49 protein-coding genes, 1 tRNA gene and 3 pseudogenes (2 of these 53 cut by a window edge) are annotated in these 56372 nt (G+C 72.6%); 22 read left to right on the forward strand and 31 right to left on the reverse strand.

Features of this window, described 5'->3' with window-relative positions; genetic code table 11:
- Both AB0G56_RS06115 and AB0G56_RS06120 read left to right on the forward strand, forming a co-directional pair.
- On the forward strand, positions 1-48 hold the final stretch of the coding sequence (locus AB0G56_RS06115) for a GntR family transcriptional regulator (protein WP_360964391.1). The gene continues 684 nt to the left of window position 1, outside the view; 48 of the gene's 732 nt are visible here — the last part of the coding sequence; its start codon lies beyond the left edge, outside the window; the stop codon is at positions 46-48.
- Between the two features lie 82 nt (positions 49-130).
- Complete coding sequence (locus tag AB0G56_RS06120) at positions 131-931, forward strand: cache domain-containing protein (RefSeq protein ID WP_360964393.1); 801 nt, start codon at positions 131-133, stop codon at positions 929-931.
- 316 nt (positions 932-1247) lie between these two features.
- Here AB0G56_RS06120 and AB0G56_RS06125 read toward each other — a convergent pair whose 3' ends face one another.
- Positions 1248-1919 (reverse strand): hypothetical protein, encoded by a 672-nt coding sequence (locus tag AB0G56_RS06125; protein ID WP_360964396.1) that lies wholly within the window; start codon positions 1917-1919, stop codon positions 1248-1250.
- Between the two features lie 225 nt (positions 1920-2144).
- Here AB0G56_RS06125 and AB0G56_RS06130 point away from each other — a divergent pair, with 225 nt between their 5' ends.
- Both AB0G56_RS06130 and AB0G56_RS06135 read left to right on the forward strand, forming a co-directional pair.
- Positions 2145-2801 carry a helix-turn-helix transcriptional regulator gene (locus tag AB0G56_RS06130; protein WP_360964399.1) on the forward strand — a complete coding sequence of 219 codons (657 nt, stop codon included), beginning with the start codon at positions 2145-2147 and terminating at the stop codon, positions 2799-2801.
- A gap of 312 nt (positions 2802-3113) precedes the next feature.
- Positions 3114-3344, forward strand: a complete 231-nt coding sequence (locus tag AB0G56_RS06135) for a hypothetical protein (protein ID WP_360964402.1) — start codon at positions 3114-3116, stop codon at positions 3342-3344.
- A gap of 95 nt (positions 3345-3439) precedes the next feature.
- Here the strand turns inward: AB0G56_RS06135 and AB0G56_RS06140 are convergent, their stop codons facing one another.
- The 3 genes from AB0G56_RS06140 to AB0G56_RS06150 all read right to left on the reverse strand — a co-directional run bounded on the left by AB0G56_RS06140 (position 3440) and on the right by AB0G56_RS06150 (position 6644).
- On the reverse strand, positions 3440-4120 hold the full coding sequence (locus AB0G56_RS06140) for a 4'-phosphopantetheinyl transferase superfamily protein (RefSeq protein ID WP_360964405.1): 681 nt from the start codon (positions 4118-4120) through the stop codon (positions 3440-3442).
- Entirely contained in the window at positions 4110-4976 is an 867-nt protein-coding gene (locus AB0G56_RS06145; protein ID WP_360964408.1) for a metallophosphoesterase, read from the reverse strand. Before AB0G56_RS06145 ends, AB0G56_RS06140 begins: the two co-directional genes overlap by 11 nt.
- Positions 4977-5306: 330 nt before the next feature.
- On the reverse strand, positions 5307-6644 hold the full coding sequence (locus AB0G56_RS06150) for a 6-phospho-beta-glucosidase (RefSeq protein WP_360964411.1): 1338 nt from the start codon (positions 6642-6644) through the stop codon (positions 5307-5309).
- A 477-nt stretch (positions 6645-7121) separates the two neighbouring features.
- On the opposite strand from AB0G56_RS06150, the gene AB0G56_RS06155 reads away from it, so the two are divergent.
- Both AB0G56_RS06155 and AB0G56_RS06160 read left to right on the forward strand, forming a co-directional pair.
- Positions 7122-7964: a hypothetical protein gene (locus tag AB0G56_RS06155; protein WP_360964414.1), complete on the forward strand. Its 843-nt coding sequence runs from the start codon at positions 7122-7124 to the stop codon at positions 7962-7964.
- A 276-nt stretch (positions 7965-8240) separates the two neighbouring features.
- Positions 8241-9677, forward strand: a complete 1437-nt coding sequence (locus tag AB0G56_RS06160; RefSeq protein ID WP_360964416.1) for a glycoside hydrolase family 16 protein — start codon at positions 8241-8243, stop codon at positions 9675-9677.
- A 67-nt stretch (positions 9678-9744) separates the two neighbouring features.
- Here AB0G56_RS06160 and AB0G56_RS06165 read toward each other — a convergent pair whose 3' ends face one another.
- Complete coding sequence (locus AB0G56_RS06165; protein WP_360964419.1) at positions 9745-10725, reverse strand: AraC family transcriptional regulator; 981 nt, start codon at positions 10723-10725, stop codon at positions 9745-9747.
- A 164-nt stretch (positions 10726-10889) separates the two neighbouring features.
- Here AB0G56_RS06165 and tkt point away from each other — a divergent pair, with 164 nt between their 5' ends.
- The 7 genes from tkt to AB0G56_RS06200 are packed head-to-tail and all read left to right on the forward strand — an operon-like array spanning position 10890 to position 19947.
- On the forward strand, positions 10890-12965 hold the full coding sequence (tkt, locus tag AB0G56_RS06170; RefSeq protein ID WP_360964422.1) for a transketolase: 2076 nt from the start codon (positions 10890-10892) through the stop codon (positions 12963-12965).
- Between the two features lie 19 nt (positions 12966-12984).
- Entirely contained in the window at positions 12985-14154 is a 1170-nt protein-coding gene (tal, locus tag AB0G56_RS06175; protein ID WP_360964424.1) for a transaldolase, read from the forward strand.
- Positions 14151-15845 carry a glucose-6-phosphate dehydrogenase gene (gene zwf, locus AB0G56_RS06180; protein WP_360964427.1) on the forward strand — a complete coding sequence of 565 codons (1695 nt, stop codon included), beginning with the start codon at positions 14151-14153 and terminating at the stop codon, positions 15843-15845. The genes tal and zwf overlap by 4 nt, the downstream gene beginning before the upstream one ends.
- Complete coding sequence (opcA, locus tag AB0G56_RS06185; RefSeq protein WP_360964431.1) at positions 15842-16768, forward strand: glucose-6-phosphate dehydrogenase assembly protein OpcA; 927 nt, start codon at positions 15842-15844, stop codon at positions 16766-16768. Before zwf ends, opcA begins: the two co-directional genes overlap by 4 nt.
- Position 16769: 1 nt before the next feature.
- The gene (gene pgi, locus AB0G56_RS06190) at positions 16770-18452 is read left to right on the forward strand and encodes a glucose-6-phosphate isomerase (protein ID WP_360964434.1); all 1683 of its coding nucleotides are present in this window, start codon (positions 16770-16772) and stop codon (positions 18450-18452) included.
- Position 18453: 1 nt separating this feature from the next.
- Positions 18454-19347: a phosphogluconate dehydrogenase (NAD(+)-dependent, decarboxylating) gene (gene gnd / locus AB0G56_RS06195; RefSeq protein WP_360964437.1), complete on the forward strand. Its 894-nt coding sequence runs from the start codon at positions 18454-18456 to the stop codon at positions 19345-19347.
- A 6-nt stretch (positions 19348-19353) separates the two neighbouring features.
- Entirely contained in the window at positions 19354-19947 is a 594-nt protein-coding gene (locus tag AB0G56_RS06200) for a histidine phosphatase family protein (RefSeq protein ID WP_360964440.1), read from the forward strand.
- A gap of 9 nt (positions 19948-19956) precedes the next feature.
- Here AB0G56_RS06200 and AB0G56_RS06205 read toward each other — a convergent pair whose 3' ends face one another.
- On the reverse strand, positions 19957-20568 hold the full coding sequence (locus AB0G56_RS06205; protein ID WP_360964443.1) for a helix-turn-helix domain-containing protein: 612 nt from the start codon (positions 20566-20568) through the stop codon (positions 19957-19959).
- 25 nt (positions 20569-20593) lie between these two features.
- On the opposite strand from AB0G56_RS06205, the pseudogene AB0G56_RS06210 reads away from it, so the two are divergent.
- Positions 20594-21043: pseudogene (locus AB0G56_RS06210) on the forward strand (NAD-binding protein); the annotation flags it as partial.
- A 45-nt stretch (positions 21044-21088) separates the two neighbouring features.
- Here the strand turns inward: AB0G56_RS06210 and AB0G56_RS06215 are convergent.
- Positions 21089-21583, reverse strand: coding sequence for a TIGR03618 family F420-dependent PPOX class oxidoreductase (locus AB0G56_RS06215; RefSeq protein WP_360964446.1), 495 nt, complete (start codon positions 21581-21583; stop codon positions 21089-21091).
- Positions 21584-21883: 300 nt separating this feature from the next.
- On the opposite strand from AB0G56_RS06215, the gene AB0G56_RS06220 reads away from it, so the two are divergent.
- Positions 21884-22702 carry an SAM-dependent methyltransferase gene (locus tag AB0G56_RS06220; RefSeq protein ID WP_360964449.1) on the forward strand — a complete coding sequence of 273 codons (819 nt, stop codon included), beginning with the start codon at positions 21884-21886 and terminating at the stop codon, positions 22700-22702.
- A gap of 87 nt (positions 22703-22789) precedes the next feature.
- On the opposite strand, the gene AB0G56_RS06225 is transcribed toward AB0G56_RS06220, so the two are convergent.
- Both AB0G56_RS06225 and AB0G56_RS06230 read right to left on the reverse strand, forming a co-directional pair.
- On the reverse strand, positions 22790-23029 hold the full coding sequence (locus AB0G56_RS06225; RefSeq protein WP_360965191.1) for a DUF397 domain-containing protein: 240 nt from the start codon (positions 23027-23029) through the stop codon (positions 22790-22792).
- Positions 23030-23046: 17 nt separating this feature from the next.
- Positions 23047-23587 (reverse strand): annotated as a pseudogene (locus AB0G56_RS06230) (helix-turn-helix domain-containing protein).
- 120 nt (positions 23588-23707) lie between these two features.
- On the opposite strand from AB0G56_RS06230, the gene AB0G56_RS06235 reads away from it, so the two are divergent.
- Positions 23708-24163, forward strand: coding sequence for an ATP-binding protein (locus AB0G56_RS06235; protein ID WP_360964452.1), 456 nt, complete (start codon positions 23708-23710; stop codon positions 24161-24163).
- Between the two features lie 54 nt (positions 24164-24217).
- Here AB0G56_RS06235 and AB0G56_RS06240 read toward each other — a convergent pair whose 3' ends face one another.
- The 3 genes from AB0G56_RS06240 to AB0G56_RS06250 form a co-directional block, all read right to left on the reverse strand.
- Entirely contained in the window at positions 24218-25303 is a 1086-nt protein-coding gene (locus AB0G56_RS06240) for an alpha/beta hydrolase family protein (RefSeq protein ID WP_360964455.1), read from the reverse strand.
- An 80-nt stretch (positions 25304-25383) separates the two neighbouring features.
- A complete protein-coding gene (locus tag AB0G56_RS06245) occupies positions 25384-27009 on the reverse strand; it encodes a phosphodiester glycosidase family protein (protein ID WP_360964457.1) in 1626 nt (541 codons plus the stop codon).
- 280 nt (positions 27010-27289) lie between these two features.
- On the reverse strand, positions 27290-28444 hold the full coding sequence (locus tag AB0G56_RS06250; RefSeq protein ID WP_360964460.1) for an alpha-lytic protease prodomain-containing protein: 1155 nt from the start codon (positions 28442-28444) through the stop codon (positions 27290-27292).
- A 413-nt stretch (positions 28445-28857) separates the two neighbouring features.
- Here AB0G56_RS06250 and AB0G56_RS06255 point away from each other — a divergent pair, with 413 nt between their 5' ends.
- From AB0G56_RS06255 to AB0G56_RS06270, 4 genes are all read left to right on the forward strand, one after another.
- Positions 28858-29682: an N-formylglutamate amidohydrolase gene (locus tag AB0G56_RS06255; RefSeq protein ID WP_360965194.1), complete on the forward strand. Its 825-nt coding sequence runs from the start codon at positions 28858-28860 to the stop codon at positions 29680-29682.
- Positions 29683-29892: 210 nt separating this feature from the next.
- Complete coding sequence (locus AB0G56_RS06260; RefSeq protein ID WP_360964462.1) at positions 29893-30744, forward strand: NmrA/HSCARG family protein; 852 nt, start codon at positions 29893-29895, stop codon at positions 30742-30744.
- A gap of 231 nt (positions 30745-30975) precedes the next feature.
- Positions 30976-31524 carry a SigE family RNA polymerase sigma factor gene (locus AB0G56_RS06265; RefSeq protein WP_360964464.1) on the forward strand — a complete coding sequence of 183 codons (549 nt, stop codon included), beginning with the start codon at positions 30976-30978 and terminating at the stop codon, positions 31522-31524.
- Positions 31521-32459, forward strand: coding sequence for a hypothetical protein (locus AB0G56_RS06270; RefSeq protein ID WP_360964467.1), 939 nt, complete (start codon positions 31521-31523; stop codon positions 32457-32459). Before AB0G56_RS06265 ends, AB0G56_RS06270 begins: the two co-directional genes overlap by 4 nt.
- Positions 32460-32495: 36 nt before the next feature.
- Here the strand turns inward: AB0G56_RS06270 and AB0G56_RS06275 are convergent, their stop codons facing one another.
- Positions 32496-33911: a DUF6177 family protein gene (locus tag AB0G56_RS06275; RefSeq protein ID WP_360964470.1), complete on the reverse strand. Its 1416-nt coding sequence runs from the start codon at positions 33909-33911 to the stop codon at positions 32496-32498.
- Positions 33912-34142: 231 nt separating this feature from the next.
- Between AB0G56_RS06275 and AB0G56_RS06280 the strand changes: the two are divergent.
- Positions 34143-34266 (forward strand): annotated as a pseudogene (locus AB0G56_RS06280) (XRE family transcriptional regulator); the annotation flags it as partial.
- Between the two features lie 110 nt (positions 34267-34376).
- Positions 34377-34871, forward strand: a complete 495-nt coding sequence (locus tag AB0G56_RS06285; protein WP_360964473.1) for a hypothetical protein — start codon at positions 34377-34379, stop codon at positions 34869-34871.
- A gap of 343 nt (positions 34872-35214) precedes the next feature.
- Here the strand turns inward: AB0G56_RS06285 and AB0G56_RS06290 are convergent, their stop codons facing one another.
- The 18 genes from AB0G56_RS06290 to AB0G56_RS06375 all read right to left on the reverse strand — a co-directional run.
- Positions 35215-35610: a hypothetical protein gene (locus AB0G56_RS06290; protein ID WP_360964476.1), complete on the reverse strand. Its 396-nt coding sequence runs from the start codon at positions 35608-35610 to the stop codon at positions 35215-35217.
- 21 nt (positions 35611-35631) lie between these two features.
- Positions 35632-37899, reverse strand: a complete 2268-nt coding sequence (locus AB0G56_RS06295; RefSeq protein WP_360964479.1) for a hypothetical protein — start codon at positions 37897-37899, stop codon at positions 35632-35634.
- Positions 37896-38282: a DUF6507 family protein gene (locus tag AB0G56_RS06300; RefSeq protein ID WP_360964482.1), complete on the reverse strand. Its 387-nt coding sequence runs from the start codon at positions 38280-38282 to the stop codon at positions 37896-37898. The genes AB0G56_RS06295 and AB0G56_RS06300 overlap by 4 nt, the downstream gene beginning before the upstream one ends.
- Before the next feature lie 505 nt (positions 38283-38787).
- Positions 38788-38875 (reverse strand) — tRNA-Leu (locus tag AB0G56_RS06305).
- A gap of 172 nt (positions 38876-39047) precedes the next feature.
- Positions 39048-40238 (reverse strand): sugar phosphate isomerase/epimerase family protein, encoded by a 1191-nt coding sequence (locus AB0G56_RS06310; protein WP_360964485.1) that lies wholly within the window; start codon positions 40236-40238, stop codon positions 39048-39050.
- Entirely contained in the window at positions 40235-41665 is a 1431-nt protein-coding gene (locus AB0G56_RS06315) for a nucleotide pyrophosphatase/phosphodiesterase family protein (protein ID WP_360965197.1), read from the reverse strand. The genes AB0G56_RS06310 and AB0G56_RS06315 overlap by 4 nt, the downstream gene beginning before the upstream one ends.
- Before the next feature lie 95 nt (positions 41666-41760).
- Positions 41761-42930 (reverse strand): metabolite traffic protein EboE, encoded by a 1170-nt coding sequence (eboE, locus tag AB0G56_RS06320; RefSeq protein ID WP_360964488.1) that lies wholly within the window; start codon positions 42928-42930, stop codon positions 41761-41763.
- Positions 42931-42933: 3 nt separating this feature from the next.
- Positions 42934-43782: a TatD family hydrolase gene (locus tag AB0G56_RS06325; RefSeq protein ID WP_360964491.1), complete on the reverse strand. Its 849-nt coding sequence runs from the start codon at positions 43780-43782 to the stop codon at positions 42934-42936.
- Positions 43782-44531 (reverse strand): EboA domain-containing protein, encoded by a 750-nt coding sequence (locus AB0G56_RS06330; protein ID WP_360964494.1) that lies wholly within the window; start codon positions 44529-44531, stop codon positions 43782-43784. Before AB0G56_RS06330 ends, AB0G56_RS06325 begins: the two co-directional genes overlap by 1 nt.
- Positions 44528-45523: a sugar phosphate isomerase/epimerase family protein gene (locus tag AB0G56_RS06335; protein WP_360964497.1), complete on the reverse strand. Its 996-nt coding sequence runs from the start codon at positions 45521-45523 to the stop codon at positions 44528-44530. The genes AB0G56_RS06330 and AB0G56_RS06335 overlap by 4 nt, the downstream gene beginning before the upstream one ends.
- On the reverse strand, positions 45520-46419 hold the full coding sequence (locus AB0G56_RS06340) for an SCO3242 family prenyltransferase (protein ID WP_360965200.1): 900 nt from the start codon (positions 46417-46419) through the stop codon (positions 45520-45522). Before AB0G56_RS06340 ends, AB0G56_RS06335 begins: the two co-directional genes overlap by 4 nt.
- Positions 46420-46763: 344 nt before the next feature.
- Complete coding sequence (locus tag AB0G56_RS06345) at positions 46764-47912, reverse strand: inositol-3-phosphate synthase (RefSeq protein WP_360964500.1); 1149 nt, start codon at positions 47910-47912, stop codon at positions 46764-46766.
- A gap of 89 nt (positions 47913-48001) precedes the next feature.
- Positions 48002-49354, reverse strand: a complete 1353-nt coding sequence (locus AB0G56_RS06350) for a ThuA domain-containing protein (RefSeq protein ID WP_360964503.1) — start codon at positions 49352-49354, stop codon at positions 48002-48004.
- Between the two features lie 11 nt (positions 49355-49365).
- On the reverse strand, positions 49366-51894 hold the full coding sequence (locus tag AB0G56_RS06355) for a PQQ-dependent sugar dehydrogenase (protein ID WP_360964506.1): 2529 nt from the start codon (positions 51892-51894) through the stop codon (positions 49366-49368).
- A gap of 80 nt (positions 51895-51974) precedes the next feature.
- Positions 51975-52973: a sugar phosphate isomerase/epimerase family protein gene (locus tag AB0G56_RS06360; protein WP_360964509.1), complete on the reverse strand. Its 999-nt coding sequence runs from the start codon at positions 52971-52973 to the stop codon at positions 51975-51977.
- A gap of 13 nt (positions 52974-52986) precedes the next feature.
- A complete protein-coding gene (locus AB0G56_RS06365; RefSeq protein ID WP_360964512.1) occupies positions 52987-54189 on the reverse strand; it encodes a Gfo/Idh/MocA family oxidoreductase in 1203 nt (400 codons plus the stop codon).
- A 109-nt stretch (positions 54190-54298) separates the two neighbouring features.
- Positions 54299-55339, reverse strand: coding sequence for a substrate-binding domain-containing protein (locus tag AB0G56_RS06370; protein ID WP_360964515.1), 1041 nt, complete (start codon positions 55337-55339; stop codon positions 54299-54301).
- 17 nt (positions 55340-55356) lie between these two features.
- A protein-coding gene (locus tag AB0G56_RS06375; protein WP_360964517.1) for an ABC transporter permease crosses the window boundary here: on the reverse strand, positions 55357-56372 show its 3' portion. Its footprint extends 4 nt past the window's final position; 1016 of the gene's 1020 nt are visible here — the last part of the coding sequence; its start codon lies beyond the right edge, outside the window; its stop codon occupies positions 55357-55359.

Consider the following 56372-nt stretch of genomic DNA (forward strand, 5'->3'; position numbering starts at 1 on the left):
GTCCGGGGTGCGGCGGCGCGGCTGATCGCCGTGCGGCTGGCCCTTTAGGAGCGCTGTCCGGGGCCGGCCGCGCCCGCAAGGACCGCTGCCGGGGGTCGCCCGGCTCCGGTTCCGGCCGGTGGAGGGCGCGATGAGCAGGAGTGCTGGTCTCGCCGTGGCGGCGGCGGCCGGCGGCAGCCGCGCCGAGGAGCGCGTCGCCGCGCGGGTCGGCCTTGCCCTGGAGGCGGTGTTCGAGGCGGTCGCGGAGACCGGCGCCGACACGGCGGCGCTGCTGGGGCGCGTACGGTCCCGGGGGCGGCGGCCGGTCAGCGCGGACCTCGCCGCGCTGCGGCCCGGCCTGCATCTGCGGCTTCGCCGTGCGGAGTTGGTGTCCGGAGTCGGGTTCGTCGCCGCGCCGGGGCTGCTGGCGGACGTGCCGGGACGGCTGGAGTGGTGGCAGGTCGCGGCCGGGGGCGAGGTGCGGCCGCTGCTGCTCGACCTGGATCCGGGGCGATCGGCGTACGCGGACTACACCCACTGGGAGTGGTTCGCGCTCCCGCGCGACACCGGCCTGCGGGCCGTGGCCGGGCCCTACGTCGACTACCTCTGCTCCGACGAGTACAGCCTGACGCTGTCCGCTCCGGTGCACGGGGCGGACGGCTTCGCCGGGGTGGCCGCGGCGGACGTGTACCTGCGGCACTTCGAGGCGGCGGTGCTGCCGCTGCTGCGGCAGTTGCCCCGGGCCGCCCATCTGGTGAACGCGCGCGGCCGGGTGGCCGCCTCCGCGGATCCGGCGCATCTGGCCGGATCCCTCACCCGCGGACCGGACTTCGCGGCGGTGCTCAAGGGGGCGCGCGGGGTCGACGACGGCGGACGACGGCTGGTGCCGTGCCGGGGCGTACCGCTCGTGCTGGTGGTGGGCGGAAGCGAGGGGCCGGGGGGCGGCGGGTAGTGCGAGGGGCCGGGGGGCGAGCGGACAGGGGTACGCGGGGCCGGTGGTCAGCAGGGGCCGGGGGCGAGCGGGTGCGCGGGGCCGGTGGTCAGCAGGAGCCGGGGGCGTCGGTGACGAGCGGGCACATGGCGCCAGGGCCGGGCGGGCGCCGGGACAAGGAGCGAGCCGGCGCGAAGGGCAGGGCGGCGCGAAGGGCAGGGCGGCGCGAAGGGCAGGGCGGCGCGAAGGGCAGGGCGGCGCGAAGGGCAGGGCGGCGGGCGGGAGGTGTCCGGGGCCGCCCGGCGCCGTCGGCGACCTGAACGCCGACGGTGCCGGGTCAGGCCTCGGAGTCCGGGACCACGCTGAGGTGGCCGGACGGCCGGCGGGCGCGGCGCGCACCGCGCGCGGCCGGAGCGGGGCGGCGCACCGTGCGCAGGACCAGGGTGAGCCGGGTGTACCCGAGGTCCCGCAGGGTCGCCGGGGTCTCCTCGACGACGCGGCAGTCGGTCGCGCCCCAGCGGGGGTCGGGGTGCAGCAGCGGGCGGACGGCGCCGTCGGAGCGGGTGGCCTCGGGGCCGACCGCGCGGATCCAGTGCGGCAGACCGTGCCGGTAGGCGGCTTCCATGATCGGATCCTGGGCGATGTCCCGGCGGATGGCCTGCAGCCCGTGATCGGGTCCGCGGCCCTCCACGGTGGCCGCGAACTGCGCCAGCATCGGCAGGCACCAGCGGGCCTCGTGGTCGCCGAGGACCGTGCCCGCGTCCGGGTGGAACAGGACGAACCGGCAGAAGTTGTCGCCGGGCATGGCCGACGGGTGCGGGCCGACGCCCCGGAAGAGCGCGGTGTAGGCGCTGTTGGCCAGGACCACGTCCCAGCGGTGGTCGACGACGAAGGAAGGGAAGGAGACGGCCTCCAGGAGCGCGGCGTAGTCCTGCAGGTAGGCCTGCGCCTCGGGACTGACGGGAACGGACCGCGGCGCCGGCCGCTGCCCTCCTGCCTGAAATGCCATCGGGAGGTCACCCCTCTTGCCTCTGCGGCCTTCACGCGGCGCCTTGATCCTGCTGCTCAGCCGCATGTCATGTCAACTATCGTGGCATTTCATGACGGTTGACGGCTGAAATTGGCCACAGTTGTGGCGAGACCTGGATGCGGGTTCGGGCGACGGGCTACTCTCCGGGAAGTTCACGGCACCCCGCCCCGTGAGAAGCCTGTGAGAGACGTAGGAGATCTGTCGGTGACGGACGGCATCGAGGATCCGGGCACCACGGCGCCGGTCGTACTGCCGGCCGTGGTCACGCGTGTCACCGCGCTCGCCGACCGGCTCGGCGTACCCCAGGCGGAGGTCTTCGACATCGACCGCCTGTCCACGGCGTGCGGTGTGCCCCAGGCCGTGGTCAAGGCGCTGCTGAGCGGGCGCGGGGCGGGCGAGCCGGACGTGCAGGCGCGGTTCCTGCAACGGCTCGGCCTGCTGCGGCGCACCCGCCTCAAGCCCAACGGCAGGCGCTACACGCAGCAGGAGATCGCGGACGGCGCGGGCATGTCCCGGCAGCAGGCGGGCGCCCTCATCAACGGCGACCGGCGTCCCACCATGGAGCACTGCGACGCCCTCCAGCGGTTCTTCCGCGTGCACGCCGGATTCCTCACCGCGGAGGACCCCGAAGCGCTCGCCGGTGCCCTGCAGCGCACCGAGCAGGAACTGCTGCAACGGCTCGCCGACCGCGAGCGGGAGGCCGCCGCCGCGGCCGGCGACCCGCTGGAGCGGCTGTTGCAGGACCACGGCGTGCGGGGCATAGCCTGGCGGGCCGCGCAACTGCCCACGGACCAGCACCGGGACAAGGTCGCCGAATGGCTGGACATGCTCCTGGAGAGCGTCAAGCGGCCCGAGGACTGATCCCTCGCCGCGGGTGCGGAGACGCAACGCCGGTACCACGTGGCCTCGTTGACGTGGCTGCGTTGACGTGGCCGCATCGCGTGGTGGCCGCATCGCCGTGACCGGGGCGTCGCTGGTACGCCGTCGGGCGTACGGGCCACGAGCAGGGGCTTCGCTGCGCTGAGTGGGCGAACCGGGGCGCAACGCGGGGGCATTGTCAGTGGGGGGCGGCAAGCTGGAGGATGCGCCGCCGTTGTGCGGAGGCGCACCGTGCCGTCCGGGCGACCGGGCGCGTGCGTGACCGCGTGCTGCCGAAACCGGGGAGAGCGTCCGATGCCGACCGCCGTCCTGACCGACCACGAACGCACCGCCGTCCAGGCCTACCTGCGGCTGCTGCACACCGTACGCGCCGCCTTCGACGGTCCTGCGGCCGCCGGCCGGCCGCCCCTCGTGCCGCCCTCCGTGCTCGCCGAGGCGGAAGAGGCGCTGTCCCGTGCCGGTCTCGCGGGCAACGAGGAGTCGTTCTTCCGGCTGCTGCACGACTGGTGCCCACCGGTGCCCTGACCGCCGGGCGTCCCGGGCTCCTGGCCGACGCGGAGGCGCTCGCGGGCAGGGACGGCTTCCATGCGCCGGAACCACCCCACTGCGCCGGAGCCACCTCAATGGGCCGGTACCGTCACCGCCGTCGCCAGCAGGCCGGCCCGCACGGTCCAGCGGCCGTCGAAGTGGGTGAGGCGGCGCTCGCCCAGCAGCGGTCCGGGGACGAGGAGCCGGGCGCGGAAGGTCCCGGTGTGCGGGGCGCCGGGGGACGTGCGGATGTCCACGTCGGCCTCCGTGAAGTCCAGCCACTCGCCGGTCAGCGGGAACCACGCCTTGTAGACGGACTCCTTCGCGCTGAACAGCAGCTTGGGCCAGTGGACGTCGGGCCGTTGCTCCGCGAGCCGGTCGAGCAGGTGCCTCTCGCCGGGCAGTGTGACGGCGGGCAGGACCTCCTGCGGCAGCGGTTCGTGGGGTTCGGCGTCGATGCCGAGGGAGGCCACGTCGGCGGCCCGGCCCAGCGCGGCGGCGTAGTAGCCGTCGCAGTGGGTCATGCTGCCGACCAGTCCCGCCGGCCAGCCCGGAGCGCCCCCGGCGCCGGGCAGGACGGGCTGCCGCGGCACGCCGAGCTTCTCCATGGCGCGGCGGGCGCACTCCCGTACGGCGGCGAACTCGCGGCGCCGCTTGGCGACCGCCCGGACCATGACCGCCTGTTCCTCGGGGTACAGCGCGGCGCGCCCGGCCTCCTCGACGCCGTACGCCTCCACCGCCACCACCGGCCCCGGCAGCAGCTCATCGATCACCGGTCGTGTCCTCCATCGGCAGCACGCGGCGCAGCCTGCCCGGTGGTTCGGGACGCTTGCGCCACTCGCGGGGATAGCCCACCGAGACCTCCTCGAAACGGACACCCTCGTGCCAGGTGGTCCGCGGTATGTGGAGGTGACCGTAGACCATGGCGGCCACGCGGAACCTGCGGTGCCAGTCGGCGGTCAGCCGGGTGCCGCACCACATGGCGAACTCCGGGTACCAGAGCACGTCCATCGGGTGCCGGTCGAGCGGGTAGTGGTTGACGAGCACCGTGGGCAGGTCCTCGGGCAGCGCGCCGAGCCTGCGTTCGGTCTCGGCGACCCGGGCCCGGCACCATGCCTCGCGGCTCGGGTACGGGTCGGGGTGGAGCAGGTACTCGTCGTTGCAGACGATGCCGGTGCCGTGCGCGTAGGCGAGACCTTCCTCCTTGGTGGCGCAGCCCTCCGGCAGGAACGAGTAGTCGTACAGGAGGAACAGCGGCGCCACGGCCACCGGGCCGCCGGGTCCCGACCAGACGGGATAGGGGTCCTCGGGCGTCGTCACGCCCAGGTCCCGGCAGAGTTCGACCAGGTGCTCGTAGCGGGCGACCCCGCGCAGGGTGACGGTGTCGCGCGGGTGGGTCCACAACTCGTGGTTGCCGGGCGCCCAGATCACCTTGCGGAACCGGCTCGCGAGCGTCTTCAGGGCCCAGCGGATGTCGGTGACGGTCTCGGCGACGTCCCCCGCGACGATCAGCCAGTCGTCGTCCGAGCCGGGTACGGTCCGCTCGACCAGGGCGCGGTTCTCGCTGTAGCCGATGTGCAGGTCGCTGATGGCCAGCAGCCGTCCGGTACCACCGACCGTCGCTGTCACCTCGTGCCCCCTGTCACCCACCGATGCGCACCACAACAGCACACGCGGCCGCGTACGGACAAGGTGGAACCCGGCATCCGGCCACCGCGGTGGCCGGATCCCACGCCCGGACCCGGTCCCCGCCCCGCCCCGCCCCGCTCGCGGAATTTTTCCGCGGCTTTTTTCTCCGCGGGGTGTATCAGGCCCCGCATCAGCGACTCTCAAGGGTGGGGAAGCGGGGAACACGGGGGAACCACGGGGGAACACGGGGGAACCACGGGGGAACGGGGGGTCGGGGCGGTCGGTCGCCGTACGGGGGAGCGGCCGGCCGCCTCGACGCGTCTTCCCCCGCTACCTGAGGTACGCCAGGCCCGGATGTACCCGGGTGTACTCCTCGACCAGCCGGCGGGCCACGTTCACGGAGTCGACCAGCGGGTGCAGGGCGAAGGCCTTCACCGCCGTCTCCCGCGAGCCCGAGTCGGCCGCGGCGAGCACCTCGCGCTCGACCGCCTTGACCGCGCAGACCAGTGCGGTGGCGTGGCCGGGCAGCGGGTCGGCCGCCACCGGGTGCGCGCCGTTGGCGCCGGCCAGGCAGGGCACCTCGATGACGGCCTCGGCGTCCAGCGCCGCCAGCGTGCCGCGGTTGCGGACGTTGAGGATGAGGGTGGTGCGTTCGTTGCGCGCGATGGCCCGCATCAGGGCGAGGGCCACCTTCTCGTACCCGCCGGAGAGGTCGTCGGCCTCCCGCTCCCCCGCTCCCGCGGCTTCCCGGTTCTCGGCCATGTAGGTGGCCTCGCGCTCGGCCCGGGTGCGGTTCCAGGCGGCGAGCGCCGGGGCGTCCGGGTCGCGCAGGTCCGCGTAGAACCGGGCCTGCTGCTCGTGCAGGAAGGCCCCGCGTGTCCGGTCGGCGCGCTGGTAGGCCCGCACGGCCTCGCGGCCGAAGTAGTAGTAGTGCAGGTACTCGTTGGGGATCGCGCCCAGGGACCGCAGCCAGGCGGCGCCGAAGAGCCGGCCTTCCTCGAAGGAGCCGAGCAGGGCCGGGTCGGCGAGCAGGCGCGGCAGTTCGTCCCGGCCGGCGATCCGCAGGCCGCGCACCCAGCCGAGGTGGTTGAGGCCGACGTAGTCGATCCACGCCTCCCGCGGGTCGGCACCGAGCACTCGGGCGATACGGCGGCCGAGACCGACCGGCGAGTCGCAGATGCCGATGACCCGGTCGCCCAGGTGGCGGCTCATGGCCTCGGTGACGAGCCCGGCCGGGTTGGTGAAGTTGATGACCCAGGCGTCGGGGGCGAGCCGGGCCACCCGCCGGGCGATGTCGACGGCGACGGGGACGGTGCGCAGGCCGTAGGCGATGCCGCCGGCCCCCACCGTCTCCTGGCCGAGGACGTCCTGCGCGAGCGCCACCCGCTCGTCCAGTGCGCGCCCTTCGAGACCGCCCACGCGGATCGCCGAGAACACGAAGTCGGCGCCGCGCAGCGCCTCGTCGAGGTCGGTGGTGGCCCGCACGGCGGGGGCGCCCGGCACCCCGGCGGCCTGTTCGGCCAGCACCCGCGTGATCGCGGACAGCCGGCCGGCGTCGAGGTCGTGCAGGACGACCTCGGTGACGCGGCCCTCGGCCCGGTCGGTGAGCAGTGCCCCGTACACGAGCGGCACCCGGAACCCGCCGCCGCCCAGAATCGTCAGCCTCACCCTCGCACCTCTCCGCCACGGCCCCTGCCCCGGCCGCCGTGTCCACCACCCGCCGGCGCCCGCACGTCACGCACCCTACTCGGCACCCGCCGCCCGGCCGGGCGGGCCCGCCCACACCCGTGCTCCGCCCACTCCCCGTGAGGCCGCCCACTCCCCGTGAGGCCGCCCACGCTCGTGAGGCCCCCCACTCCCCGATCCGCCCGCTCCACCGTGCCCCGGCCCCATGCCCCGGCCCCACTCAGAAGACCCCGCCTCCCGGCCCGCGCCGTGCCCGCCCGTCCGCCCGCCCGCCAGTCCCTCCGTCTCTCCGCCTCCCGTCCATCAGCCCCTCCGTCCCCCCGGTCCCCCCGTCCCCCCGTCCCTCCGCCTCTCCGCCCCGGCCGGTTTCCGCCTGTGCGCGAGCCGGAAACGACCGCCCCGGTCCGCGAGACGTGGTTCCATTCGAATCCCCACCTCCTAGGCATCGGCAGGGATCTGATGAGACGTCAACTGTTCGCCCTGGCCGCCCTGTCGGCGGCCGTCACCCTCGGAGCGGCGACCTCCTCGGCGGCGGCCGGGCCGGTCTGGCAGGAGACCGGCACGTCGCACGTCGACTCGCTGAGCGGCAGTCAGGGACTCGCCAGCCGCGCGGACGGCTCACTGCTGTACCGGGGTCTCGCCTCGGTCCCGCTGGATCTGCGCGTCAAGGGCTGGAACCACGTCGGCGACCCCGACATCGCCCGGGGCGACGTCTTCGACGCCTACCAGGGCGCGGACTCGGCGACGTCCAAGATGTTCGCGGTCACCACCCCCGACGGCAAGCGCTACGAGTACGTCCATCCGCTCGACCCGGGCGAGAAGGTGAACAACTCCTTCGCCGCCGTCTCACCCGACGGGCAGTGGCTGGTGTCGGGCGAGTGGGGCGACCAGAACCGGCTCCAGGTCTTCCCCGCCCCGCTCCTCAACCCTTCCACCCCGCGCACCGGCGGTCCGCTGCCGCAGGCCCCGCAGATCACCCTCGACAAGCCAGTGCGGGACGTCCAGGGCTGCGACTTCGTCGACGACACCCGGCTGCTGTGCGCGTCGGACGACGGTTCCAGGGCGCTGTTCCCGGAGGACCGGCCGCTGCTCCAGGTGGACCTGGAACACGGTCTGGACGGCGGCCCGGTGACCGGACACGTCTCCAGTCTGCTCGCGCTGCCGCAGCGCAGCGTGTGCTCGGGCACGTTCGAGGCGGAGGGCGTCGACTACGACGCCGCCGACGGCACACTGCGCACGGAGGTCGTGCCGCCGAGCGTGTGCAAGGTCGCCACGACGGTGTACGCGTACCACCTCGGGTAGGCGGGCGGCAGGCAGGCCACCGGACGGCTGGTACCACGGACGGCGGCGGGTCCTGCCCGCCGCCGTCCGGCGTGTCCGGGGCGACCCGGATTCTCCCCCTTCATCAGCTGAACTCCCGTGCCGCCGCACCACTTTCTTTGCTTCAACTCTTGACGACCGCAGTGGCCGAGAGCACATTGGCGGCGCACCCCTCGCTGAGAGCGCTCTCAGAAACGTTCCGTCCCCCACTGCGCCTTTCTCACCCCACCCCTTCCCACTCCCCTCCGTGAGGCTCCCATGAGTGAACCTTCCGGCACCTTCGCCGACGCCCCCGTCGGCACCCGCCACCCCGCCCGGCGGCGCTCCGCGCGCCGCGCGCTCGTCGCGGTCCTCGGCACACTCGGGCTGGCGGCGGCCCTCGCCACCGCCGCGACCCTCCCGGCGGACGCCTCCGCGCCCGCTCCCCCCTCGGGGTGGACGCAGGTCTTCCTCGACGACTTCAACGGCGCCGCGGGCTCCGGCGTGAACACCGCCGACTGGCTGTACGACACCGGGACGTCGTACCCGGGCGGCGCCGCCAACTGGGGCACCGGCGAGGTCGAGTCGATGACCTCCTCCACCAGCAACGTCGCGCTCGACGGCAACGGCAATCTGCTCATCACCCCGCGCCGGGACGCCTCCGGCCACTGGACCTCGGGCCGGATCGAGACCACCCGCACCGACTTCCAGCCGCCGGCCGGCGGCAAGCTGCGCGTGCAGGCCCGCATCCAGCTGCCGAACGTCACCGGGGCCGCCGCCAAGGGCTACTGGCCCGCCTTCTGGATGCTGGGCTCACCCTTCCGCGGCAACTACTGGAACTGGCCCGGCGTCGGCGAGCTGGACATCATGGAGAACGTCCAGGGCCTCAACACCGACTGGGCGACGATGCACTGCGGCACCAGTCCGGGCGGCCCCTGCAACGAGACCACCGGCATCGGCGGTTCCACCCCCTGCCCCGGCGCCACCTGCCAGGCCGGCTTCCACACCTACGCGATGGAGTGGGACAGGTCCACCAGCCCCGAGGAGATCCGCTTCTCCGTCGACGGCGTCACCTTCCACACCGTGAAGGCGAACCAGGTCGACGCCACCACCTGGGCGAACGCCACCCAGCACGGCTACTTCGTCATCCTGAACGTGGCCATGGGCGGCGGCTTCCCGGGCGCGTTCGGCGGCGGCCCGGACGGCGGCACGGAGCCCGGCCACTCCATGGCGGTGGACTACGTGCAGGTGCTCCGCTCCTCGGGCGGCGGGGGCGGCGGCACCACTCCCCCGCCCACCGGCAACCGCGACGCCTACAACCCCGTACAGGCTGAGTCGTACGACGGCCAGAGCGGGGTGAACCCCGAGGCGACCACCGACTCCGGCGGCGGCCAGGACATCGGGTCGGTCGCGAACGGCGACTGGGCGCTCTACAAGGGGGTCGACTTCGGCTCGGCCGGGGCCACGCAGTTCTACGCGCGGGTCGCCAGCGGCGCGGGGAACGGCGTGAGCGGACTGGTGGAGGTGCGTCTGGACAGCCGGAGCAACGCGCCCGTCGGCAGCTTCGCGCTGGCCAACACCGGTGGCTGGCAGTCCTGGCGCACCGTCCCTGCGAACATCAGCCGGGTGACCGGCACCCATGACGTGTACCTCACCTTCACCAGCGGCCAGCCGGCCGATTTCGTGAACGTCAACTGGTTCGACTTCGGGCACTGAGTTCCGCAGGTCCTGGTGGACCGCAGCCCCCGGGGGCCCCACGCGCCGGCGTGGGGCCCCCGCGCGTTCACCGCAGCTCCGCCCGGAACGCCACGGGCGTCAGGCCGGTGTGCAGTTGGAAGAACTTGGAGAAGTTGGCCGCGTCCGGGAAGCCCACCGCGGCGCCGACGCGTCCGATGGGGAGTTCGGTGTGGGCCAGGAGGCGCTTGGCCTCCAGGATCACTCTCTTGTCGATGAAGCCCTTGGGGGTCTCGCCGGTGGCGGCGCGCACGGCGCGCACGAGGGTGCGGCGGGAGTAGCCGAGGGCGTCGGCGTAGGCGCTGACGCTGTGGTTGGTGGTGAAGCCGCCCTCGACCGCGTCGCGGAACAGGGTGAAGGTGGTGTCTGCCTGCTGCCGGGCGGCCTCCGCCGAACTGGCCGCGAGATGGGCGAGCCGGAGCAGGAACGCGGTCAGCGAGTGCCGCAGCACGGCGGTGTGCAGGCTCAGCGGCAGGGTATCGGTGTCCTCGTACTCCCGGCGCAGTTGGGCGAGCGCGGCTTCCAGCGCGTCCCGCTGGGCCGCGTCGGGGCGGAGCAGCGGCGGCAGGTCGTAGCGGTACAGGCCGGTGGCCTCGACGGTGGCGCGGGGCAGGAAGCCGGGCTGCATGGTCAGGACGGTTCCGCGGTACTCGTCCGCGCGGGAGAAGCGATGGACCTGTCCGGGGCGGATCCACAGCACGTCGCCCGCGGTGGCCCGGTACTCGGCGAAGTCGACCATGTGCCGGACCGGGCCGTCGCTGAAGAGCATGACGACGTGGAAGTCGATGCGGTGGACGCGGTGGAGAGGAGCCTCGGCGTGCCAGGTGTGGCCTGCGCCCATGGGGCCGATCTGCAGCCCCACGCCGCCGAGGCTGAGGTCGACCGGGAAGGGGAAGGTCCGGATCCCCTCTCCCGCGCCGCCGCTCACGGCATTGCCGGCGCTCCCGGCACTCCCGGCGCCGCCTCGTGCCGTGCCTGTCCCCGTGCCGCCCTCGCCGTCGGCACCGTTCCGGGTGATTGCGTCCGCCATGTCCTTCTCGTCCCGCCTTGACCGCCCTGGGGCGGGCCGCGTGATCCATCCGTGTCCCACTTTCACCACAGGCTGACACACAGAGACCTTCCGGTAAAAAAGTCTGACTTTTAAGTTCGAACACGTCCGGCAGCAATCCAGCTTCTCCCGAGGACTTCTTGAAGATGAGCGAGCAGACGACCGTCCCCTTCGAGTGGACCGACCTCGACCGGCGCGCCGTGGACACCGCCCGCCTGCTGGCGGCCGACGCCGTGCAGAAGGTCGGCAACGGCCACCCCGGCACCGCGATGGCCCTGGCCCCGGCCGCGTACACGATCTTTCAGAAGCTGATGCGGCACGACCCGTCGGACCCGGAGTGGACCGGCCGGGACCGCTTCGTCCTCTCCCCCGGCCACACCTCGCTGACCCTGTACACGCAGCTCTTCCTCGCCGGGTACGAGCTGGAACTGGACGACCTGAAGGCGTTCCGCACCTACGGTTCGAAGACGCCCGGTCACCCTGAGTACGGCCACACGGCCGGTGTGGAGACCACCACCGGGCCGCTCGGGCAGGGCGCGGCGATGGCGGTCGGCATGGCGATGGCCGCCCGCTACGAGCGCGGCCTGTTCGACCCGGACGCGCCCGAGGGCACCTCGCCCTTCGACCACACCGTCTGGGCGATCGTCTCCGACGGCGACCTGGAGGAGGGCGTCTCCGCGGAGGCCTCCTCCCTGGCCGGCCACCAGAAGCTCGGCAACCTGGTCTTCCTCTACGACGACAACCACATCTCCATCGAGGGCGACACCGCCACCGCCTTCTCCGAGGACGTGCTGAAGCGCTACGAGGCCTACGGCTGGCACACCCAGCGCATCGAGCCGGACGAGAACGGCGACATCGACGTCCACGCCCTGCACGCGGCGCTGACCGCCGCCAGGGCCGAGACGTCCCGCCCCTCGATCGTGGCGATGCGCACGATCATCGCCTGGCCCGCCCCGAACGCGCGGAACACCGAGGCATCGCACGGCTCGGCGCTCGGCGCGGACGAGGTCGCCGCCACCAAGCGCCTCCTCGGCTTCGACCCGGAGCGGTCCTTCCAGGTGGACGAGGCCGTCCTCGCGCACACCCGGCGGGCCCTGGACCGGGGCGCCGAGGCGCACGCCGCCTGGGACAAGCGGCTCGACAAGTGGCGCGGCGCCCAGCCCGAGCGGGCACAGCTGCTCGACCGGATCGTGGCCGGGAAGCTGCCCGAGGGCTGGCAGGACGCGCTGCCGGTGTTCGAGGAGGGCAAGTCGCTGGCCACCCGCGCGGCCTCCGGGAAGGTGCTCCAGGCGCTCGGCGAGGTGCTGCCCGAGCTGTGGGGCGGCTCCGCCGACCTGGCCGGCTCGAACAACACCACCATCGACAAGACGTCCTCGTTCCTGCCCGCGGGCAACCCGCTGCCGGGCGCCGACCCCTACGGCCGCACAGTCCACTTCGGCATCCGCGAGTTCTCCATGGCCGCGGAGATGAACGGCATCGCCCTGCACGGCAACACCCGCATCTACGGCGGCACCTTCCTGGTGTTCTCCGACTACATGCGCAACGCGGTGCGCCTGTCCGCGCTGATGCAGCTGCCGGTGACGTACGTGTGGACGCACGACTCCGTCGGCCTGGGCGAGGACGGCCCCACCCACCAGCCCGTCGAGCACCTCGCCTCGCTGCGCGCCATCCCGGGCCTGAACGTCGTCCGCCCCGCCGACGCCAACGAGACCGCGACCGCCTGGGCGGAGATCCTGCGGCGGCACGCCACCCACCCGGCGCCGCACGGCCTCGTGCTCACCCGCCAGGGCGTGCCGACGTACGCGCCGGATGCGGACGCGGCCAAGGGCGGCTATGTCCTGAAGGAGGCCTCCACCGGCACCCCTGACGTGGTCCTCATCGCCACCGGCTCCGAGGTGCAGCTCGCCGTGGCCGCCCGCGAGACGCTGGAGGGAGAGGGGATCGCCACCCGTGTGGTGTCGATGCCGTCCGTGGAGTGGTTCGAGGAGCAGCCCCGCGAGTACCGCGAGCGGGTGCTGCCGCCGTCGGTGCGGGCGCGGGTCGCCGTGGAGGCCGGCATCAATCTGACGTGGTACCGCTTCACAGGTGACGCAGGACGCATCGTCTCGCTGGAGCACTTCGGTGCCTCCGCCGACGCCGCCACCCTGTTCGCCGAGTACGGCTTCACCCCCGAGAACGTCGCCGCCGCGGCCCGCGCATCGCTGGCCGCCGCGCGCGCATGATCCGAACGCAACAAGGAAGATGATCACTGTGACCGAAGCAACCGCGACCGCCGGAGCGCTGAAGCGCCTGTCCGAGCAGGGCGTGTCGATCTGGCTGGACGACCTCTCGCGCAAGCGGATCACCTCGGGCAACCTGGCCGGCCTGGTGGCGACCGGGCATGTCGTGGGCGTCACCACGAACCCGTCGATCTTCCAGGCCGCCATCGGCTCCGGCGAGGGCTACGAGGAGCAGCTGACCGACCTGGCGGTGCGCGGCGTCGCGGTCGACGAGGCCGTGCGCATGATGACGACCGCCGACGTGCGGGACGCCGCCGACGTGCTGCGCGGGGTGTACGACGCGACCGGCGGCCGGGACGGCCGGGTCTCCATCGAGGTCGACCCGCGCCTGGCCCACGACACGACGGCGACGGTCGCCGAGGCCCGGCAGCTGGCCTGGCTGGTGGACCGCCCCAACGTGATGGTCAAGATTCCCGCCACCCGTGCGGGCCTGCCGGCGATCACGGAGGTCGTCGGAGCGGGTATCAGTGTCAATGTGACGCTGATCTTCTCCCTGGAGCGCTACCGCGAGGTGATGGACGCCTACCTCGCCGGTCTGGAGAAGGCGCGTGCAGCGGGCCTGGACCTGTCGGTGATCCACTCCGTCGCCTCCTTCTTCGTCTCCCGGGTGGACTCCGAGATCGACAAGCGGCTGACCGTGCTGGGCACCGAGGAGGCCCTGGCGCTGAAGGGCCGGGCGGCGCTGGCGAACGCCCGGCTGGCGTACGAGGCGTACGAGCAGGTGTTCGGTTCCGCGGACGGTTCGACCCGGCCGGGCGAGCGTTTCGCCGCGCTCGCGGGCGCGGGCGCGAACGCGCAGCGTCCCCTGTGGGCGTCGACCGGGGTGAAGGATCCGGCCTACAAGGACACCCTGTACGTGGACGAGCTGGTCGCGCCCGGCACGGTGAACACCATGCCGGAGGGCACGCTGAACGCCACCGCCGACCACGGCCTGATCACCGGTGACACGGTGACCGGCGGCTACGAGCCGGCCCGCGCGGACCTGGCGGCCGTCGAGCGGCTGGGGATCTCCTACGACGAGGTCGTCCAGCAGCTCGAGGACGAGGGTGTCGCCAAGTTCGAGACGGCCTGGCAGGACCTGCTGGACGCGGTCACGAAGTCCTTGAACAGCAAGGGAGCTGACGCGGAATGAGCAAGAAGCCCGCCGAGCCGGCGGCGAGCCCGTCGCCGGACGCCGGGGCCGGGGAGCCGAGCCCCAAGGCCATGCAGTCCACCGCGCCGGCCCCCGCGGCCACGGCGCCGGAGACCCCCGCACCCGATGCGGCGCCCGCGGGCGTACGCGTCCCCGTCGTCCCGGCCGCCGACTGGGTGAACCCGCTGCGCGACCCCCGGGACCGCCGGCTGCCCAGGATCGCGGGCCCGTCCGGGCTCGTCATCTTCGGCGTCACCGGCGACCTGTCCCGCAAGAAGCTGATGCCGGCCGTCTACGACCTGGCCAACCGCGGCCTGCTGCCGCCGGGCTTCTCGCTGGTCGGCTTCGCCCGGCGCGACTGGGAGAACCAGGACTTCGCGCAGGTGGTGCACGACGCCGTCAAGGAGCACGCGCGCACCCCCTTCCGCGAGGAGGTCTGGCAGCAGCTCGCCGAGGGCATGCGGTTCATCCCCGGTGACTTCGACGACGACACGGCGTTCAAGCAGCTGCGCGGTGCGGTGGAGGAGCTGGACGCCTCCCGGGGCACCGGCGGCAACTTCGCCTTCTACCTGTCCGTACCGCCGAAGTTCTTCCCCAAGGTCGTGCAGCAGCTGAAGAAGCACGGTCTGGCGGAGGGAGGGCAGGGGTCCTGGCGGCGCGCGGTCATCGAGAAGCCGTTCGGCCGCGACCTGGCCAGCGCCCGCGAGCTGAACCGGATCGTGCACGAGGTCTTCGACCCGGAGCAGGTCTTCCGCATCGACCACTACCTGGGCAAGGAGACCGTCCAGAACATCCTGGCGCTGCGCTTCGCCAACCAGATGTACGAGCCGATCTGGAACCGGTCCTACGTCGACCACGTGCAGATCACCATGGCCGAGGACATCGGCATCGGCGGCCGGGCCGGCTACTACGACGGCATCGGCGCCGCCCGTGACGTCATCCAGAACCACCTGCTCCAGCTGATGGCGCTCACGGCGATGGAGGAACCCATCGCCTTCGACGCGGAGGCGCTGCTCACCGAGAAGCTGAAGGTGCTCAAGTCGGTGCGGCTGCCCGAGGACCTGGGCGCCCACACGGTGCGCGCCCAGTACGCGCAGGGCTGGCAGGGCGGCGCGAAGGTGCCCGGCTACCTCCAGGAGGAGGGCATCGACCCGCAGTCGAAGACCGACACGTACGCGGCGGTCAAGCTGGGGATCGACAACCGGCGCTGGGCGGGCGTCCCCTTCTACCTGCGCACCGGCAAGCGGCTGGGCCGCCGGGTCACCGAGATCGCGGTGGTCTTCAAGCGGGCCCCGCACTCCCCGTTCGACTCCACGGCCACCGAGGAGCTGGGCGAGAACGCGATCGTGATCCGCGTCCAGCCGGACGAGGGCATGACGGTCCGGTTCGGCTCGAAGGTGCCGGGCACCTCCATGGAGATCCGGGACGTGACGATGGACTTCGCCTACGGCGAGTCCTTCACGGAGTCCAGCCCGGAGGCGTACGAACGCCTCATCCTGGACGTGCTGCTCGGTGACGCGAACCTGTTCCCCCGTCACCAGGAAGTGGAAGAGTCCTGGAAGATCCTCGACCCGATCGAGGGCTACTGGGACGAGCACGGCAGGCCCGCCCAGTACCCGTCGGGCACCTGGGGCCCGCGGGAAGCCGACGAGATGCTCGCACGAGACGGACGGAGCTGGCGCAGGCCATGAAGATCGACCTGACCGACACCACGGCAAGCAAGATCAACAAGGCGTTGGTGCAGGGCCGCCGTGCCATCGGCACCCCGGCCGTGGGCATGGTCCTGACGATGGTGATCGTCGCGGACGAGGAGAACGCCTACGACTCGATCAAGGCGGCCGAGGACGCCTCGCGCGAGCACCCCTCGCGCACCCTGGTCGTGATCAAGCGGCACGCGCGCACCCTGCGCGACCGCACCCACTCGCGCCTCGACGCGGAGGTCCGGGTCGGCTCGGAGGCCGGCACCGGCGAGACCGTGGTGCTGCGCACCTACGGCGACGTCTCCGACCACGCCGACTCGGTGGTCCTGCCGCTGCTGCTGCCGGACGCGCCGGTGGTGGTGTGGTGGCCGGTGGAGGCGCCGGACAACCCCTCCGCGGACCCACTGGGCGCGCTGGCCCAGCGCCGGATCACCGACCTGTACGCCTTCGAGAAGCCGCTTGAGGTCCTGACGACCCGGGCGCGTCACTACGCCCCCGGCGACACCGACCTCGCCTGGACCCGGCTCACGCTGTGGCGTTCGATGCTCGCCGCGGCCCTGGACCAGGCCCGGGTGCGGGTGACCTCGGCGGCCGTGGAGGCCGAGGCGGAGAACCCGAGCGCGGAGCTGCTGGCCCGCTGGCTGGAGGCCCGGCTCGGCGTCACGGTGGACCGGATGGGCAGCGAAGGCCCGTTCGTGACGGCCGTACGCCTGGGCACCGCCGACGGCGAGATCGTCATCGACCGGCCCGAGGGCCCGCTGGCCACGCTGAGCCTGCCCGGCCAGCCCTCGCGCACCCTCGCCCTCAAGGTCCGTCCCACCTCCGAACTCATCGCCGAGGAGCTGCGCCGCCTCGACGCCGACGAGATGTACGCCGTGGCCCTGCGGGGCGACGGGATCAAGGAGACCGTCTGACATGTCCGACACCACCGAGCTGACCCGGCGTCCCGAGTGGACCGCCCTGGAGGACCACCGCGCCTCGTGGCAGCCGCACCTGCGGGAGCTGTTCGCCGAGGACCCCTCCCGCGCCGAGCGCTACACCGTGCGCGTCGGTGATCTGCGCCTCGACTACTCCAAGCACCTGGTCACCGACGAGACGCTGCGGCTGCTGCGCGAACTGGCCGCGGCGACGGACGTGTTCGGGCTGCGCGACGCCATGTTCCGCGGCGAGAAGATCAACGTCACCGAGAAGCGTGCCGTGCTGCACACCGCGCTGCGCGCCCCGCGGGACGCGGTGATCGAGGTCGACGGCGAGAACGTCGTGCCGAAGGTGCACGCGGTCCTGGACAAGATGGCCGCCTTCGCCGAGCGGGTCCGCTCCGGCGAGTGGACCGGCCACACCGGCAAGCGCATCCGCAACATCGTCAACATCGGCATCGGCGGCTCGGACCTGGGCCCGGCGATGGCGTACGAGGTGCTGCGGGCGTACACCGACCGCGACCTGACGGTCCGGTTCGTCTCCAACGTCGACGGCGCCGACCTGCACGAGGCGACCCGCGACCTGGACCCGGCCGAGACGCTGTTCATCGTGGCGTCCAAGACGTTCACGACGATCGAGACGATCACCAACGCCACCTCGGCGCGCGACTGGCTGCTCCGGGGACTGGGCGACGGGGGCACCTCCCGCTCGAGCGAAGCCGAGAGTGGGGGAGACAAGGCGGTCGCCAAGCACTTCGTGGCGCTGTCGACGAACACGGAGAAGGTCACCGGGTTCGGCATCGACGCCGACAACATGTTCGAGTTCTGGGACTGGGTCGGCGGCCGGTACTCGTACGACTCGGCGATCGGCCTGTCCCTGATGATCGCGATCGGCCCGGACCGCTTCCGCGAGATGCTGGACGGCTTCCGCATCGTCGACGACCACTTCCGCAACGCGCCGGCCGAGTCCAACGCCCCGCTCATCCTGGGCCTGCTGGGCATCTGGTACGGCAACTTCTTCGACGCGCAGACCCACGCGGTCCTGCCGTACTCGCACTACCTGTCGAAGTTCACCGCCTACCTCCAGCAGCTGGACATGGAGTCCAACGGCAAGTCGGTCCAGCGCGACGGCGAGCCGGTCGAGTGGCAGACCGGCCCGGTGGTCTGGGGCACCCCCGGCACCAACGGTCAGCACGCCTACTACCAGCTCATCCACCAGGGCACCAAGCTCATCCCGGCCGACCTGATCGGCTTCGCCAACCCGGTGGCCGAGCTGAGCGGTGAACTCAAGGCCCAGCACGACCTGCTCATGGCCAACCTGTTCGCCCAGGGCCAGGCGCTGGCCTTCGGCAAGACCGCCGACGAGGTGCGCGCCGAGGGGGTGCCCGAGGAGCAGGTCCCGCACCGCACCTTCCACGGCAACCACCCGACCACGACCGTCCTGGCCGCCGAGCTGACCCCGTCGGTCCTCGGCCAGCTCATCGCCCTCTACGAGCACAAGGTGTTCGTCCAGGGTGCCGTGTGGAACATCGACTCCTTCGACCAGTGGGGCGTGGAACTCGGCAAGGTGCTGGCCAAGCGCGTCGAGCCCGCGCTCACCGAGGGCGCCGACGTGCCCGGCCTCGACCCCTCCACCGCCGCCCTCGTGGCCGCCTACCGCGAACTGAAGGAAGTGAACTGACATGGCAGCGACGCAGTTGGGCCTGATCGGTCTCGGCAAGATGGGCGGCAACATGCGGGAACGCCTCCGCAACGCCGGCCTCACGGTCATCGGGTACGACCGCAACCCCGAGGTCTCCGACGTCCCCAGCATGGTCGACCTCGTCGACCGGCTCGACGGGCCGCGCGCGATCTGGGTGATGGTCCCGGCCGGCGGTGCCACGCAGCACGTCATCGACCAGCTGGCGACCCTGCTCAAGCCCGGCGACCTCGTCATCGACGGCGGCAACTCCCGCTGGACGGACGACGAGAAGCACGCCAAGCAACTGCACGCGCGGGGCATCGGCTTCGTCGACGCGGGCGTCTCCGGCGGTGTGTGGGGCCTCAAGAACGGCTACGCGCTCATGGTCGGCGGCGACAAGGAGCACGTCGACCGCCTGAAGCCGGTCTTCGACGCGCTCAAGCCGGAGGGCCCCTACGGCTACGTGCACGCGGGCAAGGTCGGCGCGGGCCACTTCGCGAAGATGGTCCACAACGGCATCGAGTACGCGATGATGCAGGCCTACGCCGAGGGCTGGGAGCTGCTGGAGAAGGTCGACTCGGTGGACAACGTCCGCGAGGTCTTCCGCTCCTGGCAGGAGGGCACCGTCATCCGCTCCTGGCTGCTCGACCTCGCGGTCAACGCGCTGGACGAGGACGAGCACCTGGAGAAGCTGCGCGGCTACGCGGAGGACTCCGGCGAGGGCCGGTGGACCGTCGAGGCGGCCATCGACAACGCCGTGCCGCTGCCCGCGATCACGGCCTCGCTGTTCGCGCGGTTCGCCTCCCGCCAGGAGGACCCGCCGCAGATGAAGATGATCGCCGCACTGCGCAACCAGTTCGGCGGCCACGCCGTCGAGTCGGCGAAGAAGGACTGAGCCGCCGTGGGGGACCTTCTTCTGGTCCGCCACGGTGAGACGGAGTGGAGCGTGTCGGGACAGCACACCAGCCGTACCGACCTGCCCCTCACCCAGCACGGCGAGGAACAGGCCAAGTTGCTCGCTCCACTCCTCACCGGCGGAACCTACGCACGCGTGCTCACCAGCCCGCTCGGCCGGGCGGTGCGCACCGCGGAACTCGCGGGTCTGACCGGGACGGAGGTGGACGCCGACCTGCACGAGTGGGACTACGGCGGCTACGAGGGCGTGACCACCGTCGAGATACACCGCACCCGCCCTGGGTGGGACCTGTGGACCGACGGGGTGGCGCCACGCGCCGACGGCACGCCCGGCGAGTCCCCCGAGGAGGTCGGCCGGCGCGCCGACCGGGTGCTCGACCGGGTCGCTCCGGCGCTCGCCCGGGACGACGGTGACGTGGTCCTGGTCGCGCACGGCCACTTCCTGCGGGTCCTCACGGCCCGCAGGCTGGGCCTGCCGCCCGCCGAGGGCCGTCTGTTCCAGCTCGCGACCGGCACGGTCAGCCGGCTCTCGACGGAGCACGACCGCCCGGTGATCGCGGAGTGGAACACCAGGCCGTAGGCCAGTGGCTCAGAAAGGCGCCCGGCCGGGGTTTCCCGGCCGGGCGTTCCGCGTGGGCGGCCGGTGGTCCGGGGCGACGGCCGCGTCCAGGAGCGGGCCCAGCTCGCGGGCCACCGTCGTCAGCGGCCCCACTCCCCCCTCGGCCCGCGCCATGATGACGGCCCCCTCCAGCGAGCTGATCATCAGCGTGGCCAGGGACGGGGCCCGTCCGGCGGGCACACCCAGCTCCGTCAGGGCCCCGGCCACCGGCTCCCGCCACCGGGCGAACGCGGCGGCGGCGGCCAGGCGGGCCGTGTCGGCGGCGGCGCAGTCCACGGTCGCCGCGGCGACCGGACAGCCGCCCACGGCACCGGCCGTCTCGTACTCGTGCGTCCACTGCCCCACCATCGCGGCGAACAGGGCGCTCGGCTTCGGCTCGGCCAGCCCCGCCAGGAACCGGGCGACCCGCCGGCCGGCGTACCTCCCGGCCCACGTCACCGCCTCGTTGACCAGTTGCTCCTTGCCGCCCGGGAAGTAGTGCTGGAGCGATCCGCGGGGCGCGTCCGCGTGGGCGGCCACGTCCCGCATGCCCGTCGCCCCGACGCCGTCGCGCCGGATGAGCTGGGCTGCGCTGAAGACCATCCGCTCGCGCGGCCCGTACCGGGACTCCGTGCGGACCGTGCGGCCCCTGCTCGCTCCCCTGTGCCGGGAGACCTTCCTGTGCGGCCCCGCCCCGAACGCGCTGCTCATGAAGCGGGCGGTGAACCTCTTCCTCATCACGCAGGTCACCGGGCTCACGGAGGCGTTCCACTTCGCCGCGCGGCAGGGGCTCGACCGGCGGCTGTTCCTGGAGGTGCTGGGCGCCGGCCCGATGGCCAGCGCCGTCTCGCTGACGAAGGCGCCCAAGCTGCTGGCCGGGGACCTCGCCGTACAGGCGGCAGCTCTCGACGTGCTGAAGAACAACCGGCTGATCGCCCAGGCCGCCCGGACGGCGGACGTCGCCTCACCGCTGCTCGACGTGTGCCACGCCCTGTTCGAGGAGACGGTCGCGCTGGGCCACGGCGACGAGGACATGGTGGCCGTCCTGCGGGCCTTGGAGGCCCGCACCGGGGCCTGAGGACGCGCAGCGGGGCCTGCCCACACCGGAGCCTGAGGGCCCGGGTCAGCCCAGCTCGGGCGCCCGCGGAATCCCGTACACCCGCTCGACGCGCAGGCGCAGCACCAGACGGCGGTCACGCACCATCGTGGCGCGGAAGTCGTCCCAGTCGGGATGCTCGCCCAGGACGGCGCGGTACAGGCGGATCAGCTCCTCGACCGTGTCGTCGTAGGGGCCCGCGGCGACGGGCGTCAGCTCGGCAGTGCCGTCGGCGACCGTGTAGGCGCGGCGGTCGGCGCTGGTGACGTGGTACGAGGCCCGCGGGTCACGGCGCAGGTTGCGGGTCTTGGCTCGGCCGTCGGTGACCGAGACGCGCAGGACGCGTTCGTCCGGGTCGTAGGCGTGGCTGACGTTCGACAACTGCGGCCGGCCGTCGCGCCGGAGGGTGACCAGCACGCCCGCGTGCCCTTCGGCGAGCAGGGCGAGCAGGGCGGCATCCGGTGCGGGGGCGGGTGCCGCACCCCGAGGCTCCTCCCGGGCGTTCCCGGATTCCTGAGTCATACCCGGGTCAACCGGCGCGGGGCGGCCTTCCATTCCCGGGGCGAGCGGTGGTCACCCGTCCGCAGTCGCGGTACCCGGCGCCGGGCATCACCGCTCGGGCGCCCTCCACGTCACCGGAGGTCGCGGACCTGGTGGTGTAGTCATGCACCTGTACACCTGTTGCATCGAGGGACAAGTCGCACGCAGGGGTACGGGCACTTCCCCGGGGCCTTCGGCGGCATGTCAAGATGATGTCCTGACAGTCACTCACCACGGCGCACACGGTGGCGGGGTGCGAGCCCAGGACGGAGCCAGGCAGCGATGACCTCCCCCAGCAGCGGCGACAGCCGCGCCCTCGCGTACGAGATGGACACCAGCAAGCCCCACCCGGCCCGCATGTACGACTACTTCCTCGGCGGCAAGGACAACTACGAGGTCGACCAGGAGGCCGCCGAGCGGTTCATGAAGGCGGCCCCGGAGGTGCGGGCGGGGGTCCTCGCCAACCGGCGCTTCATGCACCGCGCCGTGCGGCACGTCGTCGCCGAGGGCGGCGTCCGGCAGATCCTCGACATCGGCACGGGCCTGCCCACCGAACCGAACGTGCACCAGATCGCCCGCTCCATCGCCCCTGAGACCCGCATCGCCTACGTCGACAACGACCCGATCGTCAGCACCCACTCGATGGCCCTGCTGGACGGCACGGGAACCTCCGTGGTCCTGGGCGACCTGCGCGACCCCCGCGCCGTCCTGGACCACCCCGACGTGCGCCGGGTGATCGACTTCGGCGAACCGGTGGCGCTGCTCCTGGTGGCCGTCGTGCACTTCCTCGCCGACGCGGACGACCCCGAGGGCGTCATGGCCACCCTGCGCGACGCGCTGCCCACCGGCTCGTACCTCGTCCTGTCGCACGCCACGGGCGACGTCCACGAGGACCGGCGCGCGGACGCGGCCGCCGTCTACCGGCGCGCCACCGCCTCCCTGAACCTCCGCCCGCACGCCGGGGTGCTGGACTTCTTCGGCGACTTCACCCTGGTCGAGCCGGGCCTGGTGAAGGTCACGGACTGGCGCCCGGACGAGGCCCCCGAGGCCGGGGCGGCGCCGATCGGCATCTACGGCGGAGTCGGCCGCAAGGACGGCTGAGCCCGCGGGAGGTCACCGCGACCGCCGGAGGGGGACAACACGGGACCCGGTGTGAGTGCACACCGGGTCCCGAGGATGTCCGCGGGCTCAGCGTCCAGCGGCCATTCGCACGAAATCGGCCCAGGCATCGCCCCCGAAGGCCAGCTTGGCTTCTGCGGGACGCTTTGAGTCACGGACGCACACGGCTCCGCTCGTCTCGGCGACCTCGATGCACTCGCCGCCCTCCGCACCGCTGTAGCTGCTCTTGACCCGAGCAGCCTCGACGCACTCCCCACCCTCGCCGCTGCTGTAACTGCTCTTGAACCACGCTGACTCGGGAATCGTCAGCTCACTCACCCGGTGCGTCATTTCTCTCCCAGGAATCCCTCGACGAAGGCCAGCGACTCGCGCGGAGTCAGGGCCTGAGCCCGCAGGATGCCGTACTGCTCCTCAGCATCCCGCACCTCTGCGCACTCGGTGTGGAGGCGACTGACCCGCTGCACCTCCGCGTATGCCATCCTCTGTCTGCAACAACCCAGGAACGGCCAGAGCACCGTACACGTGGAGGGTGATCGCCTCCGCCTCCAGCCGGGCCATGTCCCTGAAGAACGCCGGATACTGGGCCTTGGCCACCTCCTCCTTGAGCGCCAGCAGGACTCCCCCCGCCCCCAGCACCTCATCCGCCTTCTCGATGAACCGCGGCTGCGGAATCCGCCTCCCCTGCTCGATCGACGCCACCGTCTCCGCCGAGTACCCCAACCGGCTGCCGAACTCCGCGCGGTCGACGCCCGCCCGCATCCGCAACAGCTTCAGCTGCCGACCGAACGCGGTCACGACCCCGGTCCCCGGCTCGTCCTCCGGGCGCCGCTTCGGCTGTTGCCCGGACTCTTCTTCCCGTACGGTCACCACTCGCGCCTCTCCCCACGACGTACCGTCACGTACACGGCCCGCGGCCCCACGGACGAAGAACCCGCGTCAGCGCGTCACCACTGGTCACGCTATGCCACAAGGCGACACGGTGAGTGCATGACCGCAACACAATCACCCCTCACGGTGCACCGGTTCGCGATGCGCTTCAGCTCGACCCCGCGCGGTGCCCGCCTGGCCAGGCGGCTGTGCGGGCACCGGCTCGACGCGTGGGGCCTCCCCTACGGCACGGCCGCTCACGACGTCATCACGCTCGTCGCGGCGGAGCTGTGCGCCAACGCCGTCCGCCACGGACACGTGTCCGGCCGCGACTTCCACGTCCTCCTCACCGCGTCCGCGGCCACCTGCACCGTACGGATCGAGGTCACCGGCACCCGCCGGGAGCGCCTGCCGCACCGCGCCGCCGCTCCCGTGCCGGGGGACGAGCCGCGTGACAGCGGGCGCGGACTAATCCTCGTCGACGCCCTGGCCGACCGGTGGGGCTGGACGCCCCGCGCCGACGGGGGCCCCGGCAAGACCGTCTGGGCACAGTGCACCGCGCCGCACCTGAGGTGAGGCGAGCACCGGCCCGGACAGGCCGCCTCAGGCCGGCTCCGCGCGGGGACCGGTTCAGGCCGCGATCCGCAGCGCGCCCAGCAGCATCGGCAAGGACGCGTGCAACTCCCGTTGCCAGTAGGCCCAGCCGTGGGTTCCCGGGCCGTAGAAGTGGGTGGTCACGTGCCGGGCGCCCACGCGTTCGAGTTCGGCGGCCAGGGCATGGTTCTGCCGGTTGAAGTCGGCCTCCAGGGCGCTGGTACTGCCCGGCGGGGCCAAGGGGCCCGTGGTGCCGTCGCCGCAGGACAGGTAGACGGGGATCGACCTGAGACGCTCGGCCAGGTGGAAGGGGTCGTGGGCCTGCCAGACGCGGCGCTGTGCGACGGGGTCGCCCCAGACACGTAGGGGATCGTCGCCCTGGCCGGCGAAGAACCCCATGATGCGGTCGACCGACTCGTCGTTCAGCAGCGGATGGGCCGAGCCGGAGTAGGCGGCGGTCGCCCTGAACATGCCGGGATGCCGGGCGGCGTAGAGCAGGGCGCCCTGGCCGCCCATCGACAGGCCGGCCACGACGCGGTCGCTGCCCGCGCCCCAGTCGTGCTCCAGGAGGTGGCGCAACTCCACGGTGTGGAAGGTCTCCCAGGCCGGGTCGCCACCCCGGCCGTGGTTCCACCAGTCGCTGTACCAGCCGTTCCAGCCCGCTTCCGGCATGACGACGAGGACACGGCGCAGGCTGTCGATCCGTGCCACGTCGGTCATGGCGGTCCACGAGGTGTAGTCCCCGCAGCAGCCGTGCAGGAGCCAGAGGGTCGGCCAGTGCCGGCGTCGGTCGGCGGGGTTCCAGCCGTCGGGGGTGAGGAGGCGGACCTTGACCGTCCGGCCGCCCAGAGCCGCCGAGCGCACCGACAGGTCGATCTGCCGGTCCGCGACCGGCGTGACCGCCACGACCTGGGCGCCGCGCGGGTGCGGGTCGCGGGATGTGCCGGCGGCCCCACCCCCGGCGGGCGCCGCCGCACCTCCCGCGGGAAGTGCGGCGGCGGACGCCGGGGCCGTCGGCGCGAGGGCGAACAGAGCGAGCAGGACGGCGGAGAGGACCCCCAGGACACCCGGTCGGAGGCGGGACAGGACCCGGACGGCTGTCGTCGTCACGGTGGTGGGCACGGCGGCTCCCTGCGGTGGGGTTCGTCGCTGCATGAACGGTTCTTCGGATGCTTCGAACACGTCGGGCGCCTCGGGCGAGGTCAGTGCCTGCTCGGCAGGATCAACAGGGCGTCGCCCACCGGGCGTTCGCCGGTGGCGTCGGACGGTGCGTTGAGGACCTTGCCGTCGGCCACCATGGTGGTCGAGCCGCCGCCGTCGAGGTTGACCGCGTCGCGCAGCCCGAGCGCCTTGGCGACCTCGGCGCCCTCGGCGATGCTGAGGCCGAGCGCGGCGGTACTGCGTCCGTCGGCGGTGACGAGCACCGTACGCCCGGCGGCGTCCACCCCGGCCAGGGTGCGCGGATTGCGCTTGTGCACCCAGCCGTAGTACCAGCTCGGGTCGCCCGGGTGCACCATGCCGTCGGTGGCCGGGGTGACGTGGATCCTGCCGTCGCGCAGCAGTTCGGGACCCGCGTTCACGATGTCGGTCCTGGGCGAGGGCGAGACCCGGTGCCCCTGCCGGTCGCGCAGGGTCGTCGTGACACTCAGGTGGCCCCCCGCACGGACGAGGCCGGTCAGCTCGGCGACGCGACGGCCGGTCGCCTGGACCGAGCTGCCGCCGGACGGGAGCGGCCCGCCGCGCGGCGAACGCAGCTCGACGACCCGGTGATGGGCGTCCAGTACGGCCTCCAGACCCGGGCCCTGCGGCGTACTGCTCCCGAAGTCGGTCGTGAAGGCCACGAGTTCGTCGGGATCGGTGCAGGTGACGTCGTGCAGCGGCGCGGAGGTCGGGAGGTCGCCCGGGTTGCCGCCGCAGTTCCTGATCAGGCCCGGCACCCGGTTGATGCCGCTCAGCCCCAGCGAGGTGCCCCGGCCCGTGACCCGGCCCTGCCACGTGAGCCGGGCGATCTCCGTCCCCCGCCCGTCGTCGTGCACCACCAGGCTGGGGCGCCCGCTCACCGGTTCGCTCAGCAGGCGCCCGTCGTACACGCCCACGCCCGCCGGGTCCCCGGGTGCGCCCGCGGCCGGGTCCAGGACGAAGAAGCCCGCGTTGACCGCCGCTGTCGCGCCCGCCGCCTGCGACAGCCGGCTGGTGGTCTCGCGGCTCTCCAGGTCCGGCCCGTACGACGCCTCGAGGCCGCCGTGGAACCGGTGCGGGTCGATGGTGAGCACGTCGACGTGCCAGGGCCCCCTGGCCGAGGAGTCGCCGTCCCAGCCGGTGTACACGGCGGATCCCGTGTACCCGGCCGACCGCAGCCGGGTCCGTTCGGCCGTCGCCGCGGACTGCGAGCCGAACGATCCGACGCGCACCCGCCACCCGAGGGTGCCTCCCGCGTAGTCGGCCGCCTTCGGCGTGACCACCTCCTCCGCGCGGGCCTGGAAGCCGTGCTGTTGCAGGCGTGCGGCCAGCTCCTTGGCGCTGGCCTCGTCCTTGAGGACGGCCGGCGGGGCGTCCGGGTCGGGCGAGGTGGCACCGCCGGGGATGGACACCTCGACCGTCCAGCCGAGCGCCGGGGCGTCCTCGCCGCGCACGATGCGGGTGAGGGTGACGCCCGGTTGCAGGGTCGTCGTGGTACGGGTCTCGGTCAGGCCGGCGGGGCCGAGGGGCAGCACGTGCCCGCTCTGCCGGGGGCCCGGAGGCGCGGCCGACGACGCCTGCGCCGGCAGTGCGCCGAACGTGACGAGGACGCCGAGCACGACACCCGCACCGCACACTCTCTTCTTCACTCTGCACCGCCTGTGGGAAGGGACGTCGAAGATGTGGCAGAAGTTCGTCGCAACGGCCCTTCCCCACGGCGGTCACGACCATGCGCGCCGCCGGACACCGGTCGGCCCAGGTGTCGGTCCGCAGCCACGGCTGGGCGCCGTGCCGTACCGGTCCGCGTACCGGCCCCCGTACCGACCGGGGCGGTACGGGGGTTCGCCGGTACGACAGGCACGGCACGACACGGCACGACACGGCGTCCCGCCGCTCTCGGCGGCCCCGCATGGTGCGGGTGGGCTCACCTCATGTCGTGTGCAGCGTCAGCCCGTACCGTCCCAGGATCTCGTTGACCGGCTGGTACCAGGTCTCGCCGCCCGAGCTGCAGTTGCCCCAGCCGCCCGAGGTGACACCCTGGGCCTGGTCACCGCTGATGAACGAGCCGCCGGAGTCGCCGGGTTCGGCGCAGACGTTGGTCTTCGTCATCTGGTGGACGGCGCCCTCGCTGTAGTTGACCGTCTCGTTCTTGGCGAGGACGGTGCCGCAGTGCCAGTGCGAGGTCGAGCCCGAGCGGCAGATCGAAGCGCCGATCGGGGCCTCGGCCGAGCCGCGGACCAGCTGGTCGGAGACGGTTCCCCAGCCGAGCACGACCGGCACGGTCCACCAGCCGCTGCCCACGCTGACCCAGGCGTAGTCGTTGTCGGGGAAGGACGAGCCCTGGAAGGTGCCGACGTAGGAGTGGTCCCAGCCGCTGACGCCCATGCCGGGCCGGCCGCAGTGCCCGGCCGTGACGAAGCCGCCGTACACGGAGAAGCCGATGGAGCAGCGGACGTTGCCCGTGTAGTACGGGTCGCCGCCGACGGTTCCGGCGGCCAGGGTGCGCGGGGCCTGCCGGGTCTCCTCCACGGTCACCGGGCCGGCGGCGCGGGCGCGGGTCAGGAACTGTCTGACACCGTTGTCGTCCTTGTGGGCGGAGACCACCGTGACGGTGACCGAGCCGGCGCGCGGGTCCACGTGCCAGCCGCTGATGCCCTTCGGGGCGTGCAGGGCGTCCAACTTGGCTTTGGCCGCGTCCAGTTGGCGTTCCGTGTGGCTCGCGCGGACGACCTGGGCCCCGGTGGCCTCCACCGCCGAGCGGTGCGTGTCGTCGGTGAGGGCTACCACCAGCGCCTCGCGCTTCGGGTCGAACCACGAGCCGCCGTACGTCCCCGCGGCGGCCTTGCGGGCGGCCTGTTCGACCGTGCGCGCCGAGGCCTCCGCGGCGAGGCGGGCGGACGCTTGGCGTTCCGTCAGGTGCAGGTCGTGCCTGAGGGCCGAGACGAGGGCCGCGGAGGCCGGGGCGTCGGGGGTGGCGCGGGAGGGGGTGGCGGCGGTCGCGCTGCCGCCGCTCAGGCCCGCGGCGGCGGTGGCGAGCAGGACCGCGCCGGTCAGGGCGGCGCGCAGAACTGTCGTGCGTCTCATGTGCGTTGCTGCCTTTCGTCGTTCCGGTCACCGAGGGACACGTCGTCCCGGTGACGGTGGGGGTGGAGCGGAAGGGCATGCGGAGTGAGAGCGCTCTCAAAGGGGGTGCACGGAAGAGGGTAACCGGGGATACAGATCAGGTCCATGCCAAGTTCGAGGCCTCGTCGAGAACTTCTCGGCGTACGATCCGCGACGACCCAGCGCGCCGCGCCGCGCTCCGCAACGACACGCGACGCCGGCCACACGCCAGGTCACGCGCGCGATGAGGACACCGCAGATGAACGAACCGTCCCCCGCCTTCGAGCGCTCCTTCCCCGCCTTCGAGCGCTCGTCCCCCGTTTTCGAGCGCTCCTCCCCCCGTTTTCGAGCACGCGTCGCCCTCCGAGGAGCACTCGTCCCCCTCCTACGAGTGCCTGCCCGGCTCGCCGGACTCCCCCGTCGTCCTCCACGTCCCCCACTCCTCGCGGGCCGTCCCGGCCGACGTACGAGGCGGCATCACGCTGGACGACGACGCACTGGCCCGTGAACTGGACCACATCACCGACGCGCACACCGCGGACATCGCGGCGGCCGCCGCCGAGCGCTGCGCCGTCACGCCGTGGCGGTTCGTGAACCGGCTCTCGCGGCTGGTGGTCGATCCCGAGCGCTTCCCGGACGAGCGCGAGGAGATGCTGGCCGCAGGCATGGGTGCCGTGTACACGCGGACCACGCACCGGGAGGAACTGCGGCCGGCCGCGTTCGACGGACGCCCGCTCGTCGAACGGTACTTCCGGCCGTACGCCGCCGCGATGACCGACGCGGTCGGCGAACGGCTGGCGGCCGTGGGCCGGGCAGTGATCATCGACGTGCACTCCTACCCGACCGAACGGCTCCCCTACGAGCTGCACGGCGACGGACCGCGTCCCCCCGTCTGCCTGGGCCACGACGGCTTCCACACCTCCGCCGACCTGCTGGACCGGGCCGAGCGGGCCTTCGAAGGGGTCGCGGCGGTGTTCTCCGAGGCGTCCGCGGGGCGCGGTGGAACCGGAGTCAGGGGCGGCATCGGGATCAACAGCCCGTTCCAGGGCGCGTACGTACCGCTGAAGTACTACGGGGTCGACCGGCGGGTCGGCGCGTTGATGATCGAGATCCGGCGGGACGTCTACATGCGCGAGCCGGGCGGGCCGGCCGACGGCCCCGGGCTGCGGGCGCTCGCCGACGCGCTGGCGCGGCTCGTCGACGCCGTGAGTACGGTCTGAGACCGCCTGGGCCGCCGGAGGGGTACTGGTCGGCCCTTTCCCCCGGCCGGCCACGTGCACGGCCGGCGTCCTTGACTGTGCGTGCACGAGATCGAGTCCTTCAGCGCCCGTCTCGCGCGCGTCGGCTTCATGCACCGCCGTTCGTGACGGAAGGTTACCGCTGGGGCCGACTTCAGATGCGATGCCCCCGGTTGGGAAGGGAGTGCTTCCATGGTGGATGAGCCGATCCTGGTGCTCGCCGCGACGGGCGGACAAGGCGGGGCCGTGACCGACGCGCTGCTGAGCCGCGGGGCCCGGATCAGGGCGCTGGTGCGCGACCCCGGCCGGGAGTCCGCGCGGGAACTGGCCGGCCAGGGCGTCGACGTGGTGGCGGGCTCCCTGAGCGATCGCGAGTCGCTCGCCGCGGCGATGAGGGGGGTGGCCGGTGTCTTCGCGTTCACCACGCCGTTCGAGGCCGGTGTCGAGGCGGAGGTGGGTCAGGGGCGGGCGATCCTCTCCGCCGCCACGCGGGAACGGGTTCCGCATCTGGTGTTCAGCTCGGTCGCCGGGGCCGACCAGGACAGCGGGGTACCGCATTTCGAGAGCAAGGCGCGCATCGAGGCGGAACTGGCCGCGGGTGATGTCCCGTACACGATCCTCGGGCCGACCTACTTCTTCGACAACGCGCTCGGTGGAGCCCGGCGCGTCCTCGACGGCGTCCTCGACCTGCCGCTGCCGCCCGACCGGCCGTTGCAGCAGCTCGCCCGCCCCGACCTCGGCGCGTTCGCCGCGAAGGTGCTGCTCGGCCCTTCTCCGTACGTGGGGCAGCGCATCGAGCTGGCCGGCGACGCACCCACCCCCTCGCAGATGGCGGCCGCGCTCGGCGCCACGCTCGGACGGGAGGTCCGCCATGAGTACGTACCGCTTTCGGCCATCGACAACCCTGACATGCTTGCCATGTGGACGTTCCTGAACGGACCTGGCTATCGCGTCGACATCCCCGCCCTCCATGCGGCCCACCCGGAGATCCACTGGACCGGCTTCGCCGACTGGGCACACCGCACCTTGGCGAGCGCCCGCTGAACCGACGGCCTGGAAGCGGAGTTCCCGGACACCGTCTCGGGAACGGGGCGGTGCCCACGCACCGACACTCCGCTGACGGTTGTCGTCGGCCCCGCTCGCCTGACTGACCGACGAGGCATCGGATCCCGGGCGGATTCCGGACGGACGGACGGCTCCCGGGCGGATCCCGGGCGGATCCCGGGCAACCGAATCCGCCGGAACGGTGGTCTGGAGGGCGAGGGAGGGTGCTTGATGAAGGCCGAACAAGAGGCCCGGTTCCAGGAGTTCGTCAGAGCGCGGTGGTCCCATCTCGTCCGGACCGCGTATCTGCTCACTGGCGATGTGCACCACGCCGAAGACCTGACGCAGACGGCGCTGGCCAAGGCGTACCGCTCATGGCGGCATGTCTCGCACAGTGACAGCCCGGAGGCGTACGTGCGGCGGATCCTGGTCAACTGCAACAGCGACCGGTTCCGCAAGCGGCGGGTGAGGGAGGCACTCACCGCGGTGCCGCCGGAGGTGGCCGGGCGCGACGAGGCCGTCTCGTGGGCCGACGAGCGCAGTGCCCTGCTCGCGGCGCTGGCCGGACTGCCGCCGAAGCAGCGGGCGGTGATCGTCATGCGGTACTGGGAGGACCTGTCCGAGGCCGAGGTCGCCGAAGTACTCGGCTGCTCGCCCGGCACGGTCAAGAGCCAGGCGTCCAAGGCGCTGGTGAAGTTGCGTACGAATCCGGGACTTGCGCAGGTCGTGGACCGGCCTGCCCGCAGCCGAGCGTTGTCCGGGCAGGGAGGCAGCAAGTGAACGAGGGGCACGAGGAGCCGGGGACGGGAGCCGGCGGGGACTTCGAGGAGCAGCTGCGCGAGCTGCTCGCCGAGGACGCGCGCACGATCCGGCCCGCGCCGGTGCCGTTCCCGGCGATCCGCCGCCGGGGCACGATCGAGCGGCGGCGCCGGGTGGCGGCGGTCGGGGCGGCCCTGGTGACGCTGACGGCGCTGCCCGTGGGGGCGTACGCGCTGGCCGGCGGGGGTGCGGGCGGGAACACGGTGGCATCGGCACCTTCGGGCAGCGCCACGCCGCGGACCTCAGCGACGCCGTCCGCGGCGCCGGCGGGGCCCGCGCGGCCGGCCACAGAGGATCAGCTCCTCGACGGGATCACCTTCGGGCAGGCCGCCGACGGACTGGAGAAGTGCCTCGCATACGACCGGTCGCACACAGGTGGTCCGTCCGGCCTCCGCACGGACCTGGGCGCGGCCGAGGAGTACCGGATCATCCTGGCGATGAACAGCACCGGCGACTCCAACGCGCCCGGCAACGGCATGTACGTCGTCGCGGTGAAGGAGCGGCCGAAGGAGACCCGGCTGATCTGCACCATCAAGGACGGCAAGGCGAAGGGCCTCAACACCCGTGTGGGCTCCGACGACGTGCCGGGTGCCGGCCCGGTGACGGCCGACATCGACGGCGGCAGTCTCTACCAGCAGTCGGTCCTCGACCGCGGCAACTGGACGCTGCCGCTGCGATGGAGTGTGATCGGCACCGTCGAGCCGTCAGTGGCCCGGGTGACCGTCTCCTACGGCGGCGCCACCAGCCGGGCCGCCCTGGACCACGGCTGGTTCGTCGCCTCCGGCGTCCTGGACCGGCAGGTCACGTCGGCCCCGCACATCAGGGGGTATGACGCCGACGGCAAGCTGGTCTACGACTCCGACGAGGACAAGACCTACGACAAGCGGCTGCCGTAGCGCCACCCGGCCGGGGCGGCGTACAGCGGGCCTCTCCTACAGCGCGCCCCGCAAGTGCCTCATCAGCGTCTCGAAGACGGTCCAGCCCTCTGCCGACTCGCCGTCTCCCAGAGGGTAGTAGTAGCCCGGCCCGGCCGCGGCGCCGATCCGTACGGGGGCGGCGGGGAGCGGCGGGCGGGCGGCGGTGTCGATGCCCGCCTCGGCGACCTCGGCGGGGCCGAGTGCGAAGCCGAACGGGACGGGTGGCCGTTCGAAGCGCGGCGGCACGGTGAGGTCCGCGCGGGCCTCGCGCAGCTGCGCAAGCAGGGTGTGCAGGCCGTGCCGCGCGGTGAGTTCGGCGGCCAGGTCCGCGACGGCCGACACCGGCGGCTTTTCTCCGTCGCGGAAGCCGACGGCGAGGGTGACGTCCTCCTCGACTCCGTCCGGCGTGCGCAGCACGCGCAGGGTGGCGAGGGCGGGGCGGTCGGCCGAGCCGACGACGACGGTCCAGGTCGGCTGGGGCGCGCGCTCGTACGCCAGATCGGTGAGACGGCGCCGGGACCACGGCAGGTTGGCCGGTTCGGCGGTGCCCCAGCCGGTGGGGTGTTCGCCGGCAAGGGCCTGCCAGGCGGCCTCCAGCGCGCCCCCGAGGACCAGGTGGGCGTCGGGCTCGTGGACGGCGCGGAAGCTGAGGAGGAGCTGGCGCTCACCGGTGGGGGTGACGTCCGCGAAGGCGGGGGCGACCGGTGTCTCGCCGTCGGCGTCCTTGGCGGCCGCGAAGGCGCCGTCCTGCCAGCGCAGGACGGCGCCGGTGCGGCCGTCGTAGTAACCGCAGTCGGGGTCTTGGACGACCCAGCGCGTGGGCGGGCCGGTGAGCGCCGTCCCGGTCGGGAGGGAGAGCCGGCAGTGGCGCGGGGTGACGATCTGGAGGGCACGTTCGCTCTCCAGGGTGGCGCGCAGGGCCTGGGAGAGCCAGCTGGACATGGCGATGACGGGCCGGTCCTGGAGGACCACGGCGACCTTGTCGGTGAGCACGTCGACGGCGGGCTGTGCGGCGGCGGGGGCGGGGACTGCCGTGATCTGGGAGGTGTCGACGGGGCGAGCCGGGTCGTCGGCGCCGGGCGCGTCCGGCGGCCAGACGGTGCCGCCGAGCAGGGTCGCGAGGCGCGCGGCGAAGGCACCCGCGAGTTGTTCGGCCCCGGGCACGGCGGTGGAGGCACGGGCCTCGGTCCACCACTGCTGCTCGCCGTCGCCACCCGTGGCGCCGAGCAGCCGCTGCGCCTCCCCCGGCACGTGGAGCAGCAGCGGGGCCTCGATCGAGACCAGGGGGCGGCCCTCGGCGTCGCACAGCTGGATGACGGCTCCCTCGGCGGCGGACCGGACGTGCAGGTCGGGACCACCGGCGAGGAGACCGGCCAGGACGCTCCAGGCGTCCGGCATGCGGTCGGTCAGCGCGATCACGTCTTTGGTCATGTGGTGCCCCCGTGGTCCCCGTGGTCGGTCAATCGGTTCTTCGGCCAGTGCCGTCCGGATGAGCCTGGCCGCCTCGCCGTGGCGGAGGAGCGTGCCGAGGTCGGGTGGTGGGGTGGGGCACGCACAGACTCGCAGAGAGCCTAGCTCGCACCACCGACAGGCCCACGAGGCGGGGAAGGCGGGAGAACCGTCTCCATACCGCCCTCGCATCGGCCACCGGCAGCTCGTGAGAGCACCCTCTCGCGCCTGGGGCCCGGCTGGCACCGCCCCAGCCTGAAGCTCCCAGCTCCCCCTCGCTCAGCCTCACCAAGACCCCCTTGACGAGCTTGTCGGCGCCTTTGAGGTTGGCGACCCCGCGGCCAGTTCACACCCGAAGCATCACGACGGCGCGCGGTTGGCGTGTACGGGCACCGGGTGGAGTGGGTGGCCACCATCGCCTGACTGTGGAGACCGTAGGGTGACGCGGTGGGCAACACCTTCTACGGCGATGGCGACGGCCTCTACCTGAGCAATGGCGGCACGGCGACATTCATGGACGTCCTGATGCTGGCGGTGTCCGCTCTCGTGGAGGAGCCATGGGATTACCGCTTCGCAGCCCTTCTCGCGCTACAGGACCAGAACGTCGTGGGGCGGGGAGCGGTCGGCTTCGACCTGGAGGACATCGACTGGGGCGCGTCACCCGAAGAACAGGCGCGGAACAAGGACTTCGTCCTCCGCGTCATCGACCTGGCCCTGGACCGGCACCGCTGGGACGAGCTGGACTACGACCCGCCTTTCGTCGCGGACTACCTACGCGACTTCCGCACCATGGTGGCCGCGTACACCCTGGCTTCCCGCGACGAAAGGTCGCCCATGGCTTTCCCCGACCACGAGGAAGCCGCGACGGCCTCGTGCGCACGCCACCGTGTACTCAGTGCGCTGCCGCACTGGGAAGGGTGCGTGTTCTGCACGGCACAGTAGCGATGATGCCACCGCGCAGGGCGCGGACTCCGCGAAGCCGCGGCCCCGCCGCCTGGCCCGGTGGACGATCGTGACCGCGAAGCGGAACTTGCTCCCTTGCGTACTCGGTCCGGTAGGAGGCGACAGCTTCGGGGCACGAAAGCACGCAGGGGTCTCAAAAAGCGGGCAGGACGCCAATGCCCTGCCCAGCGGGGGTCACCCTGCGCGTGCTCCAGGAAGTGGTTTTCGACAGCCATACCTTGAGACCCCGCGACCGGTGAACAGCAGTGCCCCGGAGTCGGTCCTGGGCATAGTAGCTCGTGCGGTGCAGAGCCACAGTAGGCGGGAACCGCGGCGACCGGACTTACTTCCGCTTGCCGGACCGGAGAGCCTGCAGCTCGTCAGTAAGGGCCATGAGACGCTCCTGCTCGACGGAAGGAACTATGTAGCCCAGAGACTCGGCCTTGACCCGGAAATCATCCGGGAGCACGACATGGTGCCTGGAAACGTAGAACCAGAGATCACCGCGCCAGACCCACTCCCCGTCTGTGAACAACGACCCACCGCCCATGATGTCTTCGCCCGACCCGAGCACGTCGTCGACGACCCCCATGGAGGCGAAGAGCATATGCCCACTACGGAGGTAAGAGGCGATTTCTCTCTCGTTCGGCTGCGGCGCAGCCGCCACGAACGAGCGGATACTGCTGGTGGCCTCCGGGCTTGACGGCCAAAGCTCGCTGTAGAAGCCGAGGACCTTCACCTTGACACTTCCCTTCAAGAACTACTTGGCGATGGGGAGGAAGATCCTCCAGTATCCACCATTTTGCACCTCCGGATCTTGGCCCTTCGGCCGGGAGGGATAGATGCCCACTTCATCCGTCGGAGCCATGACCGGAACACCCAGTTCGTTCGCCAACTGCTGCGCCGCAGGGATATCTGCTATGCCGTCGCGAACCCGTCCTGTGTGGCAGGAAATAAGCCTGATGGGCTCTCCCGTGTAACCAGGATTGTTCCTGATAGCCTCGCCGATGTGGCTGGGGTGCACTTCCCCAGGCGGGAAATCAACTCCGGCAGCATTCTTCCTGCCAGGCATGAAGAATCCCTTGTCATTGCCGTGAACGATCACATCATGGTAGCCGTCGAGCCGTACCGTGAACTCCCGGTTCAGCTGGGTCATGCTGTCGTAGCCGATTGTAGTCAGATGCGGCTGGTGATAGACGTGGTCACCAGTCGCAAGCACGACGTCACCGTGCTCCTTGGGAGGGGCTGGGAGTTTGGATTCCGGCGCGTCCGGCGGAACATAGTCCGACCGCATGGTGTGTGCGGGATCCGGCGTATCCACCTCGCCGTGATCAGCGTCCCTGCTGGCGGAGTCATCGGCACTTCCACGGTTGGCGTGATCGGCAGCGTGCCCTTCGCCGTCAGTTCCGCCACGGCCATGGCCATGATCCGGGGCTTCGTGCCCGGCATCGCCGCCGGTGCCGTGACTTGAGCGATCCGCCGGTGATTCATGAGCGTTGTGCGGCGGCATGTTGTGGCCTTCGCCGGCCCTGCTGCCAATGTGCGGTGGAGCGTGCTGCTCGCCGCCCCCACCAACGTGCGCCTGCACCGGTTGACCGGCATGGACCGGTGTATGCGACGGCGAGGACGCGTGCGTGGGCGGCGTGAACTCGTTCCGCGCCGCGCGGTCCGCGGCCGAGGACTCGACCGGGATCGGGCTCTCGTGCGGCTTGCCCTCCGGGGTGACCATGGTGCCGTCTTCGTGGAGGACCGAGCCGTCCGGGTAGCGGACGGACTTGTCCGAGATGGTGACCGGGGCGTGCGTCTCCGGGATCTTGGGCGAATCCGCGCCGTGGAGGAAGTCGTCGGCGGCACCGGAGTGGAGTTCCCTCAGGCCCGCCATCATGTCGCCGACCTTGAGCTTGGCGAAGCCCGCGCCCTTGCCGACGTAGGTCATGGGGTCCACGAGCCGCCCGGTCCTGCCGAAGGCGTTCGCGACCTTGGCAGCACGGCCGGCCGCGGAGGCCGCCTCGCCCGCCTCGCCGGTCCTGGCGGCCAGGGAACCGGCCTTGCCGAGCTTGAGGAGAGAGCCGGCGCCGACGGTGAGGACGTTGAAGGCGACGGTGCCGCCCGCGCGGGACGGGTTCGTCCCCCACTCGTCGTAGGCGATGAGGGACTTGCCGAAGTCGCGCAGGGCCTTCTTCTGGCGGTCGGTGTCGCTGTGGTCGGCCGGGCCGAACATCTTGTCCATGGCCCAGTCGTAGGGCGTCATGATGTACGCGCTCACACCGCCGAAGACGTCCCCGATGCCCTCCCACGTCTTGGTGAAGGTGTCCCAGTCGAAGACGTTGACCATGTGGCCGAGGCCCTTGAGGGTGCCCCAGACACCGTCGACGAAGAAGCCCTTGATGGCGCCGCCCACGTTGCGCTTCGTCCAGTGCCAGGCGGCGGCCAGGCCGGTGTACTCGCGCTCGTCGACCTTGCCCCAGGGCGTGTCGTCGGCCTTGGCCGCGTCCTCGGCGTCGAAGCCGTACATGCCCTTCTTGTGCGAGCCGTCGTCGGCGATCCAGCGCGTACCGCCGACCTGGCCGTCGATCTTCGTGGCGGTCGAGCGCTCGAGTTCCTGGAACTCGCCCCAGACCCGGCCGATCTCGTGGACCAGGTGCGTGTTCTTGTCGATGTTCTTCTGGTCTTTCCGCCAGTCGTCGTCGTCCTCGATCGACTCGCGGAAGGCGGCCGCCTCACTCCTCAGCTGATCCATGCGCTGGACGAGCGGCCGGGCGTCCTTGGCGAAGGCCGACAGGGCGCCGCTGACGGTCTCCAGCTTCTCCGCGAAGGTGTCGGCCTTGTCCCGGACCGGGATGGTGGTGTGGAAGAGCTGGTCGGCTTCCGGGGCCGTGTAGCAGGACACCAGTCCCTGGAAGTCGTTGTGGACGTCCCGGCCGGTGTCACGGATGTCGGACGCGGCCTTCTTCAGTGCACCGGCGTCCTTCTCCAACTGGTCGAGGTCACCACTGAATTCGGGTATCTGGCTGAGGTCGCCGATCACTTGCCTTTGTCCCCCTCCGCCTTGACCGGAGGGAGTTTCGGGTCCGGGACGGCGTCGTGCTGGGCGTTGGCCGCCATCGTCAGGTCACCGGCGACGTACTCGGCGGTGGCCTCCGCCGCTCCGCCGATCGACTTGGCGGCGCGGGCGGGGAGATAGCGCAGGTCGTCGAACGTCTTGCCGGCGAACTCCTGCAGCGCGGCAGCGACAGGGCCCGGCGTACCACTCTTGGGCGCCACTCCCGGGGCCATCGTGCCCGCCGACTTGGCGGCACTCGCCAAACCGCTGCTGTAAGCCGTGAACGCGTCCTCGAACTTCCCTGCCGTATCCCCCGTCTTGCCGAGGACGCCGCGGACGGATTCGACTTGGATATCCCACTTGGACACGTACGACCCCGTTGTGTGTTCCGTCGACCGATGCCGCCGGTCGGCGCCGCCAGGCGATGCCGTCGACTGTGGCCCCCGCCTCCGAACTGCTCGCACATGTCTACCAAATGGCTCGCGAGGCGCACAAAGCGGTTAGCCGGTCGACAGCGAGCCTGTGACCGGATCGTGCGGCTCGCTGCCGGTTCGTGGCGATGCCGCAGCACCTTTCGCCACGAGACGCCGGTGGACTCCTTGGGCCTGGCCCCGAGCACGCTCCAGCACGCCAGGCGATCAAGAAAGCGGCACGGAAGAAGCTCGACGCACAACCGGCCGTCAGTCGACGGAAGCCACCCTCGATCGGCGTACGAACAGATTCAGCCGATCACTGAGGGTGCTGGAGGCACTGCGTTGCGCATTCAGGGAGCCTCAAGCGTCACCAGCAGCTTCGAACACGCAACGAGGGCCGCGACCGTAAGGTCGAGACCCTCGTTTCCGTATCACTGCAGCTGGTATACAGCTGGTCAGCTGGTGTCCGAGGGGGGACTTGAACCCCCACGCCCGATAAAGGGCACTAGCACCTCAAGCTAGCGCGTCTGCCATTCCGCCACCCGGACCAGGTGTCTGCCGCTTCGCGGGGTGTCCCCCGCGGCGACATGGACAACAATACCAAGGTTTCGGAGTGCGTTTCACCTGCGTATTTCCGCCCTCCGTGCGGAGGGGTGAGGCGGGGCCGGGGCCCCTCCCGTGGGCCGGGGGGAAGGGGCCGCCGCCTCCTGCAGGGGGTGGTTACCCGCGGCGCAGGGCGGAGAGGTTCTCGTAGCCGGTCCTGGCGTGGGTCAGTGACTGGGCCGGGTCGGTGGAGCTGGGCGCGTTGTCCTGTTCCACCATCGGGTTGTGGTAGTTGCGGTGGCCTACGCGGGAGAAGAACGTCGTGTAGTCGATGACGCCGGTGCCGAACGGGACCATGTCGTAGCCCTGCCCGTTGGTGGCGTTGACGACGCCGTCCTTGGCGTGGAACAGCGGGTAGCGCTTGTCGTGGCGGGCGACCAGGCCGGCCGGGTCGAAGACGTTCTGCCGGGTGGAGCCGTCGTGGGCGGTGTAGGTGCGGAACTTGTACTGGGCCACGTGCGCCCAGAAGACGTCCATCTCCAGCCAGACCAGCTTCGGATCGGTGACCGACAGGAAGTACTCCAGCTTGCGGATGCCGGAGGAGCGGGTGGGGCGGCCCTGGGCGTCGAGCGGGCCGCCGTCCAGGAGGAAGCCGTAGGCGGCGTCGTGGTTGTGGGTGTAGAGCTTGATCCCGGCGCGGCGGGCGATCTCGCCGAGGGCGTTCCACTTGTCGGCGGCCACGTCCCAGTCGGCCCGGTAGGAGCTGCCGGTGGGATCGCCGCCGGTGCCCATGTGATCCATGCCGAGGATGTTCGCGATCTCCAGGTGCTTCTTGAAGGTGTCCAGGTCAGCGGGGGTGAGCGGCCAGGACCCCGGGATGAAGCCGTGGTTTCCCTGGGCGCGCAGGCCGTACTCGTCGAGCCAGCGGCGCAGCAGCCGGGCGCCCGCGGCGTTCTCCAGGTCCGCGCCGCCGGGGGCGTTGGTGTGCTGGCCGTAGCCGGCGAACTCGACCTGCCGGTAGCCGAAGCGGGCGAGCTGTCCGAAGACGGCGCGGAAACCGGAGGGCAGGCTGGTCGAGAGCGGGTCGCGGCCGGTGGCGTCCCGGACGGTGTAGAGGATGATGCCGCGCTTGTCCGCGGGGACGAGGGCGTGGCCCCTGCCGTGGTCGTGGCCTTCGCCGGGGCCCCGGTCGGCCGCCTGGACGGGGGCGGCGCCGAGGACGGGGGCGGCGATCGCGCCGGCCGCCACGGCGGTGCAGGTGCTCAGGAAGCCGCGGCGGCCGATGCCGAGGCTGCGGCGCAGCCGGTCGTCGGTGCCGGGGGCGGTCGACGGGGCGGTTGCCTGGTCGGTCGGCTGGGTCTCGTTCACGGGTGCCTCTTTCCGGGCTGGTGGGCGGGGGTGCCGGGGGTGTGGAGACCGGCGAGGTCGAGCAGGAGTGACTTCACGTCGGTGGCCGCGAGGCGGCCGCCGACGGCGCGGGGGGTGGAGCAGATGAGGAGCGGACCTTCGTCGTCGCTCGCGGGGAGGCGGCCGTGGCTGCCGCGGATCGGGGAGGCGTCGAGGGGGACGACCGCCATGCGGTAGCGCAGGCCGAGTTTCTTGCGGGCCAGGGCGCCGGCCGCCTTGACCTTCACGTACGGGTCGTGCGGGTCCATGAACAGTTCGACCGGGTCGTAGCCGGGTTTGCGGTGGATCTCGACGAGCCGGGCGAAGTCGGGGGCGCGGTCGTCGTCGAGCCAGTAGTAGTACGTGAACCAGGCGTCCGGTTCGGCCACGGCGACGAGTTCGCCCGAGCGCGGGTGGTCGAGGTGGTGGGCCTTCTTGCCCTCGTCGCCCAGGAGCCGTTCGATGCCGGGCAGGCCTTCGAGCGCCGCCCGGGTGGCCGCGAGGTCCTCGGGGCGGCGCACGTAGACGTGGGCGATCTGGTGGTCGGCGACGGCGAAGGCGCGCGACGCCATCGGATCGAGGTACTCCATGCCGTCCTGGGTGTGCACCTCCAGCAGGCCGGCGCGGCGCAGGGCGCGGTTGATGTCGACGGGCCGGTCGGCGCGGGTGATGCCGTACTCGGACAGGGCGACGACGGTACGGCCCTCGGCGCGGGCGTCGGCGAGCAGCGGGGCCAGGGCGGCGTCCAGGTCGGCGGCGGCCTTCAGGGAGCGCGGGTCGTCGGGGCCGTGGCGCTGGAGGTCGTAGTCGAGGTGCGGGAGGTAGCAGAGGGTGAGGTCGGGGTGACGGGTGCGGTTGATGTGGCGGGTGGCGTCGATGATCCACCGGCTGGAGACGAGATCGGCGCCCGGTCCCCAGAAGTGGAACAGCGGGAAGGTGCCGAGGCGCTCGGTCAGCTCGTCGTGCAGCGCGGGCGGCCGGGTGTAGCAGTCGGGTTCCTTGCGGCCGTCGGCGTAGTAGACGGGACGCGGGGTGACGGTGATGTCGGTGTCGGCGCCCATCGCGTACCACCAGCAGATGTTGGCGACGGTGTAGCCGGGGTGTGCGCGGCGGGCGGCGTCCCACAGTTTGTCGCCGGACACGAGGCCGTTGTGCTGGCGCCACAGCAGGACGTCGCCGAGTTCGCGGAAGTACCAGCCGTTGCCGACGATGCCGTGTTCGCTCGGCATCGTGCCGGTCAGGAAGGTGGACTGGGCGGCGCAGGTGACGGCGGGCAGGACGGTGCCGAGCGGGGCGTGGGAGCCGGAGTCGGCGAGGGCCCGCAGGTGGGGCATGTGGGCCAGGAGCCGCGGGGTGAGTCCGACGACGTCCAGGACGAGCAGCGGGGTCGGTTCGTCGGAGCGGGGCACCGAGGTCTGCGCGGCTTCTTCGGGACGGGGCGGCGCGGTTCCCGCGGCTTCTTCGGGGCGGGGCGGCGCGGTTCCGGCGGCTTCTTCGGGGCGGGTCACGGCAGTTCCTTCAGGCCGAGGTCGGTCAGCAGGTCGCGGGCGAGGGCGAGTTCGGCGGCGATGCCGTCGGCGAGCTGGGCGCGGGCGCGGGGCCGCAGCGCGGGCGGGAGCGCCTGCCAGGTGTAGGTCTCGACCTCCAGGTGGCGGGTGAGGGGGTGCGGGCCGCCGGCCAGCCGGGTCAGCGCGCTCTTCAGGACGGGCAGGGTGGCGGTGAGGGGCGCGGCGGGGGCGGCGTGCAGGGGGACGTGGAAGTGGGCGCGCCAGGGCACGCCGTCGGGGAGGGCTTGGGTGCGCAGGGCTTCGCCGAGGTCGTCGGTGCCGTGCGGGCCGCCCGCGGTGCGGGCGCGGGTCTGGTGCAGGAAGCGGGGCTCGTCGAAGGCGGCGAGGGCGGCGCGGACCTCGGGGCGGTGCGGCTGCTCGGCGTGCAGGGCGGCGGACAGCTGGGTCTTGACGACGGGGACGCCGGCCGCGGTCAGGGCGTCCAGGGCGGTGTGCGGGTCCTCGAAGGAGGTGGCGAGGTGGCACGTGTCGACGCAGATGCCGATGCGGTCGTGGCCGATCTCGGTCAGCGGGGCGATGGCGTCGTGCGTGGTCTCGACGACGCAGCCGGGCTCGGGTTCCAGGCCGACGCGCAGGGAGCGGCCGGTGAGCTCCTGGAGGGCGTCGAGGCGTTCGCCGAGGGTGCGCAGGGCGGTACGGGCCCGGGCGGCCCGTGCCTCGTCGTGGGCGGTGCGCCAGGCGAGCGGCAGGGTGGAGATGGTGCCCTCGGTGACGTCGTCGGGCAGGAGGCCGGCGAGGACGCGGGCGAGGGCGGTGGTGTGGTCGAGGCGTTCCGCGTCGGCCCAGTCGGGCCGGTACACGCGGTACTTGACCTGCTCGGCGCCGAAACCCTCGTAGGGGAAGCCGTTGAGGGTGACGACCTCCAGGCCGCGCCGGTCGAGTTCGGAGCGCAGGCCGCGCAGCGCGGACGGGTCGGTGACGAGGGTGCGGGCGGCGTCGCGGGCCAGCCAGAGGCCGATGCCGAGCCGGTCGCGGCCGAGGCGGCGGCGGACGGGCTCGCAGTGGTCGCGGAGCTGGGCGAGGACGCCGTCGAGGGTCTCGGCGGGGTGGACGTTGGTGCAGTAGGCGAGGTGGACGGTGGAGCCGTCGGGGTGCCGGAACCGCATCGCTCACTCCCCGCCGCGCAGCACGGAGTTTCCCTCGTGGGTGGCGCCGGGCCGGGGGACGTCGAGGTCGAGGCGTCCGCTGAGGCCGTAGAAGGCGACCGGGTTGCGCCACAGCACGCGGTCGACGTCGTCCTCGGTGAAGCCCTCGGCGAGCATCAGGTCGGCGACCTTGCGGGTCTTGAGCGGGTCGCTGCGGCCCCAGTCGGCGGCCGAGTTGACCAGTACCTTCTCGGGGCCGTACTCCCGCAGCAGGGCCACCATCCGGGGCTCGTCCATCTTGGTGTCGGGGTAGACGGAGAAGCCGAGCCAGCAGCCGCTGTCCTTGGCCTCCTTGACGGTGGTCTCGTTGAGGTGGTCGACCAGGACGTGGTCGGCGGGCAGCGCGGACTCGGCGACGGCGTCGAGGGTGCGGCGCAGTCCGGCGAGCTTGTCGCGGTGCGGGGTGTGGACGAGCGCGGGCAGGCCGTGGTCGGCGGCGAGCTGGAGCTGGGCGGCGAGGGCGGTGTCCTCGGCGGGTGTCATGGAGTCGTAGCCGATCTCGCCGACGGCGACGACGCGGTCCTTGACCAGGTAGCGGGGCAGTTCGTCGAGGACCGGGGCACAGCGGGGGTCGTTGGCCTCCTTGGGGTTCAGGGCGAGCGTGCAGTGGTGGGCGATGCCGTACTGGGCGGCGCGGAAGGGTTCCCAGCCGAGGAGGGAGTCGAAGTAGTCGTAGAAGGAGGCGGGCGAGGTGCGGGGCTGGCCGAGCCAGAAGGCGGGTTCGACGACGGCGCGGACACCGGCGGCGTGCAGGGCCTCGTAGTCGTCGGTGGTCCTGGACGTCATGTGGATGTGGGGGTCGAGGATGCGCATCAGGACTCCTTGCCGTGGGGGTCGGCCGGGGCCGGGCAGTGAGCGTCGTCGGGCGCGCCGGGGCCGGGGGGCGGGGCGGCCGGGTCGGCCGGGTCGGTCAGGGTCAGGACGCGGTGCAGGTCCTCGGGTACGGCGCGGCCGGCGGCGGTGCGTTCGGCCGCGTGGTCGCCGAGCATGCGGGCGAGTTCGGCGTCACCGTGGGCGCGGCGGGCCAGGTCGGCGACGTGGGCCACGGGCACGCCGGTGAACAGGCACTTCAGGACGGCGTGCCGCCAGGCGTGCGGCGGAAGGTGCCGGGCGGCGTACGGACCGACGGCGGCGGCGAGCAGGCGGGTGTCGTTGGTGCGCAGCGCGTCCTCGACGAGCGGCAGGGCGTCGGGGCCGGGCACGAGGTGGTCCAGGGCGTGCAGCACGGCGCGGCGCTCGTCGGCGGTGCCCTGGCGGTAGACACGGGTCAGGGCGTCGGGGGCGGCGCGGGCCGCACGCAGGATGAGGACGCGCGCGGCGTCGGCGTGGGCCGGGCCGCAGCGGCGGCCCGCCTCGGCGAGGCGCAGTTCCCAGACGGAGATGGGTCCGTGGCCGCCGGGGTGGGCGGCGGCTTCGTCGAGCGCCTGGTCGAGCCAGGCCCGGGCGGTGCCGGTGAGTCCCGCGTCGGGGAGGTGGCGCGGCCCGTCGGGCAGGACCGGGGTGGCGTCGGCCGCCTGGGTGCGGGTGCGGGGGGCGCGGGGGTCGTGGTGCGGTCGGGTCATCGGGGGCTCCCTTCGGCTGCGGCGGGAGGGGTGTGCTCGGGTGCGGCGGGAGGGGTGTGCCCCGGCACGGCGCGAGGGATGGGCCCCGGCACGGCACGAGGGATGGGCCCCGGCACGGGGCGCGGGGGGAGCCGTCGTCGCGCGTGGGGCGCGGCGCGGTGCAGGAACGGCAGGGAGAGCGCGGCGTGGCGCGGGCCGGCGTGCGAGTGGCGGGGCAGTTCCACGACGGTCAGTCCCTGGTAGCCGGTGGCGGCCAGGGCCGCGAGGACGGGCGGGAAGTCGATCTCGCCGTCCCCGAACGGCAGGTGCTCGTGGACGCCCCGGCGCATGTCCTCGATCTGGACGTGCCGCAGCCAGGGGGCCGCGGCCGTCACGCACTCCGCCGGCGGGAGCGGTTCGAGGCACTGGCAGTGGCCGATGTCGAGGGTGAGGCCGAGGTGTTCCGGGTCGCCGAGGGTGCGGCGCAGCCGGTGGAAGCCGGCGAGGGTGGCGAGGAGGTGTCCGGGTTCGGGTTCGACGGCGAGCGGGACGCCCGAGGCGGTGGCGGCGTCCAGGACGGGGGTCAGTGACTCGGCCAGCCGCTCCCAGGCCGTGTCCTCGTCGGTGCCGGGCGGCACGGGGCCGCTGAAGCAGTGCACGGCGTGGGCGCCGAGGTCGACGGCGACGCGGACGGCCCGCAGCAGCAGGTCGACGCGCCGGGCGCGGCCGTCCGGGTCGGGGTCCAGGAGCGAGGGGCCGTGTTTGCGGCGCGGATCGAGCACGTAGCGGGCGCCCGTCTCGACCGTGACCCGCAGGCCGAGGGCGTCCAGCCGGCGCGCGACCTTGCGGGTGCGGGCGGCGAGGTGAGGGGTGAGCGGGTCGAGGTGCATGTGGTCGAGGGTCAGTCCGACGCCGTCGTAGCCGAGGTCGGCGAGGAGGGCGAGGGCGTCGTCGAGGCGGAGGTCGGTGAGGCCGTTGGTGCCGTAACCGAAGCGCAGGCCGTCCGGGGTCATGTGACGCTCACCTTCTTCGCGAAGCGGCGGGCGAGAGGGGCCAGGGCCGCGGTGAGCAGGGCGGTGACCGGTGCGCCCGCGCGGGCGGTCAGCGCCGACTGGAGCGGGATCGTGGCGCGGATGCCGCTGCCGACGGCGCGTTGGAGGAGGGGCGGCGACGGGTTGAGGGCGGCGTGGAGATAGGGGCGCAGGGAGGTGGCGGCGTAGGCGGTGGCGAGGAGGGCGGGAAGGGTGCCCGGTGGGGTGAGGGCGGGGTGGGACAGCGGAGTGGGGACGGGTGCGGGGCTGGGCAGCGGAGTGGGGGTCGGTGCGGGACTGGGCGGGCGGTGCAGCAGGGCGGTCAGTGCGGTGGTGGTGGCCAGTGCCGCCAGGGGGACGGCCGGTGCGCCGCCGGTGGTCTCGCGGCGGGACACCGCGGTCACCGCGAGGGTGTGGGTGGCGAGCAGGGCGGCCGACGGGAGGGCCGGGCGGGCGCGGCCGGTGGTGACGGCGGCGCCCAGGAGCAGGTCCAGTCCGCGGGCCGCGGCCATGGCGAGGGGGCCCGCCGCGGTGCGCTTGAGGCCCAGGTCGTACGCCCAGACGGTGCCGGCGAGCGGTACGGCGACGGCCAGCGCGGGGCGCCCGGCGCGGGCCGCCACGGCCAGGCCCGCCGCGGTGAGCGCGCCGGCCGCGGTGAGGGCGGCGGCGGGGCGGACGCGGCCGGAGGGCAGGGGCCGGTGGGGGCGTTCCCGGGCGTCCTCGGCACGGTCGGCCCAGTCGTTGAGGGCCATGCCCGCCTCGTACAGGCACAGGGCGGAACCGACGGCGAGCAGCGTACGCGGCCCGACCCGCCCGACCGCGGCCGCGCCCGCGAGGGCGTCGCCCGGGACGGTGAAGAGCGCGGGCAACCGCAGCAGCTCGGCCCAGGCACGGCCCCGCCCCGCGAGGCCCGCCGATCCGGTGCGGGCCGCCGATCCCGGCCGGACCGCCGGACCAGTGCGGGCCGCCGGGCCGCTCCGTTCCGCCGAGCCTTCCGGGGCACATGGGACCGCCTGGCCGATCGCGGCCGATCCGCCGATCGGGTTCGACCGAACACGGCGGTCAGACCGGTCCGCGGCGCCCGCTGGACCCGGCTGCCCCGCTGGGCCCGCCGGGGCAGCCGGGACCCCCCGGCCCGCCGGGTCCGTATCCCCCGCCGATCCGGTGCCGGCCGCCGATCCCGTCCGCCCCGCCGGACCACTCCCCGCGCCCCGTCCCCCGTTCACCACTGCTCTCCCTCTCCCTCTCCCCCAGTCGGCGTTCGCAGGCGGGCGGCCAGGCGGGCGAGGTCGGCGTACTGTTCCGTGAGGCCCGCCGGGCCGTCGCCCAGGGGGTCCTTGAAGTAGAAGCCGAGTTCGCGCAGGGGGCCGGACAGGCCTGCCTCGTGGGCGCGGGCGGTCAGGCGGGCCAGGTCCAGGACGAGGGGGGCCGCCAGCGCCGAGTCGCAGCCCTGCCAGATGGTCTGGAGCACCATGCGGGTGCCGAGGAAGCCGTCGAAGGCGATGTGGTCCCAGGCGGTCTTCCAGTCGCCGAGCGCGGGAACGTCGTCGATGTGCACCTCGCCCTGCGGGGCGTGGCCTAGGGTGTCGGCCAGGACGCGTTCCTTGCCGGCGTTCTTGGCCGCGGCGGCGGCCGGGTCGGCCAGGGCGGCGCCGTCGCCGCCGCCGAGCAGGTTGGTGCCCGACCAGGCCCGTACGGCGAGCGCGCGCTGCGCGAACATCGGGCCGAGCACGGAACGCAGCAGGGTCTGGCCGGTCTTGCCGTCGCGGCCCGCGTACGGCAGGCCGCTCGCCTCCGCGGCCCCGGCCAGCGCGGGGTGGTGCAGGCCGGTGGACGGGGTGAAGTTGACGTAGGGACAGCCCGCGCGCAGGGCCGCCGCCGCGTACAGGGAACTCGGCGGCAGGGCCGTGCCGGAGGGCGGGGGTTCGGTGGAGGCCACGTTCACGACGACGGCGCGGGCCACGCCCGTGCGGCGTACGAAGTCCTGGATGTCGGCGGCGAAGGCGGCGGTCAGTTCCTCCTCGTCGCGCAGGTCGCCGGACAGTGGTCCACCGGTTCTGATCTCCCGGTCGGCGGCGGCGAGTTCGGCCGTCACGGCGGTGGTGACGCCGTACGGGAGGACGCCGGCGGCGGTCAGTGCCTCGGCCCGTTTGGGCAGGGGGCAGTCCGTGGTGTCGTGGCCGCCGAAGACCAGGGACGACAGGGGTGGCAGGCCGGTGCCGGTGAAGACCGGGGTCTCGGTGAGCAGGCCCGTGGGTGGGTGCAGCCGCGCGGCGAGGGCGGCGCAGCCCGCGACGACGGTCGTCGCGACGGAGCCGCGCGCCCCGATCAGCCAGACGCCGACGGGACGGTGGGGGAAGGACGCGGACATGGGCAGCCTCCTGTCACGGGACACCGGAAGAGATCGGACGGACGACGGTGACGGCGGGCGGGGGTCCGGCGTCCCCCGCCCGCCGTCGTTCAGTGGCCGCGCGGCGCGTGGGCCGCGGGCAGTTCCCTGATCCGGATGTTCCGGAAGGACACCTGGTCGTCGGGGCCGTGGTTCTGGATGCCGATGTGTCCGTCGGTCAGGCTCCGGGCCGGATCGGTGTTGGTGAAGTCGTTGATCCTGACGCCGTTGAGGAACACCCGCAGGTGTTCGCCCTCGACGCGGATCTCGTACGTGTTCCACTCCCCCGGCGGGTTCAGCGCGCGGTCGCGCCGGGCCAGGTCGGCGGACTGGAAGCCGTAGACCGAGCCGGTGGTCTTCTCGGGTACGTCGGTGGCGTCGATCTGGATCTCGTAGCCGTTGTCCACCGCCGACCAGGGGTCGTCCGAGGGCGGGAAGCCCACGAACACACCGGAGTTGTCGTCGCCGGCCATCCTCCAGTCCAGCTTCAGCGAGTACGAGGAGAAGCCGGAGGCCGCGTACCAGAGCAGGCCCATGCCGCCGGTCGACGACAGGGTGCCGTCGTCGTCCAGGAGGAAGGTGCCGGGGCCCGCCTGTTTCCAGCCGTCGAGGGAGGCGGCGGCACCGTCGAAGAGCGGACGGTAGCCGTTCTCCGGGCGGCAGTCGGCCTGGGCGGCGCCGGTGGCGTACCGTATCCCGCCGAGCAGGTGGGCGCGGAAGGCCGGGTCGGCGTACGACTCCTCGGTGTGGCCGCCGCCGGTGTAGAAGGAGCGGCCGCCCTGGTAACTCTGGCACCAGGCGATCGGGTGGTCGCCGTTCATGGTGGCGCCGGTGTACGACGACTCGTCCAGGGAGGCGAGGACGTGGACCTTCTCGCGCGGGTCGGAGCGGTAGTCGTACCACTCGTCGGTGCGGTTCCAGGTCCCGGGCAGGTGCGAGGTCGCCGGGTGGGCGCGGTCCTCGACGTTCACCCGGGCCGGCTGGATCGCCGGGTGGGACTTGAACCAGGCGCCGACGAGCCCGCCGTAGAACGTCCAGTCGTACTCGGTGTCGGCGGCGGCGTGGATGCCGACGTAGCCGCCGCCGTGGTGGATGTACTGCTCGAACGCCTTCTGCTGCCGTGCGTCGAGCACCTCACCGGTCGTCGACAGGAACACGACGGCCCGGTAGCGGCGCAGGTTGGCGGGGGTGAAGGCCCGTGCGTCCTCGGTGGCGTCGACGGCGAAGCCGCTTCGCCCGCCCAGTTCCCTGACGGCGGCGATCCCCGCGGGGATCGAGTCGTGCCGGAAGCCGGCGGTCTTCGAGAAGACCAGGATGCGTGCGCCGTCGTCGTGGGCGTGCGCGGAGGCCGGGGCGCAAAGAGAGCCGAGCAGCAGGGCCGTGCCCGTGACGGCCGTGGTGAGCCGGCCGGTGGAGCGCTTCATGTGTCCTCCCCTCAGCCGGTGGTGAAGACGAAGTCGTCCACGTCGAAGAGGGCTCCGGTGCCGCCCTTGAAGACGAGGTAGAGCGTGGTGGTGCCCCTGGGGGCGCGGGACAGGGCGGCGCTGACGTCCTGGAAGGTCTCCCAGCCGCCGGTCACCGGCACGGTGGCCTTGCCGAGAAGGGTGCCCTTCGGGGAGCCGGCCCTGACCTCCAGGGTGCCGCCGGCGCCGCCGGAGGAGATCCGTGCGGTGATCTTCTGGGCGTTGCTCAGGACGTAGGGCGTGAAGGAGATCCAGTCGCCGTTGTCGATGTCGCCGACCGTCTTGCCGCCGTGGGCGCTCGTCTTGGCGACGACGGAGACGCCGGAGGAGTCGCTGAAGTGCTCGGCCTGCCGGTGGCGGGGCTGGGTGACGTTGCGGTCGTGGGTGGTCAGCGGGGCCTGGCCGCCGCCTCCGTTGTCGGTGTACTGGGCGTCGAACACGCCGAAGATGTTGGCGTTCTCGTCGTGGCCGCCGTCGGCGCTGGTCTGGATGGTGCCGGAGCAGCCCTGCGCGGAGGTCAGCGGGTGGCCGTGGGTGTCGTGGCCGAGGACGAAGGTGACGGTGACCTTGGAGCAGTCGACGGCCTTGCCGTCCTCGGGGTCGGTGACCTTCACCTTGAAGGGGACGGCGTCACCGAAGCTGAACAGCTGGCCGTCCTCGGGGAGTTGCAGTGTCACCTCGGGCGCGGTGTTGCCGACGACGACCTGCACGCTCGCGCTGCCGGTGCGCCCGGAGGTGTCCTTGGCGGTCAGGGTGGCGGTGTAGGTGCCGTTCTTCTTGTACTTGTGCGTGGGGTTCGCCGTCGTGGCGGTGGCGCCGTCGCCGAAGTCCCAGCTGTAGGTGAGCGCGTCGCCGTCCTGGTCACTGCTGCCCGCGGAGGAGAAGCCGACCTTCATCGGTGCCTGGCCGGAGGTGCGGTCGGCGGCTGCCTGGGCGACCGGGGAGTGGCCGTCGGTGGCGTTCTCGATGCGGTACAGGCCGGAGTTGTCGTCCCCGCCGAACCAGGAGGTGCCGTAGTCGAGGACGTACAGCGCGCCGTCGGGGCCGAAGGCCATGTCCATCACCTGGGTGCCGGTCCAGGGGACGGGGTTGATGGACTGCACGGTGCCGTTGTCGTCGCTGGCGATCCGCTTGATCCAGCGTCGCCCGAACTCACCGGCGAAGAAGTTCCCGTCGTAGGCCTCGGGGAACTTGACGGGCGAGTCGAGGGCGGGGTCGTAGTGGTAGACCGGGCCGCCCATCGGGGATTCGGAGCCGTCGCCGAACTCGGGTACGGACGGGCCGTCGTACGGGATCCAGGCGGGCTGGGCCGGGGGCAGGTCGGTCAGGCCGGTGTTGTGCGGGGAGGTGTTCTTCGGTGCGGCGCAGTCGAAGCTCGCGCCGGACGCCTTGGTCGCGAAGTCGTAATCGACGTAGGCGTCGTTGGCGCCGGTGCAGTACGGCCAGCCGAAGTTGCCGGGGCCGGTGACGCGGGCGAACTCGACCTGGCCGGCCGGGCCGCGCTTGGGGTCGGCCGCACCCGCGTCGGGGCCGTAGTCGCCGACGTAGAGGATGCCGGTCTTCTTGTCGACGCTGAAGCGGAACGGGTTGCGGAAGCCCATCGCGTAGATCTCCGGCCGGGTCTTGGGCGTGCCCGGCGCGAAGAGGTTGCCGTCCGGGACGGCGTAGGAGCCGTCCGCGTTGACCTTGATGCGCAGGATCTTGCCGCGCAGGTCGTTGGTGTTGCCGGCCGAGCGCTGGGCGTCGAAGGCGGGGTTGCGGTCCGGCCGTTCGTCCAGCGGCGAGAAGCCGTCCGACTGGAACGGGTTGGAGTCGTCGCCGGTGGACAGGTACAGGTTGCCCGCCGCGTCGAAGTCGATGTCTCCGCCGACGTGGCAGCAGATGCCGCGCGAGGTCTGGACGTCGAGGATCTTCTTCTCGCTGGCCGCGTCCAGGGTGCCGTCCGTCTTCAGGACGAAGCGGGAGAGCCGGTTGACGCCGTCGAAGGGTGCGAAGTCGGCGGCGGTGCCGGTCTCGGGGGCGTCGCCCGCGGGGGTGCTGAGCGGCGGCGCGTAGTAGAGGTACACGAACCGGTTGGCGGTGAAGTCCGGGTCGACGCCGACGCCTTGCAGTCCTTCCTCGTCGTGGGAGTACACGTCGAGCCTGCCGGCGACGCGGGTGTTGCCCGCGGCGTCGGTGAGGCGGAGGGTGCCGTCGCGGGAGGTGTGCAGGACGGAGCGGTCGGGCAGGACGGCGAGCGACATGGGCTCGCCGACCTCGGCCGCGCCCTTGGCGAGGGCGACCTGCTGGAAGTCCTCGGCGGGTGCCTGCGCGGTGTTCTGGCCGGTCTTCTCGCCGGCGACGGCTGCGCCGGCCTGGGGTGCGGCGAGGGTCAGGGACGCGCCCGCGAGCAGGGCGCCGCTGAGCAGGGCGACCGCCTTGCGGAAGGACGGGCGCCGGCGTGCGGCGGTCGCGGGTCGGTCGGGGCCGGTGGTGCGGGTGGTGCGGTCGTTCCCGTGCACGGATGCCTCCATCGATGGGGCCGGTCGTACGGGTGGGTGCGTGCGCCGGGATGCGCCGTCATCCCGGAGGAGGGAAGAGGTCAGTTGCCGAACGCCGCGTCGAAGGAGGCGGACGGCGGCTCGAAGTCGTAGGCCTTGAGGCGGGTCAGGGCCTCGGGGGCGCCCTGGAGCCGGTCCATGCCGGCGTCCTCCCACTCGACGGAGACGGGTCCCGCGTACCCGATGGAGCGCAGCATCCGGAACACGTCCTCCCAGGGGACGGCGCCGTGCCCGGCCGACACGAAGTCCCAGCCGCGGCGCGGGTCGCCCCACGGCAGGTGGGAGCCGAGCCGGCCGTTGCGCCCGTCGAGCCGGGTGCGGGCCTCCTTGCAGTCGACGTGGTAGATCCGGTCGCGGAAGTCCCACAGGAAGCCGACCGGGTCGAGGTCCTGCCACACGAAGTGGGAGGGGTCGAAGTTCAGGCCGAAGGCGGGCCGGTGGCCGACGGCGTCCAGGGCGCGGTGGGTGGTCCAGTAGTCGTAGGCGATCTCGCTGGGGTGGACCTCGTGGGCGAACCGCACGCCCTCGGCGTCGAAGACGTCCAGGATCGGGTTCCAGCGGGCGGCGAAGTCCTCGTAGCCGCGTTCGATCATCGACTCGGGGGCGGGCGGGAACATGGCGACCAGGTGCCAGATCGCGGAGCCCGTGAACCCGATGACGGTGTCGACGCCGAAGGCGGCGGCGGCCCGCGCGGTGTCCTTCATGCGCGTGGCGGCCCGCTGCCGTACGCCCTCCGGTTCCCCGTCGCCCCACACCGCGTCGGGCAGGATCGCCCGGTGGCGTTCGTCGATGATGGCGTCGCACACGGCCTGGCCGACCAGGTGGTTGGAGACGGCCCAGCACTTCAGGCCGTACTTGTCGAGCAGGTCGTGCCGGGAGGCGAGGTAGGCGGGCTCGGTGAGGGCCTTGTCGACCTCGAAGTGGTCGCCCCAGCAGGCGAGTTCGAGGCCGTCGTAGCCGAAGTCGCGGGCGAGGCGGCAGACCTCCTCCAGGGGCAGGTCGGCCCACTGGCCGGTGAAGAGCGTGAACGGGCGCGGCATGTCGCTGGCCTCCTCAGACGGCTACGGGGGTGTAGACGGAGTTCTTGGCGGCGCTCTCCTCCACGGCGGCGAGCACCCGCTGCACCTGGAGCCCGTCGGCGAAGGACGGCTCGGCGCCGGTGCCCTCGGCGACGGCGTGGACGAGGTCGCGGGCCTGGTGGACGAAGGTGTGCTCGTAGCCGAGGCCGTGGCCCGGCGGCCACCAGGCCTCCAGGTAGGGGTGACCGGGCTCGGTGACCAGGATGCGGCGGAATCCGGCGTGCTCACCGGGTTCGGTGCCGTCGTGGAACCACAGTTCGTTGAGCCGTTCCAGGTCGAAGGCGAGCGAGCCGCGTTCGCCGTTGAGTTCGATGCGCAGGGCGTTCTTGCGGCCGGTGGCGTAGCGGGTGGCCTCGAAGGAGGCGAGGGCCCCGGAGCCGAACCGGCCGGTGAACAGGGCGGCGTCGTCGACGGTGACCTGCCCTGTGGCGGGGGCGGTGGCGGGTGCGGTGCCGGCGGCGACGGGCAGCGGCCGTTCCCGTACGAAGGTCTCGGTGAGCGCGGACACGCCGGCCAGGGTCTCGCCCGCCAGGTACTGCCCGAGGTCGACGATGTGCGCGCCCAGGTCGCCGAGCGAGCCGGATCCGGCGAGTTCCCTGCGCAGCCGCCAGGTCAGCGGGAAGCCGGGGTCGACGAGCCAGTCCTGGAGGTAGGTGACCCGGACGTGGCGCAGGGTGCCGAGCCTGCCCTGGGCGACCATCCGCCGGGCCAGTGCGGCGGCCGGGACGCGCCGGTAGTTGAAGCCGACCATGGCCACCTGGCCGCGGGCGCGGGCGGCTTCGGCGGCCCGGGTCATCTCCTCGGCCTCGGCGACCGTGTTCGCGAGCGGTTTCTCGCACAGGACGTGCTTGCCCGCGGCCAGCGCGGCCAGCGCGATCTCGGCGTGGCTGTCGCCCGGGGTGCAGACGTCGACGAGGTCGATGTCGTCGCGGGCGATCAGGTCCCGCCAGTCGGTCTCGGCGCGGGCCCAGCCGTACCGGTCGGCGGCGGCGCGCACGGCGACCGGGTCCCGGCCGCAGATCGCGGCGAGCACCGGGTGCCTGGGCAGGTCGAAGACGCGGCCCACGGTGCGCCAGCCCTGGGAGTGGGCGGCGCCCATGAAGGCGTAGCCGACCATGCCGACGCGCAGCGGCGGCTTCGCTCGTGCCGCGCCGTCTGACTGCTGCGGCTGTCCCATACGGAGGTCCTCCTCGTCGTCGTGCCACGGTGGGGGGTCGGTCGGTCCCGGCCCACCGGCGGTGCCGGAACCCGGTGAACGGCGGCCGGCTGTGCGCAGTGCGGCCGGCTCAGCGGAAGCCGGTGGGCATGTACTGGTCGACGTTGGTCTTGTCGACGACGGCCGAGTAGAGCGTGATCGACGACGGGATCTCGTACTCGGCGAGGCCGCCGACGCCCTTGCCCTGGCCGAGGGCGCGGGCGAGGTCGATCGCCGAGGCGGCCATGGTCGGCGGGTAGAGGACGGTCGCCTTGAGGACCCCGTTGTCCTGCTTGATGGCCTGGAAGGCGGTGAGGGCGCCCGCGCCGCCGACCATCAGGAAGTCGTCGCGCCCGGCCTGCTCGATGGCGCGCAGCGCGCCCACGCCCTGGTCGTCGTCGTGGTTCCACAGGGCGTCGAACTTCGGCTGTGCCTGGAGCAGTTGGGCCATCTTGGCCTGGCCGGACTCGACGGTGAACTCGGCGGCCTGGCGGGCCACCTTCCTGATGTTGGGGTAGTTCTTGAGGGCGTCGTCGAAGCCCTGGCTGCGCTGCTTGGTCAGCTCCAGGTTGTCCAGGCCCGCGAGTTCGACGACTCGGGCGTCCGCCTTGTCCTTGAGTTTCTCGCCGATGTAATGGCCGGCGTTGAGCCCCATGCCGTAGTTGTCGCCGCCGATCCAGCAGCGGTACGCCTGCGGGGTGTTGAAGACGCGGTCGAGGTTGACCACGGGGATGCCGGCGCGCATGGCCTTCAGGCCGGCCTGGGTGAGCGCCTTGCCGTCGGCGGGCAGCACCACCAGCACGTCGACCTTCTTGTTGATCAGCGTCTCGATCTGGCCGATCTGGGCTGCGGTGTCGTTGGAGCCCTCGGTGCTCTCCAGGCTGACGTCGGAGTACTTCCTGGCGCGGCTCCTGGCCTGGTCGTTGATGGCGTTGAGCCAGCCGTGGTCGGCCTGCGGGCCGGCGAAGCCGATGGTGACGTGCTTGCCCGGCTTGTCGTCGGCGGCCGGCCGGTCGCTGCCCGCGGTCTTCTCGTCCTTGGTCTCGTTGCTGGTGCAGCCGGTGAGGAGGGAACCGGTGGACACGGCGGCGGCCCCGAAGAGCAGCCCTCTGCGGCTCGTGAGTGGCGACATGGCGGTGAACCCTTTCCTCAGGTCGTGCTCGCGGTACGGCGCTGGACCAGCACGGCGGCGACGATGATCGCTCCCTTGGCGATCTGCTGGACGTCGCTCTGCAGGTTGTTCAGGGCGAAGATGTCGGTGATCGTGGTGAAGATCAGCACGCCGAGCACCGAGCCGGTGATGGTGCCGCGTCCGCCGCTGAGCAGCGTGCCGCCGATGATCGCGGCCGCGATGGCGTCCAGCTCGTAGAGGTTGCCGTTGGTGTTCTGGCCCGAGCCGGACAGGATGATCAGCAGGAAGGCGGCGATGCCGCAGCACAGCCCGGACAGCAGGTAGAGGTAGAGCCGCTGGCGGCGGACGTCGATGCCGGCCAGCCGGGCCGCTTCCGGGTTGCCGCCGACGGCGATGGTGCGGCGGCCGAAGGTGGTCCGGTTGAGCACCAGCCAGCCGATGACCGTGACGGCCGCGAAGACCAGGACCAGCGGCGGGACGCCGAGCACGTAGGAGTCGCGTTCGCCGAGGTTGAGGATGCCGTCGACGGTGACGACCTGGGTGCGGCCGTCGGTGATCTGGAGGGCCAGGCCGCGCGCGGAGGCCAGCATGGCGAGGGTGGCGATGAAGGGGACCATGCCGCCGTAGGCGACGAGCACTCCGTTGACCAGGCCGCAGCCCAGGCCGACCAGGACGGCGGTGAGGAGGATGCCGCCGAAGCCGTACTCCTGGGTGGCGACCGTGGTCGCCCAGACCGAGGACAGGGCGACGATCGCGCCGACGGACAGGTCGATGCCGCCGGAGGTGATGACGAAGGTCATGCCGACGGTGACGACCCCGATGACGGAGGCCTGGGTGAGGACGAGCTGGAGGTTGCGGGTGTCGAGGAACTCGTCCGGTTTGGTGAGCCCGCCGATGAGGACGAGCACGGCCAGCACCCCGAGGAGGGAGAGGGTGCGGACGTCGGCGCGGGCCGGCAGGCCGCGCCAGGCGGGCGGAGGGCTCGCGGTCGCTTGCTTGTCGGTGCCGCCCCGGGGCGGGGACACGTGCTGCG

It is taken from the genome of Streptomyces sp. NPDC021356 (genome assembly GCF_040641015.1).
Lineage (GTDB): Bacteria > Actinomycetota > Actinomycetes > Streptomycetales > Streptomycetaceae > Streptomyces.

What these genes read in the sequence shown, in the direction of transcription:
- AB0G56_RS06120 (WP_360964393.1), top strand. Translation starts at nt 131, where the DNA reads ATGAGCAGGAGTGCTGGTCTCGCCGTGGCGGCGGCGGCCGGCGGCAGC.
- AB0G56_RS06125 (WP_360964396.1), bottom strand. Translation starts at nt 1,919, where the DNA reads ATGGCATTTCAGGCAGGAGGGCAGCGGCCGGCGCCGCGGTCCGTTCCC.
- AB0G56_RS06135 (WP_360964402.1), top strand. Translation starts at nt 3,114, where the DNA reads ATGCCGACCGCCGTCCTGACCGACCACGAACGCACCGCCGTCCAGGCC.
- AB0G56_RS06155 (WP_360964414.1), top strand. Translation starts at nt 7,122, where the DNA reads ATGAGACGTCAACTGTTCGCCCTGGCCGCCCTGTCGGCGGCCGTCACC.
- AB0G56_RS06160 (WP_360964416.1), top strand. Translation starts at nt 8,241, where the DNA reads ATGAGTGAACCTTCCGGCACCTTCGCCGACGCCCCCGTCGGCACCCGC.
- AB0G56_RS06165 (WP_360964419.1), bottom strand. Translation starts at nt 10,725, where the DNA reads ATGGCGGACGCAATCACCCGGAACGGTGCCGACGGCGAGGGCGGCACG.
- tkt (WP_360964422.1), top strand. Translation starts at nt 10,890, where the DNA reads ATGAGCGAGCAGACGACCGTCCCCTTCGAGTGGACCGACCTCGACCGG.
- tal (WP_360964424.1), top strand. Translation starts at nt 12,985, where the DNA reads ATGATCACTGTGACCGAAGCAACCGCGACCGCCGGAGCGCTGAAGCGC.
- zwf (WP_360964427.1), top strand. Translation starts at nt 14,151, where the DNA reads ATGAGCAAGAAGCCCGCCGAGCCGGCGGCGAGCCCGTCGCCGGACGCC.
- opcA (WP_360964431.1), top strand. Translation starts at nt 15,842, where the DNA reads ATGAAGATCGACCTGACCGACACCACGGCAAGCAAGATCAACAAGGCG.
- pgi (WP_360964434.1), top strand. Translation starts at nt 16,770, where the DNA reads ATGTCCGACACCACCGAGCTGACCCGGCGTCCCGAGTGGACCGCCCTG.
- gnd (WP_360964437.1), top strand. Translation starts at nt 18,454, where the DNA reads ATGGCAGCGACGCAGTTGGGCCTGATCGGTCTCGGCAAGATGGGCGGC.
- AB0G56_RS06205 (WP_360964443.1), bottom strand. Translation starts at nt 20,568, where the DNA reads ATGGTCTTCAGCGCAGCCCAGCTCATCCGGCGCGACGGCGTCGGGGCG.
- AB0G56_RS06215 (WP_360964446.1), bottom strand. Translation starts at nt 21,583, where the DNA reads ATGACTCAGGAATCCGGGAACGCCCGGGAGGAGCCTCGGGGTGCGGCA.
- AB0G56_RS06220 (WP_360964449.1), top strand. Translation starts at nt 21,884, where the DNA reads ATGACCTCCCCCAGCAGCGGCGACAGCCGCGCCCTCGCGTACGAGATG.
- AB0G56_RS06235 (WP_360964452.1), top strand. Translation starts at nt 23,708, where the DNA reads ATGACCGCAACACAATCACCCCTCACGGTGCACCGGTTCGCGATGCGC.
- AB0G56_RS06250 (WP_360964460.1), bottom strand. Translation starts at nt 28,444, where the DNA reads ATGAGACGCACGACAGTTCTGCGCGCCGCCCTGACCGGCGCGGTCCTG.
- AB0G56_RS06260 (WP_360964462.1), top strand. Translation starts at nt 29,893, where the DNA reads ATGGTGGATGAGCCGATCCTGGTGCTCGCCGCGACGGGCGGACAAGGC.
- AB0G56_RS06265 (WP_360964464.1), top strand. Translation starts at nt 30,976, where the DNA reads ATGAAGGCCGAACAAGAGGCCCGGTTCCAGGAGTTCGTCAGAGCGCGG.
- AB0G56_RS06275 (WP_360964470.1), bottom strand. Translation starts at nt 33,911, where the DNA reads ATGACCAAAGACGTGATCGCGCTGACCGACCGCATGCCGGACGCCTGG.
- eboE (WP_360964488.1), bottom strand. Translation starts at nt 42,930, where the DNA reads ATGCGGTTCCGGCACCCCGACGGCTCCACCGTCCACCTCGCCTACTGC.
- AB0G56_RS06325 (WP_360964491.1), bottom strand. Translation starts at nt 43,782, where the DNA reads ATGCGCATCCTCGACCCCCACATCCACATGACGTCCAGGACCACCGAC.
- AB0G56_RS06330 (WP_360964494.1), bottom strand. Translation starts at nt 44,531, where the DNA reads ATGACCCGACCGCACCACGACCCCCGCGCCCCCCGCACCCGCACCCAG.
- AB0G56_RS06335 (WP_360964497.1), bottom strand. Translation starts at nt 45,523, where the DNA reads ATGACCCCGGACGGCCTGCGCTTCGGTTACGGCACCAACGGCCTCACC.
- AB0G56_RS06345 (WP_360964500.1), bottom strand. Translation starts at nt 47,912, where the DNA reads ATGTCCGCGTCCTTCCCCCACCGTCCCGTCGGCGTCTGGCTGATCGGG.
- AB0G56_RS06350 (WP_360964503.1), bottom strand. Translation starts at nt 49,354, where the DNA reads ATGAAGCGCTCCACCGGCCGGCTCACCACGGCCGTCACGGGCACGGCC.
- AB0G56_RS06360 (WP_360964509.1), bottom strand. Translation starts at nt 52,973, where the DNA reads ATGCCGCGCCCGTTCACGCTCTTCACCGGCCAGTGGGCCGACCTGCCC.
- AB0G56_RS06365 (WP_360964512.1), bottom strand. Translation starts at nt 54,189, where the DNA reads ATGGGACAGCCGCAGCAGTCAGACGGCGCGGCACGAGCGAAGCCGCCG.
- AB0G56_RS06370 (WP_360964515.1), bottom strand. Translation starts at nt 55,339, where the DNA reads ATGTCGCCACTCACGAGCCGCAGAGGGCTGCTCTTCGGGGCCGCCGCC.